The sequence below is a fragment of the Streptomyces aurantiacus genome (assembly GCF_001418335.1).
GTDB lineage: Bacteria > Actinomycetota > Actinomycetes > Streptomycetales > Streptomycetaceae > Streptomyces > Streptomyces aurantiacus.
In genome coordinates this window covers 1-40,880 of record NZ_LIPP01000037.1, presented here as the reverse complement: position 1 = coordinate 40,880, position 40,880 = coordinate 1, and the positions used below count along the sequence as shown (strand labels likewise).

Here is a 40,880-nt window from a genome sequence, read left to right as displayed (position 1 = left end):
CCCACCGGCCCGCGGCCAAAGGGAATCCGCTCGCACCCCATGCCTTTGAGGGGTGCAGCGGCGCAGCCAACCGTCACCCGCTGAACGCCGCCGCGAAATCCCCCGCCCCCTGCTCCACCCCACTGCAATTCGTCGCCGCGTCATCCGAAGAGGCATCGTCTCCCTCACACGCCTGGTCCCGGAACGTCGACCACATCGACACCCACGCGACCCCCTTCTCCTCCGCGAAGGAACGGACCTGCTCCGCGTCGGACAACGAGAACGTCTCGTTGTCCACGTCGTTGACGCCGAGCATCGACGTGAGCGCGAGCCCCCGCCACGCCCCCTCGTCCGACAACCCGAAGGTCTTCTCCAACTGGTCGTGCGCGGCCTGGGCCGACGCTTCCGCGTAGTCGCCCATGTCCTCGTCGTACGCGCTGCCGTAGTTCATGGTCATGACGTTGACCGTGGACACCTGAACGCCCTTGTCGTTGGCGGACTCCAGCAGCGCGACACCGTCGTCGTCGAGGCCGGACGGCATGACGGGCAGCGTGAAGGTGACCGTCAGGTCGTCGCGCTCCTTCTGCAGCAACGCGATCGCCTCGGAGCGCAGCGCCACCGAGTCGGAGTCCGTCAACTGCTCACCCTCCACGTCGAAGTCGGCCTCCGTGGCCCCGGCCGCGTCGAGGGCCTTCCCGTAGGCAGCGGCCAGTTCCGAGGCGCTGTCACAGGTCGAGGCGAGTTCCTTGCCGGAGGCCCCGCCGAAGGAGACACGCACGGTGGAGCCCGACTCCGTCAGCGCCGAGATACGGGACTTCACCGCCGAGTCGCCTATCGCGGTCGTGCCGTTCCACGTCGGCGTGCAACTGCTGCCGTCCGCGATGACGAAGGCCAGGTTGTACGTCGACGGGGAGCCCGCCGAGTCGTTGTCGGAGGCGGTGGTGGCGCTGACGTACGGGGCGTACGCGGTGCCCGAGGAGGCACCTGACGAGCCCCCGGAGGGTGACGCGCTGCTCTGTGGACGGCTCGTGGAACCCGAGCCCGAGTTCGAGTCCGAGGAGTCGTCCGTCGCCGAGGAACACCCCGCGGTGGCCAGGGCGATCACGCAGAAGAGCCCGGCAGCCGGCCTCAGGAAAGTCCTCATCGAGCATGCTCCCACTTTCGTGCTTTCGTGATATCTGTCTCAGGACGGAAACAAAGTGCGTTTCCGAACTGAAAATGTCTCACGGGTCGCCCCGCTCCACGAAGTCAGAATATACACAGGGAATCTACAGGAATGGCCCGACAAGTGGGATCAACCGGGCATGAATATACGGACATTGGGCACCTTCGCGGCGATCCTCGTCCCGCCCGGTGCCCAATGATTCTCTCAGGGAAAAGACAGACTCGGCTGTTTCTCATGGCGCGCTCACAACAGAATCAGAGTTTCGGACACATAAAGGATCCCTAATATCCGGGGAATGCATCCCGAGCCTGCCATCGAATCCCGCGCCGCTGTGCGCGGCCGCCGCCGCAAACGTGGCAACGGGTCCGTAGACGGTCCCGTGTTCGTTGACACCTCCGGGCGCAGGGCCAAGTTGCTGCGCCGGATCGGCCTCCTCCTCGGCGTCGTCTGTATCGGGTACGCGGTCGTGCTCGGCATGGCGTTCATGGGCTGGGGCCCCTCGCTCACCCCGTCGTCGCTGCTGCCCTTCGGGGGCGGCGGCCCGAACGGCGGCCAGAACTCCGGCCCTGGCGGCGGTGTCCAGCCGCAGGGCGGCACCGGCAGTCCGCCCGCGCGCCCCACCGGCGCCCCGCCCTCGGGTGCCGCCACGGGCGCCGTGCCCACCGGCGCCGCACCCGCCTCCGCCTCCGCCTCCGTCTCCGCCCCGTCCGCGTCCGCCTCCGCGGCCGCCAACTGACCGGAACGCACCCACACTCATGGCTACTTCGACGCCTTCGCGCGGCCGCCGGCGCGCCCCCTCCCGGATGACACGGGCGGCGGGCAAGGCCGCGGCGCTGCAGAAACCGCGTGTCATCCTCGCCCTGCTGCTCCTCCTCGCGCTCACCAGCGTGATGCTGCTCGACGGCTATCTGCGTGCCGAGGTCGGCGGCGACGAGCGCGTGCGCAGCAACGCCAGCTCCAGCAAGGTCCCGGACTCCGTCATCGACGGCGGGCCGATCCTCTCCTTCAGGAACGGGCAGGCCCAGACCACGTCCGTCCCGGAGAAGACCATCGCGCTCACCTTCGACGACGGTCCCAACCCCACCTGGACTCCCCAGATCCTGAAGATCCTTGAGGAGAACGACGTCCCGGGTACGTTCTTCCTGGTCGGCTCGATGGTCTCGCGCTACCCGGGCATCGTGAACGACGTGGTGGACCAGGGCAACGAGGTCGGCATCCACACCTTCACGCACGTCGACCTCTCGTACCAGAGCGACGCCCGGATCAAGCGGGAGATGGCCCAGACGCAGCTCGCTCTGGCGGGCGCGGCGGGTATCACGACGACGCTGTTCCGTGCCCCGTACTCCTCGGAGACGGACGCCATCGACAACTACAGCTGGCCCGTCTACAAGAAGCTCGGCGCGGAGGGCTACACCAGCGTCTTCGTCGACACCGACAGCGACGACTGGAAGCGGCCCGGCGTCTCGAAGATCATCAAGTGGGCCACGCCGTCGAAGAACAAGGGCGCCTCGGTGCTCTTCCACGACGCGGGCGGCGAGCGTTCGCAGACGGTCAAGGCGCTCGGCACCTACATCAAGAAGATGAAGGCGAAGGGCTACACCTTCACCACCATCAGCGGCGCCATCCAGCAGGCGGACAGCGAGGAACAGCAGGCGGACAGCGACGAGTCCGCCGACGGCCAGGCAGCCGGCCAGGCGCCCGGCGGCCGGCAGGGCGGGCAAGGGCTGGGACAGGCTGCCGGGGGAGGCAACGGCCTCCAGGCCGCCCACCGCACCGCCACCGGTACCACCCTCTACGAAGGCAAGGCCCTCGTCGCGGCGGTCGCCGTCGCCGAGTGGACCGTACCGGGGCTCGCGGTCGGACTCGCCGTCGTCGGCTTCGCCGTCATGGGCCGCTTCGGGATGATGCTGATCCTCGCCCGCAGGCACTACCGGAAACGCAACACGCGCCGGTTCAGCTGGGGGCCGGCGATCACGCGGCCGGTGAGCGTGATCGTGCCCGCGTACAACGAGAAGGAGTGCATCGCCAACACCCTCAAGTCGCTGGCGCAGAGCACCCATCCGATCGAGATCATCGTCGTGGACGACGGTTCCACGGACGGCACGAAGGAGATCGCCGAGGCACTCGGCATGCCGAACGTGCGCGTCATCCGCCAGGAGAACGCGGGCAAGCCGGCCGCCCTCAACAACGGTGTCCGCAACGCCAGTTACGACATCGTGGTGATGATGGACGGCGACACCGTCTTCGAGGCCGACACCGTACGTCAGCTGGTGCAGCCCTTCGCCGACCCCGGGGTCGGCGCGGTCGCGGGCAACGCCAAGGTCGGCAACCGCAACACGATCATCGGCGCCTGGCAGCACATCGAGTACGTGATGGGCTTCAACCTCGACCGCCGCATGTACGACCTGCTGCGCTGCATGCCCACGATCCCGGGCGCGATCGGCGCGTTCCGCCGGGAGGCCGTGCTCGCCGTCGGCGGGATGAGCGAGGACACGCTCGCCGAGGACACCGACATCACCATCGCCATGCACCGGGAGGGCTGGCGGGTCGTCTACCAGGAGCACGCCAAGGCCTGGACCGAGGCGCCGGGCTCCCTCAAGCAGCTGTGGTCACAGCGCTACCGCTGGTCGTACGGGACGATGCAGGCGTTGTGGAAGCACCGCAAGTCCCTGACGGACAAGGGGCCCTCGGGTCGCTTCGGCCGGGTCGGTATGCCACTGGTGGTGATCTTCCAGATCGTCACGCCCGTCTTCGCCCCGCTCATCGACGTGTTCACCGTCTACTCGATGATCTTCATCGACTTCAAGGCGTCGCTGCTCGCCTGGCTGGCCGTCCTGGGCATCCAGCTCGTCTGCGCCGCCTACGCGTTCCGGCTCGACCGGGAGAAGTACCGGTATCTGCTGATGATGCCGCTGCAGCAGCTCGCGTACCGGCAGATGATGTACCTCGTCCTCATCCACTCCTGCATCACGGCCCTCACGGGCGGCCGCCTGCGCTGGCAGAAGCTGAAGCGCACGGGGGAGGTCGGTACGCCGGCGGGGACGAGCTGATGGGCGCCCACCGCCGGGACGGCCGCGTTCCGGTGACCCCGGTGACCCCGGTGACCCCGGTGACCCCGGTGACCCCGGTGACCCCGGTGGTCCCAGTGGCCGCCGTGCCCCCGGCGCCCGGTGAGCTCACGGACACGGCCCGGCTGCCGCGGGTGGAAGCCCAGCCGAAGGCGAGCGCGACCTCGCCGACGGCAGACGCGGCCCCGCCGACGGCAGACGCGGCCCCGCCGACGGCCCGCCCGGCCGCGGGCCGCGACCGCTACTTCGACACCCTGCGGGCCGTCGCCCTCGTCCGCGTCGTCACGTACCACACCTTCGGCTGGCCCTGGGCGGGCATGGTCCTGCCCTCCATGGGGATCATGTTCGCGCTCGCCGGGACCCTGATGGCGAAGTCCCTGGAGCGGCCCGCCCTCAAGGTGATCAGGAGCCGGGTCCGCCGGCTCCTGCCGCCCTTCTGGTTCTGGGGCTTCTTCGTCGTGATCGCGATGCTGATCCACGGCTGGATGCCGGGCTGGCAGATCGTCTACTGGGTCGTGCCGCTCGGTGACCCGCCGGGCAATGCCTGGGGCGAGCAGGCCTGGGAGATCCTCTGGTACCTGCGGACGTACCTGTGGTTCGTCCTGCTGTCGCCCCTGCTGCTGAGGGTCTTCCGGCTGGCCCCGGTCGCGGTCCTGGTCCTCTCGCTTGCCCCGATCGTGGTCGTCCAGTTCTTCTGGACGCCGCCGGACGACCGCTTCGGCATCGGGATCATCGACCTGGCCACGTACCTGTTCTGCTGGATCCTCGGCTTCGCGCACCGCGACGGCGTCCTCCAGCGGCTGAAGCCGTTCGCCGTCGTGGTCCTCTCGCTCGCCGCGATCGGGTACGGCGGCTGGTACGCCTTCACGCACCAGGCCGAGACGGGCTCGTACGACCTCGACGACATCCCGTACGCACAGGCGTTCTGGTCGGCGGGGTTCGTGACCCTGCTGATGTACGCGAAGGCGCGCTTCGGGATCGACTTCGCGTGGCTGGCCCGCTTCCGGCGCCTCGACCGGATCGTACGGATCTTCAACGCCCGCGCGGTGACCCTCTACCTCTGGCACGAGCTCGCGCTGATCCTGGCCGTCCCGTTGATCGACCAGTTCTGGAACGTGCCGGCCTTCGAGACGTATCTGCCGCTGGAGAGCCAGTGGTTCATGTTCGGCATCGGCTGGCTCCTCATCGGCGCGTTCGTCCTGCTGTGCGGGTGGGTGGAGGACGTGGCGGCGAAGACGAAGCCGAGACTGCTGCCCTGAGGGATTCCTCAGAGGGACCGGCGTACGGGCCGGGTGCCGGCGAGTCGCCCGGCCCGTGCTGCCACAATGGGACCGTGACCCGCGCATCCCTGAACAAGCAGCCGCACGAAGTCGCCTCGATGTTCGACGACGTCGCGGAACGCTACGACCTGACGAACGACGTGCTGTCGCTCGGCCAGGACCGGGTGTGGCGCAAGGAGGTCGCCAGGGCGGTCGACGCGCGGCCCGCCCAGAAGGTCCTGGACCTCGCGGCGGGCACCGCCACCTCCTCGCTGCCCTTCGCCCGCACGGGGGCGTACGTCGTCCCCTGCGACTTCTCCCTCGGGATGCTCAGGGTCGGCAAGAAGAACCACCCCTGGCTGCCGCTCACGGCGGGCGACGCCACGAAGCTGCCGTTCAAGGACGACACCTTCGACGCGGTGACGATCTCCTTCGGCCTGCGGAACGTGCAGTCCACCGGCATCGACACGGCACTGCGGGAGCTGTACCGGGTGACGAAGCCCGGCGGGCGTGTGGTGATCTGCGAGTTCTCGCATCCGACCTGGTCGCCGCTGCGCACCGTCTACACCGAGTACCTGATGCGCGCCCTGCCGCCGGTGGCCCGCGCGGTCTCCTCGAACCCCGAGGCGTACGTCTATCTCGCCGAGTCGATCCGCGCATGGCCCGACCAGCCCGCCCTCGCGGAGCGCCTGACCGAGGCCGGCTGGTCGAAGGTGGCCTGGCGGAACCTCACGGGCGGCATCGTCGCCCTGCACCGCGGCTTCAAGCAGAGCTAGCGCCTGCCGAGCCCCCTGGTAGGTGCTCCTCATCCGAGCAGGGCGAACGGGTCGCCCGGTGCGTCGAGTTCGCGTTGCAGGCCGCCCGACGGCGGTCGTGGCTGCCGCGGTTCGCGCACCCCGGCGCCGCCGTCGCCCTCACCCTCGCCGAAGTCGAACCACACCGTCACGACCGCCCAGCGCGGTACCTCGGAGTCGGGCAGCGGGTACTGGCGTACGACGTAGTCGACGACGGTCAGGTCGAGGTCGGGCCGGTCGGGCGAGTCGAGGAGCACCTCGCCCTCCTCGGCCGTCTCGCGCGCGTCCACGGCCATCAGACCGACGAGCCGCGGTACGCGCACTTCGGGCGTCTTGCGTGGTTTGCGCACGGACGTCACCCCCAGCGGTACCGGCAGGGTAAGCCCATGCCGGTCCCCGCCGGAAGGCACCGGAGACCGGACGGGACCGGACCGGCGCCGGACGGTGCCCGGCGGTGCCGGACCGCCGCGTGTGTCAGAGCGCCAACCGGTAACAGTGCCCGAACTGGTCCGTCGTCGGCGAGGTGAACGTCTCCACGAGCTCCATGCCGAGGCGTCTGGTCACGGCGATCGAGCGTTCGTTGCGGGAGTTCACCATCGCCACCACGGAGGTGACGCCCGTCGCACGCACCCGTTCCAGCGCGGTCCGCGCCGCCGCGGTCACGTACCCCCTGCCCCAGTACTCCCGGCCGAGCCGCCAGCCGATCTCGATCTCACCCCGCGGGCCCCACTCGTGCGGCCACGGCTGGGCGCCGGTGAAACCGATGACCCGCTCTTCCCCGTCGATCACGTCGAGCATGGTCCAGAAACAGAAGCCGTGCTCGGCGTCGTGCCGGCGCTGCCGGGCGGTCAGCTCCTCGTAGACGGACAGTTCGGCGGATTTGCCTCCGTGGAACTCCATCACGTCCGGGTCGTCGAAGACCCGGTGCCAGGCGAAGGCGTCCTCGTCGGTGGGGACGCGCAGGTTTACCACGGGGAGAGCTCGGTTCACGGGGCAGCCCTTCAGCCAGGCGATCAGTACCGCTGCATAGACTGCCCATGTCCCGTGCCTGTCAGCACGTGGATTTCGAGACTTAGCGCTTCGAGACCCGGCGCTTCGAGACTTCGCGCTTCGGGGCTCCGAGAATTCGTGGCTTCGAACCTTCGAGACCTGGGGAGACCCCGCCGTGACCGAGTCCCCGTCCCAGCCCCTCTCCGAACACTGTGCCGACGTGATCGTCGTCGGGGCCGGGCCAGCCGGTTCCACCACGGCGTACTACCTCGCCAAGGCCGGCCTTGACGTCCTGCTCCTCGAAAAGACCGCGTTCCCGCGGGAGAAGGTGTGCGGCGACGGACTGACGCCCCGCGCCACCAAACAGCTCGTCTCCATGGGAATCGACATCTCGGAAGAGGCGGGCTGGCTACGGAACAAGGGGCTCCGCATCATCGGCGGCGGGGTCCGCCTCCAGCTGGACTGGCCGGAACTCGCCTCCTACCCCGACTACGGACTCGTCCGTAAGCGCGACGACTTCGACGAGCAGCTCGCCCGGCAGGCGCAGAAGGCCGGCGCGCGCCTGCACGAGCGCTGCAACGTCGGCGCCCCGATCGTCGACGACCGCACGGGCCGCATCACGGGCGTCCATGCGAAACTCGGCGACGCCGACTCCAAGGAGAAGCGCGAAGTCACCTTCCACGCGCCCCTGGTCGTCGCCGCCGACGGCAACTCGACCCGGCTGTCCCTGGCGATGGGCCTGCACCGCCGCGAGGACCGCCCGATGGGCGTCGCGGTGCGTACGTACTTCACGTCCCCGCGCCACGAGGACGACTACCTGGAGTCGTGGCTGGAGCTGTGGGACCGCCGCGGCCCCGGCGAGGACCGCCTGCTGCCGGGCTACGGCTGGATCTTCGGCATGGGCGACGGCACGTCGAACGTCGGCCTGGGCGTCCTCAACACCTCGTCCTCGTTCAAGGAACTGGACTGGCGCGAGGTCCTCAAGGCCTGGTGCGCCTCGATGCCCGAGGACTGGGGCTACACCCCGGACAACATGACGATCCCGATCCGCGGCGCCGCCCTGCCGATGGCCTTCAACCGCCAGCCCCACTACACGAAGGGCCTGCTGCTCGTCGGCGACGCGGGCGGCATGGTGAACCCCTTCAACGGCGAGGGCATCGCCTACGCCATGGAGTCCGGCCAGATCGCCGCCGACGTCATCGTCCAGGCCCAGGCCCGCGCGACCCCCGCCCAGCGCGAACTCGCCCTCCAGCGCTACCCGAAGGTCCTCAAGGACACCTACGGCGGCTACTACACGCTCGGCCGCGCCTTCGTGAAGCTCATCGGCAACCCGAACGTCATGAAGATCGCCGCCCAGCGCGGCCTCACGCACCCCCTGCTGATGAAGTTCACGCTGAAGATGCTCGCCAACCTGACGGACCCGACGGGCGGCGACGCGATGGACCGCATCATCAACGGCCTGACGAAGGTCGCCCCGAAGGCATAGCCCGTTGGTGAACGCCGACGAGAGTACGCCTGCGGGCCGCTCCCCCCACCCGGGGAAGCGGCCCGTCAGAAGCGGTCGTGCGACCTGAGGTCAGAGAACCCGCACCGCACCGTCCGCGGGGTAGCCCGACAGGTCCTGGACGACGACACCCTTCGAGGGGTTCGCCGCGTCCAGGTACTGGCCGCCGCCGATGTAGACGCCCACGTGGTACGCCGAGCCTGCGCCGCCCCAGTACAGGATGTCGCCGACCTGGATGTTGGACATCGAGACCGGGGTACCGGCCACGGACTGGTCCTGGGAGACGCGCGGCAGGTCGACGCCGACCTGCTTGAACGCGGCCTGGACCAGGCTGGAGCAGTCCCACGCGTCGGGGCCGGACGCGCCCATCACGTACGCGTCGCCGACCTGCGCCTGCAGGAAGCTGATGACGGTGCCGACGCTGCCGCTGGCAGGGGCCGGAACGTCGTTGTCGGCGGCTGAGGACGTCGTGAGGGTCGTCCGGGCGGCGGCGGAGCGTGTGGCGCGCTCCGCGGCGTCCTTGCGGGCCTCCTCGGCCTTCTGCTTGGCCTCCGCCTTCTTCTTCGCGTCGGCGAGGTCCGCCTTGGCCTGCTTTGCGGCCTTCGTGGCGGCCGCGTCACGCTCGGCGCGCAGCTGGTAGTCGGCCGCGGCCTGCTGGGTGACCTCCGCGGACTCGGCGACCTGAGCGGTCATGTCGGACGTGAGCGTGGGCAGCTCGATGGTCTGGGTCACCGGCTCGGCCGCGTTGGCCGTTCCGGCGGCACCGGCCACTGCCATGGTGCCGAGGACGCCACCGGCAACTCCGGCGCGCATCGCGAGCGCCGAGCTGCTGCGAGGCCGGGGTTTCCGGTGGCTGCGTATGTGAGCGGTGTGGGACATAGGTACAACCGGTATCAGGGGCTCCTCCATACCTTCAAGAAACGTGTGGTGCGCCACAATTGTTCAACGGGCGCCCGAATCTCTGCCGCAGCGCCCCTTATTGGCGCCGTAACGCGCATTGCGGACAGTGCCCGGCACACCTGTGATCACGGCCTTTTCGAGTTACGTCCGAATTGCCCGCGACCTACCACTCGTTGGAGCCGATGGCCAAGCCCTGTTGTTTCCGGCCCGTTACCGATGTGACGCACGTCACGGAACGATGGCGGTGATGGCTGCGTCGGCGCGCGAATCGTGGGCAGGGGTCCGACCTGATTCGGACTCGACCCGGAATCGACCCCGACTCAACCCGAACCCGACTCGGACCCGGGCTCGGCGTGGACCCGATTCGGACCCGATTTCGGAGCTGACCGGGACTCGGCTCGGACTCGGCTCGGACCCGCCCCGGTGCCGTCCTCCGCTCGTGAACGAACGCACGCGCCCGAGCCGTCCACAACGGGCATCCCAACGCCCCCGAAGTGTGAACGAGTTCCCCTATCAAGCGCCCTCGTCCAGCACCAATTTGCCTTGACTTCGCCTCCCTTGATAGTGCGCCAAGGCGTGGACCAGCGGCGACGGGTGAAAATGTCACTTCTGGTGATCACTCGGGCGCTTCTCGTACGAAGATCGACACTCCTCCGACTTCATGATCCGCTGCCGGGTGGTGGAGATCACAAAGGCGTTGTCGCACCCCGTGTCGCAGATCACAGACCCACAGGCATAGGATGCGGGGCAGTTGGGCTTGTGACCTGCTTCACATGTTCGCGATCTTGGTGGAGCCGCACCGGGTTCGGGCGCCTCACGAGGTCCGTGGGGTTCGTGGGGCAGGCGTGACGCCTGATGCAACCGCCAGCAGTCAATGCCGACTGAGAGGAGCGAGGAGCGGTGAACGCGTATGCGCCCATCCTCGTGCTGGGAGCCCTCGGGGCAGGCTTTGCGATCTTCTCCGTGGTCATGGCCACGCTTATCGGTCCAAAGCGATACAACCGGGCCAAGCTCGAAGCCTACGAGTGTGGAATCGAGCCGACCCCCACGCCGGCGGGCGGCGGGCGGTTCCCCATCAAGTACTACCTGACGGCGATGCTCTTCATCATTTTCGATATCGAGATCGTCTTCCTCTATCCCTGGGCCGTCACTTTCGACTCGCTCGGGGTCTTCGGGCTCGTGGAGATGCTGCTCTTCGTGCTCACCGTCTTCGTCGCCTACGCGTACGTGTGGCGACGCGGCGGCCTGGAATGGGACTGAAGCCCGCATGGGACTGAACCCCGCAAAGGACTGAGCCCCGTACAGGGGACAGAGGAGCCATTGAGCATGGGACTCGAAGAAAAGCTGCCGAGCGGCTTCCTGCTGACCACCGTCGAGCAGGCCGCGGGGTGGGTGCGCAAGTCGTCCGTCTTTCCCGCCACCTTCGGCCTCGCCTGCTGCGCCATCGAGATGATGACGACGGGCGCGGGCCGCTACGACCTGGCGCGCTTCGGCATGGAGGTCTTCCGCGGCTCGCCGCGGCAGGCCGACCTGATGATCGTCGCCGGACGTGTCAGCCAGAAGATGGCGCCGGTCCTGAGGCAGGTCTACGACCAGATGCCGAACCCCAAGTGGGTCATCTCCATGGGGGTTTGCGCGTCGTCGGGCGGCATGTTCAACAACTACGCGATCGTGCAGGGCGTCGATCACATCGTCCCCGTCGACATCTACCTGCCCGGCTGTCCGCCGCGGCCCGAGATGCTGATCGACGCGATCCTCAAGCTCCACCAGAAGATCCAGTCCTCGAAGCTCGGGGTGAACGCGGAGGAAGCGGCCCGCGAGGCGGAGGAAGCGGCGCTCAAGGCGCTCCCCACCATCGAGATGAAGGGGCTGCTGCGGTGAGCGACGCGAACGGCACGAACGGCAACGGCACGAACGGCACCAACCCCGAGAAGGACCTCGGCGCCTCCAACCTCCCGGGCCGGCGCGGTGACGGCGGGGAGGAGATCCGGGTCCAGCGCGGCATGTTCGGCGCCAACAACGGCGGGGACACCTCCGGATACGGCGGCCTGGTCCGCTCGATCCGCCTCCCGGGGCCGGCCGCCCGCCCGTACGGCGGCTGGTTCGACGAGGTCGCCGACGAACTCGAAGGCGCCTTGGAGGAACAGGGCCTGGTCCCGGAGAACGCGATCGAGAAGACGATCGTCGACCGCGACGAGATCACCTTCCACATCGACCGCGAGCACCTGCTCCGCGTCGCCCGGACCCTGCGCGACGACCCGGCCCTGCGCTTCGAGCTCTGCACCGGAGTCAGCGGAGTCCACTACCCGCAGGACAAGGGACGCGAGCTGCACGCCGTCTACCACCTGCGCTCGATCACCCACAACCGGCTGATCCGCCTCGAAGTCAGCGCCCCGGACAGCGACCCGCGCGTCCCGTCCCTGGTCTCGGTCTATCCGACGAACGACTGGCACGAGCGCGAGACGTACGACTTCTTCGGCATCGTCTTCGAAGGTCACCCGGCGCTGACGCGGATCATGATGCCGGACGACTGGCAGGGCTTTCCGCAGCGCAAGGACTATCCCCTCGGCGGCATCGCCGTCGAGTACAAGGGCGCCCAGATCCCGGCTCCGGACCAGCGGAGGTCCTACTCATGAGCGCCCGCCCGTCACCCGACCACCGCCCCTCAACGACTCCCTCCGGGAGGCTGTAATGACTCACGCATCCGCCCGGGAAACCACCGAGGGCACCGTCTACACGGTCAGCGGTGGCGACTGGGACGAGGTCGTCCAGACCGCGGCCAAGGCCGACGACGAGCGCATCGTCGTCAACATGGGCCCCCAGCACCCCTCCACCCACGGCGTGCTCCGGCTCATCCTCGAAATCGACGGCGAGACGGTCACCGAGGCCCGCTGCGGCATCGGCTACCTGCACACCGGCATCGAGAAGAACCTTGAGTACCGCACGTGGACCCAGGGCACCACCTTCGTGACGCGCATGGACTACCTGACGTCCTTCTTCAACGAGGCCGCGTACTGTCTCGCCGTCGAGAAGCTCCTCGGCATCGAGGACCAGATCCCGGACCGCGCGACGATCATCCGGGTGCTCCTGATGGAGCTGAACCGGCTCTCCTCGCACCTGGTGTGCATCGCCACCGGCGGCATGGAACTCGGCGCCACCACGATCATGATCTACGGCTTCCGCGATCGTGAACTGATCCTCGACATCTACGAGCTGATCACCGGACTGCGCATGAACCACGCGTTCATCCGGCCCGGCGGCCTCGCCCAGGACCTGCCCCCGGGCGCGGTGGACCACATCCGCGAGTTCGTGAAGAAGATGCGCAAGAACCTTCCCGAGTACGACAAGCTCGCCACCGGGAACCCCATCTTCAAGGCCCGTATGCAGGGCGTCGGCCATCTCGACCTGGCCGGCTCCATGGCGCTGGGAGCCACGGGGCCGATCCTGCGGTCCGCCGGGCTCCCGCACGACCTGCGCAAGGCCCAGCCGTACTGCGGCTACGAGACGTACGACTTCGACGTCCCGACCACCGACACCGCCGACGCGTACGGACGCTTCCTCATCCGGCTCGAAGAGATGCGCCAGTCGCTCGCGATCGTCGAGCAGTGCCTGGACCGGCTGCAGCCCGGCCCGGTCATGGTCACCGACAAGAAGATCGCCTGGCCCGCCCAGCTCGCGCTCGGCCCCGACGGCCTCGGCAACTCGCTCGACCACATCAAGAAGATCATGGGCACCTCCATGGAGGCCCTGATCCACCACTTCAAGCTGGTGACCGAGGGCTTCCGCGTCCCGCCGGGACAGGCGTACGCGGCCGTCGAGTCACCCAAGGGGGAACTGGGGGTGCACGTCGTGTCCGACGGAGGCACCCGCCCCTACCGGGTCCACTACCGGGACCCGTCCTTCACCAACCTGCAGGCCATGGCGGCGATGTGCGAGGGCGGCCAGGTCGCCGACGTCATCGTCGCCGTCGCGTCCATCGACCCCGTGATGGGAGGCGTCGACCGGTGACCACCACCCCCGAGGGCGTCAGCCTGGGCATGCCCCAACTGCCCGCGCCCAGCTACCCGGACGACGTACGAGCCCGGCTGGAGGCCGACGCGCGCGAGATCATCGCCCGCTACCCGGACTCCCGGTCCGCCCTCCTGCCGCTGCTGCACCTCGTGCAGGCGGAGGAGGGCCATGTCACGCGCACGGGACAGCGGTTCTGCGCGGAGATGCTCGACCTCACCACGGCCGAGGTGACCGCGGTCGCCACCTTCTACTCCATGTACCGCCGCAAGCCGAGCGGCGACTACCAGGTGGGCGTCTGCACCAACACGCTGTGCGCGGTCATGGGCGGCGACGCGATCTTCTCCGCCCTCCAGGAGCACCTGGGCGTCGGCAACGGCGAGACCACCGGCGACGGCAAGGTCACCCTGGAGCACATCGAGTGCAACGCGGCCTGCGACTTCGCGCCGGTCGTGATGGTCAACTGGGAGTTCTTCGACAACCAGACCGTGCAGAGCGCCAAGAGCCTCGTCGACGACCTGCGCGCGGGTACCCAGGTCGAGCCGACCCGCGGTGCGCCCCTGTGCACGTTCAAGGACACCGCCCGCATCCTGGCGGGCTTCCCCGACGAGCGCCCCGGCGCGGTCGAGGCGAGCGGCGGCGCCGGCCACGCCTCGCTGATCGGCCTGCGGCTGGCCAAGGGGGAGTCGGCTCCCGCGCGCGTGGTGCACCCGCGCGGGTCCGGAGCTCCCGCTCCCCGGGACGGGGCGCCGCACGACCCGTCACCGGCCGAGCACCTCAGTTCGCACGACGCGCCGCAGGACACCGCGGCCTCCGACCCGGACCACCCGGCCGGGCCCGCCGCCGAGGAGGGGGAGTGAGTACCTTGTCCACTCAATACGGGGGCGCCTCCCAGCCGGGGACCGGCTCGGAGAACAGTCCCGAGAAGCTGCTCACACCGGTGCTGTCGGCGTTCTGGGACGAGGACGAGTCCTGGACGCTGGACACGTACCGCAGGCACGACGGATACGAGGGCCTGCGCAAGGCGCTCGCCATGTCGCCGGACGACCTCATCGCGTACGTGAAGGACTCCGGTCTGCGCGGGCGCGGCGGCGCGGGATTCCCCACCGGAATGAAGTGGCAGTTCATTCCCCAGGGTGATGGAAAGCCGCACTATCTAGTTGTCAACGCCGACGAATCGGAGCCGGGGACCTGTAAGGACATCCCGCTTCTCTTCGCGAACCCGCACAGCCTCATTGAGGGCATCGTCATTGCCTGTTACGCGATCCGGTCGTCGCATGCCTTCATCTACCTGCGTGGTGAAGTCGTCCCCGTGCTGCGACGGTTGCACGAGGCCGTACGCGAGGCTCACGCGGCGGGCTACCTGGGCGAGAACATTCTCGGCAGCGGACTCGATCTCCAGCTCACCGTGCACGCGGGCGCGGGCGCGTACATCTGTGGTGAGGAGACCGCACTGCTCGACTCGCTCGAAGGCCGCCGTGGACAGCCGCGACTTCGTCCCCCTTTCCCTGCGGTCGCGGGCCTCTATGCGTGTCCGACTGTTGTGAATAACGTCGAGTCCATCGCGTCAGTTCCCGCGATTCTCCACAAGGGCAAAGAATGGTTCCGCTCGATGGGGAGCGAGAAGTCCGCCGGCTTCACGCTCTACTCGCTCAGCGGCCATGTCACCAGCCCCGGCCAGTACGAGGCCCCGCTCGGCATCACGCTCCGTCAGCTCCTCGACATGAGCGGTGGCATCCGGGCCGGACACCGCCTCAAGTTCTGGACGCCGGGCGGCTCCTCGACCCCGATGTTCACCGACGAACACCTCGACGTCCCTCTTGACTACGAAGGAGTGGGCGCCGCAGGTTCCATGCTCGGCACGAAAGCACTCCAGTGCTTCGACGAGACGACCTGTGTCGTGCGGGCCGTCACGCGGTGGACCGAGTTCTACGCCCACGAGTCCTGCGGCAAGTGCACGCCCTGCCGCGAGGGCACGTACTGGCTCGTGCAGTTGCTGCGCGACATCGAGGCCGGCAAGGGCGTCATGTCCGACCTCGACAAGCTGAACGACATCGCCGACAACATCAACGGCAAGTCCTTCTGCGCGCTGGGCGACGGCGCCGCCTCGCCGATCTTCTCCTCCCTCAAGTACTTCCGCGAGGAGTACGAGGAGCACATCACGGGCCGCGGCTGCCCCTTCGACCCCGCCAGGTCGACGGTCTGGGCCGACCAGGACAAGCACACGGAGGTGAACGCATGACCGTGACCACGAGCGCTCCCTCCGGGGGCGGGGAGGCGGCGGTCCCGCCGGAAGATCTCGTCTCGCTGACCATCGACGGCGTCGAGCTCAGCGTGCCCAAGGGCACCCTGGTCATCCGCGCCGCCGAACAGCTCGGCATCGAGATCCCCCGGTTCTGCGACCACCCCCTCCTCGACCCGGCCGGCGCCTGCCGCCAGTGCATTGTTGAGGTCGAGGGCCAGCGCAAGCCCATGGCGTCCTGCACGATCACCTGCACGGACGGGATGGTCGTCAAGACCCACCTCACCTCTCCCGTCGCCGAGAAGGCCCAGAAGGGTGTGATGGAGCTCCTGCTCATCAACCACCCGCTGGACTGCCCCGTCTGCGACAAAGGCGGCGAGTGCCCGCTGCAGAACCAGGCCATGTCGCACGGCCACTCCGAGTCCCGCTTCGAGGGCAAGAAGCGGACGTACGAGAAGCCCGTCGGGATCTCCACCCAGGTGCTGCTCGACCGTGAGCGGTGCGTACTGTGCGCCCGCTGCACCCGGTTCTCCAACCAGGTCGCGGGCGACCCGATGATCGAACTGATCGAGCGGGGCGCCCTCCAGCAGGTCGGCACCGGCGAGGGCGACCCCTTCGAGTCGTACTTCTCCGGGAACACCATCCAGATCTGCCCGGTCGGCGCGCTGACCTCGGCGGCGTACCGCTTCCGCTCGCGGCCCTTCGACCTCGTCTCGTCGCCCTCGGTGTGCGAGCACTGCGCCGGCGGCTGCGCGACCCGCACCGACCACCGGCGCGGCAAGGTCATGCGGCGCCTCGCGGCCAACGACCCCGAGGTCAACGAGGAGTGGCTGTGCGACAAGGGGCGCTTCGGCTTCCGGTACGCGCAGCAGCGCGACCGGCTGACGACGCCTCTGGTGCGCGGCGCGTCCGGTGAGCTGGAGCCCGCCTCGTGGCCCGAGGCACTGGAAGCGGCGGCCCAGGGACTCCTGGCGGCCCGCTCCCGGACCGGCGTCCTCACCGGCGGCCGGCTGACCGTCGAGGACGCCTACGCCTACAGCAAGTTCGCGCGCGTGGCCCTCGACACGAACGACATCGACTTCCGCGCGCGCGTGCACAGCGCCGAGGAGGCCGACTTCCTGGCCGCCCGCGTCGCAGGGCGGGGCCGGGACCTCGACGGCAGCGGCATCACGTACACCGCACTGGAGAAGGCCCCCGCGGTCCTGCTCGCCGGGTTCGAGTCCGAGGAGGAGGCACCCGGTGTCTTCCTGCGGCTGCGCAAGGCATGGCGCGGACACGGACAGCGGAGCTTCTCGCTGGCCACGCACGCGACGCGCGGCCTGGAGAAGGCGGGCGGCACGCTCCTGTCGGCCGCTCCCGGCACCGAGACCGAGTGGCTGGACGCGCTCGCCTCCGGAGTCGGCCTGGACGGCGACGGGGCCAAGGCCGCCGAGGCGCTGCGCACCGAGGGTGCCGTGATCGTCGTCGGTGAACGGCTGGCGTCCGTGGCGGGCGGCCTCACCGCCGCCGTACGGGCCGCCTCCGCGACCGGCGCCCAGCTGGTGTGGATCCCGCGCCGGGCCGGGGAGCGCGGCGCGATCGAGGCGGGCGCGCTGCCCTCGCTGCTGCCCGGCGGACGCCCGGCCACCGACCCGCGCGCGCGGGACGAGGTCGCCGCGGCCTGGAAGATCGCCGCACTCCCGCACCGCCACGGCCGCGACACCGGACAGATGGTCGAGGCCGCCGCCACCGGCGAACTCTCCGCGCTCGTCGTGGCGGGCGTCGAGGTCGCCGACCTTCCCGACCCGGCACGCGCGCGTGCGGCCCTCCACGGTGTGGGCTTCCTGGTGTCCCTCGAACTGCGTCCCAGTGAGGTCACCGAGCACGCGGACGTCGTCCTGCCGGTCGCCGCGGTCGCCGAGAAGGCGGGCACCTTCCTCAACTGGGAAGGCCGGGCGCGTCTCTTCGAGGCCGCTCTCAAGCCCGACCAGATGACCCGCCGGGTGGCGCCCACCGACGCGCGCGTCCTGCAGATGCTGGCCGACGCCATGGACGTACACCTGGGACTGCCCGACCTGCGCACCGCGCGCGGGGAGCTGGACCGGCTCGGCGCCTGGGACGGGCCGCGGGCCACCGAACCCCTGGAGACCGCGGCCACGGCGCCGCGGCCCGCCGCGGGGGAGGCCGTGCTCGCCGGACACCGGCTGCTGCTCGACCGGGGCCGCCTCCAGGAGGGCGACGAGGCGCTCGCCGGCACCCGGCACGCCGCCCACGCGCGCGTGTCGGCCGCCACGGCCGCCGAGGCGGGCGTCAAGGACGGCGACACGCTGGCCGTGACAGGGCCCGCCGGAGTGCTCGAACTCCCGCTGCGGATCACGCGGATGCCCGACCGGGTGGTCTGGCTCCCGCTGAACTCCGCCGGTCAGGGCGTCGCCTCGGACACGGGCGCGCTGCCCGGCGCACTCGTCCGCATCGGACCGGCGACGCTCGCCGACGAGGCTCCCCAGGAGGTGGAGGCATGACCGGAAACCTCGCCGCGCCGGCGTACCTGGCCGCGGAGGACCTCACCATGTTCGGCCGCGACGTCTGGTGGCTGGTCGTCATCAAGGCGGTCTTCTGCTTCGCCTTCCTGATGATCACCGTGCTCTTCTCCATCGTGTGGGAGCGCAAGGTCGTCGCCTGGATGCAGCTGCGCATCGGCCCCAACCGGCACGGCCCCTGGGGCATGCTCCAGTCGCTCGCCGACGGCGTGAAGCTGATGCTCAAGGAAGACCTGATCGTCAAGCGCGCGGACAAGGTCGTCTACGTCCTCGCGCCGATCGTCGCGGCGATCCCGGCCTTCATGGCGATCGCCGTGATCCCCTTCGGACCGCCCGACAACCAGATCTCGATCTTCGGCCAGCGCACCACGATGCAGCTCACCGACCTGCCGATCGCGATGCTCTTCATCCTCGCGGTCGCCTCGGTGGGCATCTACGGCATCGTCCTCGCGGGCTGGTCCTCCGGGTCGACGTATCCGCTGCTCGGCGGCCTGCGCTCGTGCGCGCAGATGATCTCGTACGAGATCGCCATGGGCGCCGCGTTCGCGTCGGTGTTCCTGTACTCCGGCTCGATGTCGACCTCGGAGATCGTCGCGCAGCAGCACGACCGCTGGTACATCGTCCTGCTGCCGGTGTCGTTCCTGATCTACATCGTGACGATGATCGGCGAGACCAACCGCGCCCCGTTCGACATGCCGGAGTCCGAGGGCGACCTGGTCGGCGGCTTCAACACCGAGTACTCGTCCATCAAGTTCGCGCTGTTCATGCTCGCCGAGTACGTGAACATGGTGACCGTCTCGGCGGTCTCCGTGACGCTCTTCCTGGGCGGCTGGCGGGCCCCCTGGCCGGTCAGCACCTTCTGGGAGGGCGCCAACCACGGCTGGTGGCCGATGCTCTGGTTCGTCATCAAGGTGCAGCTGCTGCTGTTCTTCTTCATCTGGCTGCGCGGCACGCTGCCCCGCGTCCGCTACGACCAGCTGATGAAGCTCGGCTGGAAGGTCCTGATCCCGGTCTCCGTGGTCTGGCTGATGCTCGTCGCGACGGTCCGGACCCTCAGGAACGAGAACTACGACTTCGCCGACATCGCCCTGTACGTGGGCGCCGCGGTCCTTGTCCTGCTGTTGCTCTCCTTCATCGCCGACATGTTCCGCGACCGGAAGGCCGCCAAGGAGCCACCGCCCGAACCCGTCGCCTTCGACCCGATGGCGGGCGGATATCCCGTACCGCCACTGCCGGGTCAGGAGCTGCCGCCGGTGCCCCGGCGCCGCCCGCGCCGGGAGCGGGAGCTGATTGTCAGTGGTGGACCCGATACTGCCAGTGACGGATCCGATGGACCTCGTGACGGAAAGGAGGCGTCCGATGGCTGATGAGCAGAAGGAGACCACACCCGGTTTCCAGAATCCCGTCGCAGGCTTCGGCGTGACCTTCAAGGCCATGTTCAAGAAGCGGCTGACCGAGCAGTATCCGGAAGCGCAGAAGACCACCGCACCGCGGTTCCACGGCCGGCACCAGCTCAACCGCCATCCGGACGGCCTGGAGAAGTGCATCGGCTGCGAGCTGTGCGCCTGGGCCTGTCCCGCGGACGCCATCTACGTGGAGGGCGCGGACAACACCGAGGAGGAGCGCTACTCCCCGGGCGAGCGGTACGGCCGCGTCTACCAGATCAACTACGCCCGCTGCATCCTGTGCGGCCTGTGCATCGAGGCGTGCCCCACGCGCGCGCTCACGATGACCAACGAGTTCGAGCTGGCCGACAGCAGCCGCGCCAACCTCATCTACACCAAGGAACAGCTGCTCGCAGGCCTCGAAGAGGGCATGGTCGAGTCACCGCACTCGATCTTCCCGGGCACGGACGAGCAGGACTACTACCGGGGCCTCGTCACCGAGGCCGCGCCGGGTACGGAGCGGCAGGTCGCCCACTCCAAGGGCGAGGTCCCGCAGGAGGGCGCCTCGACCTTCGGAGAAGGCGAGCCGGCGTCGGAACAGGTGATCGGCCGATGACCGCGCAACTCGCCGCCCACTCCACCTCCCTCGCGGCCTACTCGACGTCCACCGGAGAGGCCTTCCAGTTCTGGGTCCTCGGTACCGTCGCCGTGATCGGCGCCCTGTGCACCGTCTTCATGAAGAAGTCCGTGCACAGTGCGCTCTGCCTCGCCGGAACCATGATCATCCTGGCGGTGTTCTACCTCGCCAACGGCGCGTACTTCCTGGGCATCGTGCAGGTCGTCGTCTACACCGGCGCGATCATGATGCTGTTCCTCTTCGTGGTCATGCTCGTCGGTGTCACCGCGGCGGACTCCCTGACGGAGACCATCAAGGGCCAGCGCTGGCTGGCCCTCCTGTGCGGTCTCGGCTTCGGCATCCTGCTGTGCGCGGGCATCGGCAACGCGTCGCTGAACGAGTTCAACGGCCTGGCCCAGGCGAACGCCGGCGGCAACGTGGAGGGCCTGGCGACCCTCATCTTCACGAAGTACGTCTTCGCCTTCGAGATCACCGGCGCCCTGCTCATCACGGCCGCCGTCGGCGCCATGGTGCTCACCCACCGCGAGCGCACCGAGCGGGCCAAGACCCAGCGCGAGATGGCCGAGGAGCGCGTACGGAAGAACGTGCAGCTTCCGCCGCTGCCCGCCCCCGGCGTCTACGCCCGGCACAACGCGGTGGACATCCCCGGTCTCCTCCCGGACGGCACACCGTCCGAGCTCACCGTCATCAAGACGCTGCGCGACCGCGGTCAGATCCGTGACGTGTCGGACGAGGCGCTCAAGGACCTGAAGGCCCTGGAGCAGCGTTCCGGGGAGCGGCTCGGCCGCGGAGACCGCGCAGAGGAGGCCGCGAAGTGAACCCCGTCAACTACCTGTACCTCGCCGCCCTGTTGTTCACGATCGGCGCCACGGGCGTCCTGATCAGGCGGAACGCGATCGTGGTGTTCATGTGCATCGAGCTCATGCTCAACGCGTGCAACCTCGCGTTCGTCACCTTCTCCCGTATGCACGGCAATCTCGACGGCCAGATCATCGCCTTCTTCACGATGGTCGTCGCCGCCGCGGAGGTCGTGGTCGGGCTCGCGATCATCGTGTCGCTGTTCCGTTCCCGCCACTCGGCCTCGGTCGACGACGCCAGCCTGATGAAGCTGTAAGGGGTCGCTGGAACCGTGACTAACATGGAGAATCTGATTGCGCTGCTGGTGGCAGCGCCTCTGCTCGGAGCGGCCGTACTGCTGTGCGGCGGCAGGCGGCTCGATGCCGTCGGCCACTGGATCGGCACGGCCCTCGCGTCCGCCTCCTTCGTGATCGGCGCGATCCTCTTCGCCGACATGCTGGGCAAGGACGAGGAGCACCGGGCCGTCGGGCAGCACCTGTTCAGCTGGATCCCCGTCGAGGGCTTCCAGGCGGACATCGGCTTCCAGCTCGACCAGCTGTCGATGACGTTCGTGCTGCTGATCACCGGCGTCGGCTCGCTCATCCACGTGTACTCGATCGGGTACATGGAGCACGACGAGCGCCGCCGCCGCTTCTTCGGCTATCTGAACCTGTTCCTCGCGGCGATGCTGCTGCTCGTCCTCGCCGACAACTACCTGCTCCTGTACGTCGGCTGGGAGGGCGTGGGCCTCGCCTCGTACCTGCTCATCGGCTTCTGGCAGCACAAGCCCAGCGCGGCCACCGCGGCGAAGAAGGCCTTCCTGGTCAACCGCGTCGGCGACATGGGCCTGTCGATCGCCATCATGCTGATGTTCACCACCTTCGGGACCTTCGCCTTCGGGCCGGTCCTGGAGGCCACCGGTGAGACCGGCGAGGGCAAGCTCACCGCCATCGGCCTGATGCTGCTCCTCGCCGCCTGCGGCAAGTCCGCGCAGGTGCCGCTGCAGTCCTGGCTCGGGGACGCGATGGAGGGCCCGACCCCGGTCTCGGCCCTCATCCACGCCGCGACCATGGTGACCGCGGGCGTGTACCTGATCGTCCGCTCCGGGGAGATCTTCAACGCCGCGCCGGACGCCCAACTGGTCACCACCGTTGTCGGAGCGGTCACGCTCCTCTTCGGTGCGATCGTCGGTTGCGCCAAGGACGACATCAAGAAGGCACTCGCCGGTTCGACCATGTCGCAGATCGGCTACATGATCCTCGCGGCGGGCCTCGGCCCGATCGGCTACGTCTTCGCGATCATGCACCTGGTGACACACGGCTTCTTCAAGGCCGGGCTCTTCCTCGGCGCCGGTTCGGTCATGCACGGCATGAACGACGAGGTCGACATGAGGAAGTACGGCGGCCTGCGCAAGTACATGCCGGTCACCTTCGTGACGTTCGGCCTCGGCTACCTCGCCATCATCGGCTTCCCGGGCCTGTCAGGGTTCTTCTCCAAGGACAAGATCATCGAGGCCGCCTTCGCCAAGGGCGGCACCGAGGGCTGGATCCTCGGCGGGGTGGCCCTGCTGGGCGCGGCCATCACCGCGTTCTACATGACGCGCGTGATGCTGATGACGTTCTTCGGAGAGGAGCGCTGGCGGAACCAGCCGACCCCCTCCCCGGCGGAGTCGGACGTGGAGCCGGCCGCCGAACACCGTGGCACACACGCCGAACCGCACCCGCACGAGTCGCCGAAGTCCATGACGATCCCCATGATCGTGCTGGCCTTCGGGTCGGTCTTCGCGGGCGGCTTCTTCGGCATCGGTGACCGCTTCCTGCACTGGCTGGAGCCCGTCACCGAGCACGCGCACGGACACTCGCCGCTCAGCGCGACGACGGTCACGCTCTCCACCATGGTCGTGCTCGTCATCGGCGTGGGCCTCGCCTACCTCCAGTACGGGCGCCGTCCCGTCCCGGTCGTCGCCCCGCGCGGCTCCCTGCTCACCCGGGCCGCCCGGCGCGACCTCCTCCAGGACGACTTCAACCACGTCGTCCTGGTGCGCGGCGGCGAGCACCTCACGCGCTCCCTGGTGTACGTCGACCACACCCTGGTCGACGGGGTCGTCAACGGCACGGCGGCCTCGATGGGCGGTCTCTCCGGACGGCTCCGCAAGCTGCAGAACGGCTACGCGCGCTCGTACGCCGTCTCGATGTTCGGCGGTGCGGCGATCCTCATCGCCGCGACCCTGCTGATGAGGGCGGTCTGATTCCGATGTCCTTTCCTCTGCTGACAGCGACGGCGGCGCTCCCGGCGATCGGGGCGATCGCCACGGCCGCCGTGCCGGCCGCGCGCCGCACCGCCGCCAAGTGGCTGGCGCTGCTCGTCTCGCTCGCCACCCTGGCCCTCGCCGTCGTCGTCCTGGTCCGCTTCGACCCCGACGGCGACCGGTACCAGCTCACCGAATCGCACTCCTGGATCAAGGACTTCGGGGTGCGTTACGAGCTGGGCGTGGACGGCATCGCGGTGGCGCTGATCGCGCTGACCGCCCTGCTGATCCCGTTCGTGATCCTCGCGGGCTGGCACGACGCCGACCCGCTGGAGACCCACAGCAGCCGGTGGCGGCCGACGCAGGGCTTCTTCGCCCTGATCCTCGCCGTCGAGGCGATGGTGATCATCTCCTTCGAGGCCACCGACGTCTTCCTCTTCTACATCTTCTTCGAAGCCATGCTCATCCCGCTGTACTTCCTCATCGGCGGCTTCGGAGACCGGGCCCACGCGGGCTCGGACGAACACGCCGCGGCGCAACGCTCGTACGCCGCCGTGAAGTTCCTCCTCTACAACCTGGTCGGCGGCCTGATCATGCTGGCCGCGGTGATCGGCCTCTACGTGGTGGCGGGGAACTTCTCGCTCCAGGAGATCGCCGAGGCGCGGGCCAACGGCTCGCTCGACATGGCGACCAACACCGAACGATGGCTGTTCCTGGGCTTCTTCTTCGCCTTCGCGGTGAAGGCGCCCCTGTGGCCCCTCCACACCTGGCTGCCCAACGCCATGGGGGAGGCCACCGCCCCGGTCGCCGTACTGATCACCGCCGTGGTCGACAAGGTCGGCACCTTCGCGATGCTCCGCTTCTGTCTGGGGCTCTTCCCGGAGGCCTCGAAGTGGGCGACACCCGCGATCCTCGTACTCGCCACGATCAGCATCATCTACGGGGCGCTGCTCGCGGTCGGCCAGCGCGACATCAAGCGCCTGGTGGCGTACGCGTCGATCTCCCACTTCGGGTTCATCATCATGGGCATCTTCGCGATGACCAGCCAGGGGCAGTCCGGCGCGACGCTCTACATGGTCAACCACGGGATCTCGACCGCCGCGCTGATGCTGGTGGCCGGCTTCCTGATCTCGCGGCGCGGCTCGCGCCTGATCGCCGACTACGGAGGGGTGCAGAAAGTCGCCCCGGTGCTCGCCGGCACCTTCCTGATCGGCAGCCTCGCGACGCTGTCGCTGCCGGGACTCGCCCCGTTCGTCAGTGAGTTCCTGGTCCTGGTCGGCACGTTCTCGCGCTACCCGGCGATCGGGATCATCGCCACCTTCGGCATCGTCCTCGCCGCGCTCTACACGCTCGTCCTCTACCAGCGGACGATGACGGGCCCGGTGCGGCCCGAGGTCTCGGCCATGCCCGACCTCAGGGTGCGGGAGCTCGCGGTGATCGCCCCGCTGATCGCCCTGCTGATCTTCCTCGGCGTCTATCCGAAGCCGCTCACCGACATCGTCAACCCGGCGGTCAAACAGACCATGTCCGACGTACAGAAGAAAGACCCCCAGCCCGAGGTGGAGGCCGTCAAGTGAGCGCAACAGCCGTCCACAGCCTGTGGACAACCGCGGCCGACCCGATCCAGAAGATCGACGCGCCGAACATCGAGTACGGGCAGCTGTCGCCCACCCTGATCGTCATCGGGGCGGCGGTCATCGGGATCCTGGTCGAGGCGTTCGTGCCCCGCAGGTCCCGCTACTACGCGCAGATCTTCGTGTCCGTCGTCGCTCTCGTCGCCGCGTTCGCCGCGGTCGTCGCCCTCGCGGCCGGCGGATACGGCACCACGAAGGCCGGCATCGCCGCGATGGGCGCCGTCGCGGTCGACGGGCCCGCGCTCTTCCTCCAGGGCACGATCCTGCTGGCCGGTCTGCTCGGCGTGTTCACGTTCGCCGAGCGGCGCCTCGATCCCGTGGCGCACGGCAACCGCGTCGACTCGTTCGCCGCGCAGGCCTCGTCCGTGCCCGGCAGCGACAGCGAGAAGGCCGCGGTCAAGGCCGGGTTCACCACCACCGAGGTGTTCCCGCTGCTGCTCTTCGTGATCGGCGGCATGCTCGTCTTCCCGGCGGCGAACGACCTGCTGACGCTGTTCATCGCGCTGGAGGTCTTCTCGCTGCCGCTCTACCTGCTGTGCGCCGTGGCCCGCCGCAAGCGGATCATGTCGCAGGAGGCCGCGGTCAAGTACTTCCTGCTCGGCGCGTTCGCCTCCGCGTTCACCCTCTTCGGCATCGCCCTGCTGTACGGCTACGCGGGCTCGGTGTCGTACGCGACACTCGCGCAGGTCGTCGACGGCACGATCGAGACGGTGAACCCGGCACTCGTCGGCACCATGGGCAACGACGCGCTGCTGCTCATCGGCGCCGCGATGATCGTCATGGGCCTGCTGTTCAAGGTCGGCGCGGTGCCGTTCCACATGTGGACCCCGGACGTCTACCAGGGCGCGCCGACCCCGGTGACCGGCTTCATGGCCTCCGCGACCAAGGTGGCCGCCTTCGGCGCGCTGCTGCGGCTGCTGTACGTGGTACTGCCGGGCCTGCGCTGGGACTGGCGGCCGGTGATGATGGGTGTCGCGGTCGTCACCATGCTGGGCGGCGCGATCGTCGCGATCACCCAGACCGACATCAAGCGGCTCCTCGCGTACTCGTCGATCGCGCACGCGGGCTTCATCCTCGCCGGTGTCATCGCGACGACCCCGGACGGTGTGTCGTCGGTGCTCTTCTACCTGGCCGCCTACTCGTTCGTGACGATCGGCGCGTTCTCGGTGGTCACCCTCGTACGGGACGCGGGCGGCGAGGCCACGCACCTGTCCAAGTGGGCCGGTCTGGGGCGCAGGTCACCGCTGGTGGCGGCCGTGTTCGCGGTCTTCCTGCTGGCCTTCGCGGGCATCCCGCTGACCTCCGGCTTCGCGGGCAAGTTCGCCGTGTTCAAGGCGGCGGCCGAGGGCGGCGCGGGCGCGCTGGTCGTGGTCGGCGTGATCTCGTCGGCCATCGCGGCGTTCTTCTACATCCGGGTGATCGTGCTGATGTTCTTCAGCGAGCCGCGCCCGGAGGGACCCACGGTCGCCGTGCCGTCGCCCCTGACGATGACGGCGATCGCGGTGGGCGTGGCGGTCACCCTGGTACTCGGTGTGGCACCGCAGTACTTCCTGGACCTGGCGGGGCAGGCGGGCGTGTTCGTGCGCTGAGACCCGCCTGCGTCGCCTCTGCTGCGTCGCCACTGTTGTTTCGCCTCTGTATGGACAGCGGCCCGGTTCCCCAGTGCAGTGCGGGGGACCGGGCCGCTGCCGTCGCGCCTTGACGCGAGTTTCCGGGCCTGGGCGGGCCGGCCTGTGGATAACTCCGTGGCTGTCGGTCCTGACGCCTATCGTGGACGCAGTGGTCGAGGAGGCCGCAGGTACGGGGGACGGGACGATGGGCGGAGCGGGTGTGATGACCGGAATGGGCGCGGTGGCGGGACCGGCCACGGCGGGCGGGATGCCGGGCGGTGCGGATGGCGGGCCGGGCGGCGGGCCGGGCGGCGGCGACAGTGAGGCGCTCGGCACCCTGCACCGGGTCTTCGGCTACGAGGCCTTCCGGGGGGAGCAGGAAGCCGTCATCGACCATGTGGTGAGCGGCGGGGACGCGGTCGTGCTCATGCCGACGGGCGGCGGCAAGTCGCTCTGCTACCAGATCCCCGCCCTGGTCAGACCGGGTACGGGCGTCGTGGTCTCCCCTCTCATCGCGCTGATGCAGGACCAGGTGGACGCGCTGCGGGCGCTCGGCGTGCGCGCCGGGTTCATGAACTCCACGCAGGACTTCGACGAGCGGCGGGTGGTCGAGGCCGAGTTCCTCGCGGGCGAGCTCGACCTGATCTACCTCGCGCCGGAGCGGCTGCGCCTGGAGTCCACGCTCGGCCTTCTCAAGCGCGGCCGGATCTCCGTCTTCGCGATCGACGAGGCGCACTGCGTGTCCCAGTGGGGCCACGACTTCCGCCCCGACTACCTGTCGCTGTCGCTGCTGGGCGAGCGCTGGCCCGACGTACCGCGGATCGCGCTGACCGCGACGGCCACGCACGCGACGCACCAGGAGATCACCCAGCGCCTGGGCATGCCGGACGCCCGCCACTTCGTGGCCAGCTTCGACCGGCCCAACATCCAGTACCGGGTGGTGCCCAAGGCCGACCCCAAGAAGCAGCTGCTGGCCTTCCTCCAGGAGGAGCACGCGGGCGACGCGGGCATCGTGTACTGCCTCTCGCGCAACTCCGTCGACAAGACGGCCGAGTTCCTCGCCCGCAACGGCATCGCGGCGGTGCCGTACCACGCGGGGCTCGACTCGGGCACGCGCGCCGCCCACCAGTCGCGGTTCCTGCGCGAGGACGGCCTGGTGGTGTGCGCGACCATCGCCTTCGGCATGGGCATCGACAAGCCGGACGTCCGGTTCGTCGCCCACCTCGACCTGCCGAAGTCCGTCGAGGGCTACTACCAGGAGACGGGCCGCGCGGGCCGCGACGGACTGCCGTCCACGGCCTGGATGGCCTACGGCCTGAACGACGTCATACAGCAGCGCAAGATGATCCAGTCGAGCGAGGGCGACGAGGCGTTCCGCCGCCGGGCGGCCGCCCATCTCGAAGCGATGCTCGCCCTGTGCGAGACCGCCCAGTGCCGGCGCACCCAGTTGCTCGCCTACTTCGGCCAGGATCCCGAGACCGAGGCCTGCGGCAACTGCGACACGTGCCTGGTCCCGCCCGAGACCTGGGACGGCACGGTCGCGGCCCAGAAGGTGCTGTCCACCGTGGTGCGGCTGCAGCGCGAGCGGGGACAGAAGTTCGGGGCGATACAGATCGTCGACATCCTGCTCGGGCGCAAGACGGCCAAAGTCATCCAGTTCGACCACGACCAGCTGTCCGTGTTCGGCATCGGCGAGGACCTGGACGAGGGCGAATGGCGCGGTGTCGTACGGCAGATGCTGGCCCAGGGCCTCCTCGCGGTCGAGGGCGCGTACGGGACGCTGGTACTGACCGAGGCGAGCGGGACGGTGCTGCGGCGCGAGCGGGAGGTGCCGATGCGCAAGGAGCTGCCGAAGCCGGTGACCTCCCGCGGCTCGTCCTCCACATCCGGTTCCGGCCGGGCCGAGCGCAAGGCCAAGGCAGCGGCCGCCGCGGCCGAGATGCCCTCGGAGCTGCTCCCCGCCTTCGAGGCCCTGCGCGCCTGGCGTGCCGGACAGGCCAAGGAGCAGGGCGTCCCGGCGTACGTCATCTTCCACGACGCCACGCTGCGGGAGATCGCCACGCTGTGGCCCACCACCGTGGCTGAACTCGGCGGCATCAGCGGGATCGGCGAGAAGAAGCTCGCGACGTACGGGGAGGGCGTGGTCGGAGTGCTCGCGTCCCTGGAGCGGCCGTCCGGAGGAGCGAAGGGAGCGGGGAACCCCGAGGGACCGGTGCCGGTGCCGGTGTCGCCGCAGCCGCGGAGTGACGGTGACCCCGGCCTGCACTGGCCCGAGATGGATGCGGAGCCCGAGCCGGAGGACTGGATATAGGGAGCCGCACGGCATAGACCCGCAGGCCTCGTCGCTGACGCGGGGGCGCCCTCTAGGGGCGCGGGGAACTGCGCGACAAGCCCCCACCGACCCGCAGATCCGAACAACCCCGCGTCAGCGAACACCGAAGCGGCCTCGGCCACATACGGGACCGGCCCCGGACGTGACCCCCGCGCGGGCGGACGTTACGCGCCGGGTGCGATCCGGCCCGTCACCTCGCCCAGACCTACGCGGGTCCCGTCCGGCCCCGGGGCCCAGGCCGTCAGCGTCACGACGTCCCCGTCCTCCAGGAACGTCCGCTTGCCGTCGGGGAGTTCGAGGGTGTCCCGGCCGTTCCAGGTCAGTTCCAGGAGCGAACCGCGTTCACCGTCCGAGGCTCCGCTCACGGTGCCCGATCCGTACAGGTCCCCCGTGCGCAGCGACGCTCCGTTCACGGTCAGATGGGCCAGTTGCTGGGCGGCCGTCCAGTACATCGTGGAGAACGGGGGCGCGGACACCACATGGCCGTTGACGGCGACGGAGATGCGCAGGTCGTAGCCGCCGGGGTCCTCCGAGGTGTCGTCCAGATAGGGGAGGAGGGGGTGCGTGCGCGTCGGGGGCGCGACCCGGGCGTCCTCCAGCGCGTCGAGCGGGGTGATCCAGGCCGACACCGACGTGGCGAAGGACTTGCCGAGAAAGGGGCCGAGCGGGACGTACTCCCAGGCCTGGAGATCGCGCGCGGACCAATCGTTGAGGAGGCAGAGCCCGAAGACGTGGTCGCGGAAGTCGCCCAGTGGCACCGGCGTGCCCATCGCGGAGGGCGTGCCGACGACGAAGCCGACCTCCGCCTCGATGTCCAGCCGGACTGATGGGCCGAAGACCGGCGCCGGGTCCGCCGGGGCCTTGCGCTGGCCCGCGGGGCGTACGACATCGGTCCCGGAGACCACGACGGTGCCCGCCCGGCCGTGGTAACCGATGGGCAGATGCTTCCAGTTGGGCGTGAGGGAGTCCTCGGCGTCGGGGCGGAAGATCCGGCCGACGTTACGGGCGTGGTTCTCGGAGGCGTAGAAGTCGACGTAGTCGGCGACCTCGAAGGGGAGGTGGAGGGTCACTTCGGAGAGCGGGTGGAGCAAGGGCGCGACGCTCTCGCGGTGGGCGGGCACCGTCACCCACGCGGTGAGCGCACGCCGGACGTCCGACCACGCGGTGCGGCCGGCCGCGAGCAACGGGTTCAGGGAGGTCCGGGCGAGCAGGGTGGCGTACGGGGAGCCGAGTTCCACCGCGGCGGCCCCCGCGTCGAGGACGTGGTCGCCCAGCCGGACGCCCACGCTCCGGTGATCGGAGCCGGCCAGGGAGAAGACGCCGTACGGAAGATTGTGCGGGCCGAAGGGATCGCCCTCGGGGACATCGAAGGGGGGCATGGGGTGCTGCCTCGCTTTCCGTGTGGGTGGAGCACACGTTACGGGGAGGCGCCACTCATGGGCAGCGTCTGAAGAGTTCGCAATGTCCGATGGGGGGTGAGGTGGGAGTGGTTGGTTTCGGTTCGCCGCGGGACGGTCCGGCACCTGGCGGGAGGGCACGGCTGGAGCCGGCGAGCGCGCGGGCGCGTGGGTGTGCGGGCAGGCGCACCGGTGGCCGGGGAGGGCGTGGAGCGGGCGAGTGAGGTGGCCGATATGTCATGGGATCAGCCTGAACTATCGGGGCCGGATGGGACATACGGGAACGCGTGAGGTGGTCGAGGTGCCGGACGACGTCCGGTTCCCGTCGAGTCGTCGGGGCATTCGGTCCGTATTCTCTGATCATGGCCCCACCGATTGCATATTCACTCATCGCCACTGACCTGGACGGGACGCTGCTGCGCGGCGACGACACCCTCTCCGACCGGTCACGCGCCGCGCTGGCGATGGCGGTCGGGGCAGGCGCCCGGCACCTCGTGGTGACGGGGCGCCCCGCCCCACGCGTACGGCCGCTGCTGGACGAGCTGGGCAGCCAGGGGCTCGCGGTGTGCGGACAGGGCGCGCAGTTGTACGACGCCGGCGCGCACCGCATGGTGTGGTCCGTGACTCTCGAACGCGAGCTGGCCGAGGTGGCTCTCGGCAAGATCGAGGCGGAGGTCGGCGAGGTGTACGCGGCCGTCGACCAGGACGGGGTCGACGGTCTCACGCTCATCGAGCCGGGTTACGAGATGCCCCACCCGACGCTTCCGGCGGTACGGGTGCTGCGCCGCGACGACCTCTGGACGGCGCCCATCAGCAAGGTGCTGCTGCGCCATCCCCTGCTCTCCGACGACGAGTTGGCGTCCGCCGCCCGAGGAGCGGTCGGTTCCCTCGCCACCGTCACGATGTCCGGTCCCGGCACCGTCGAACTCCAGCCATGCGGCATCACGAAGGCGACAGGTCTTGCGCTCGCCGCCGGGCAGCTGGGCCTGACGTCGGCGGAGACCGTCGCCTTCGGGGACATGCCGAACGACATCCCCATGTTCGACTGGGCCGCGCGCGGAGTCGCGATGGCCAACGCGCATCCCGAACTCAAGGCCGTCGCCGACGAGATCACCCTCTCGAACGAGGACGACGGCATCGCGGTGGTCCTGGAGCGGATGTTCTCCGACGACCGGGCCGCGAGCCCCCGCCTCGGCCGGTAGGCCGGCCGGAGAGTCCGCGGCCCGGTCGGCCGGGGTGCGGGTCCGGGCGTCGGTCAGTAGGCGCCGAAGACGTTGTCGATCGATCCGTACCGTGCGGCGGCGTAGTTGCACGCCGCCGTGATGTTGGCGACCGGGTCGAAGGGATCCAGCGACGTGCCGGTCACGTGGTACGCCGCGAAGGTCGGGTCGATGACCTGGAGGAGCCCCTTGGACGGCGTACCGGCGACCGCGTTGGAGTCCCAGTTGTTCATGGCCTGCGCGTTGCCCGACGACTCGCGGATGATGTTGCGGTGGATGCCGTCGTAGGTGCCCGGGATCCCCTGCTGGGCCATGATGTCCAGCGACTCCTTGATCCAGCCGTCCAGGTCGTCCGTGTAGGTCTTCGCGGCGGCCGGGGCGACGGCGGATGCGGTGGTCGCCTTGGTTGCCTTGGTTTCCTTGGCCGTCTTCGCCGGGGTCTGGCCGTTCTTGGTGCCCACGGTCAGTTCGAGGCCCGGGCGGATGACCGCCGGGTTGCTGCCGATGACCGCGCGGTTGGCGTTGTACAGCTTCTTCCAGTCACCTGTGGTGTGCGCCTTGGCGATCTTGGACAGGGTGTCGCCCTCGGCCACCTTGTAGGTGACCAGCGAGACCTGCGGGACGGCGGTCGGAGCGGTCTGCGCGGCCTTCGGGGCCTGAGTCGGCTGTGCGGCGTGGGCGCCGGTCGCCCCCACGATGGGGAGTGCGAGCGCGGCTCCGCCCGTCCCCGCGGCGACGATGCCACGGGCGAGAGAGCTCATTCTGGTGCGGCGGTGCTTGCCTCGTGCGGGCATGGCGAATTCCTCTCCGGCGCCTACGAGGTGAGCTGTCGGGTTCGGGCGGGAGATGCCCGGTCGCGTGCTGTACGCGACTTAACCCCTAGCCGTTCCGATAACGGGACCGGCGACTTACCTGGGTCCCCCGCTCCTGCCGTACGCGAGTGAATGGGTGGCTGGGTTTCCGGGCGGCGGCAGGATTAGGCGATCCGTCCGGAGTGACGTGAACGTATGCGAAAGCACATGAAGCAAACAAGCCCTGAATTCGCATGGCACCGATCATGACCTGCCTCATTGGGTGAATATTCCTTGATCTATCCGGAAGGCAAAGCTCAACTTGCTTTCCGTGAAGGGAAGTCGGCGGACCCGACAAAACGATCACTTCGGACAGGCGTGACCCAATTCACTGACGCGTACAGGCGATTAGGGAAACAGATTATTAATTCGGGCAAGTCGGTGCCTTTGGGGGATTCGGGAGGTTGGGGAGGTTTGGGAGAATCGCGGCCGACGTGAGGTGCGGAATGTCTGGAACCGCTGGAGCTGGAAGGGTGGCCGACGACCGTGTGCGCATGTCGAGGGCGAGCGCGGAACCTCCCCTGTGCTGCGCGTCGTTGTCGTAGTGGCCGGTTCGGATTCGTCGGTGCTTTCGTCGGTGATTTCGGCGGTGGTTTCCTCGGTGATGGGGCGTCATGCGCGGGCGTAGGGCTTGGGTCCGTCTGTCGGGGGAACTCGGATGCCGTCGTGAACCGTCTCGGCGGGAAAGCCGTAGGGAGGGTCAGGGGGGCGGAGCGGAAGGGCGTACGGATGCGCGTGGGTGTCGCCTCGGTGAGCCGGGTGAATCGTGCGGCGCAGTCGGGACGCCGGGGTGCCGAGGAGCCTCTTTCGGGATATTTCAGTCATATCATCAGATCGAGAACATACCTTCCATGATCCAGTACCTCCCGCCCTGGTGACGGGGCAAAAGGGGCCAGGTGGAGCGTGTCCGGCAGGGTGGTGGCAGGTGACAGGCGGGCGCTCATCGTGATCGAAAGACGACCGGATACGCTGACTTGAGTGCCGGCAGCGACACATCGACAAACACCCACAGCACGCAACACACCCAGAGCCCGCTGCGCACCCGCAGCACCCAGCGCATCCAGAGACCGCCGTTGAGAGCGTCAGCAGACAGGAGACCCTCGTGACCGTCGTCGGGCCGTTCGGGCTGAGCGTGCGGGACCAGGCTCTCGAAGCCGATGTCCAGGCCGGACTGGCGGCTGTCGAGGAGGGACTGCTTGAGGCCACCAAGAGCGAGGTCCCGTTCATCACGGAGGCCGCGCAGCACCTCGTGCGGGCGGGTGGGAAGCGGTTCCGGCCGCTGCTCGTGATGCTCGCCGCCCAGTTCGGTGACCCGTACGCGCCGGGGATCGTGCCCTCGGCGGTCGTCGTCGAGCTGACCCATCTCGCCACGCTGTACCACGACGACGTGATGGACGAGGCGGACGTGCGCCGCGGCGTCCCCAGCGCCAACAGCCGCTGGGGCAACTCGGTCGCGGTCCTCACCGGCGACTTCCTCTTCGCACGCGCCTCGCACATCCTGGCCGACCTGGGCCCCGAGGCCGTACGCATCCAGGCGGAGGCCTTCGAGCGGCTGGTCACCGGCCAGATTCTGGAGACGGCGGGACCGCGCGACGGGCGTGACCCGGTCGACCACTACATGGACGTGCTCGGCGGCAAGACCGGCTCGCTGATCGCGGTGGCGGGACGATTCGGCGCGATGATGTCGGGCGCCGACGAGACGGTCGTCGACGTGCTGACGCAGTACGGCGAGCGGCTCGGTGTGGCCTTCCAGCTTGCCGACGACGTGCTGGACATCGCGAGCGGCTCCCACGAGTCCGGCAAGACGCCGGGCACCGACCTGCGCGAGGGCATTCCGACGATGCCCGTCCTGCGGCTGCACGAGCGCGTCAAGCGGCTGGGGCTCGCCGAGGACATCGCCCTGTCCGAGCTGCTCGCGTCGGACCTCACGGACGACGCACGGCTCGCGGAGGCGCTGGCCAGGCTGCGCGTCCACCCCGCGCTGGACCAGGCCCGCCGCGACACCGTGCGGTACGCGGAGGACGCCCGCGCCGCCCTGGCACCGCTCCCGGAGTGCGACGCGAAGGCTTCTCTGGTGGAGCTGTGTGACGCGGTGGTGCACCGGGCGGGCTGATCACCGGCGGGCTGATCACCGGTGAGCCGGTGAGCGGCGGACTGACGACCGGTGAGCTGATGACCGGTGAAGCAGTCGCCGGTGAGTGAGCCCCAAGATCCTGAACGGTGGCGACGGCGTCTCCCCCACACGACCCCTACGGGTCGGGGGATGCGCCGTCCGCTTATGTCATCCCCCAGGTGTACGAGGAGTTGGCTCCGAGGTCTGACGCCATCCGGCGGTCGATTTGGTCAGATGGGGAACACCACTTCACAGGAGTTCGGGTGACAATGGCGGCCAGGGGTGGACGAGTGCGTGGACGGTAAGCCGCCGCCGACAACGGAGGTAGGGCACACATGGCACCGTACGAATCCGACGACAGCACGATCGAGGACGAGGCCGACGACATGCGCGCCGGCAGGCGCAAAGCCGCGCGGTACGTCGTTCCCGTCGCGGTGGTGGGGGTGGCGGCGGCGACCATCGGGCTGGTCCCGGCGTTCGCGGGCTCCGGCGACCCCGACCTGCCGAAGGTCAGCGCGCAGCAGCTCATCGAGAAGATCGCCGCTTCGGACGTACAGCAGCTGTCCGGCACGGTGAAGATCAGTACGGATCTGGGGCTGCCGAACCTCGGCGGCCTGGAGAGCAGCCTCGGCGGTGTGGCGGGCGGGGGCGACAGCTCGGGCTCGTCCGCGGACCCGTCGTCCAAGCTGCTGGAACTGGCGTCCGGTACGCACACGCTGCGGGTCGCGGCCGACGGCGAGGACAAGCAGAAGCTGTCTCTGCTCGACAAGGCCGCCGAGTACAGCGTGATACGTAACGGCGACGAGGTGTGGGCGTACGACAGCGCGTCGAACGAGGCGTACCACGCGCAGGACGGCTCCTCAGGTTCCGCCGGTTCCGCCGGGAAGGGGACGAAGGACAGGTCCCAGGACGTGCCGGCCACGCCCAAGGAGCTGGCCGAGGAGGCGCTGAAGGCGGCCGACGACACGACGTCCGTGACCGTCGACGGTACGGCGCAGGTCGCGGGCCGGGACGCCTACAAGCTGCTGATCAAGCCGAAGCAGTCCGGTTCGACGGTCGGCGCGATCTCCATCGCCGTGGACGCGAAGACCGGCCTGCCCCTGAAGTTCACGCTGACCCCGACGAGCGGTGGCTCGGCCGTCATCGACGCGGGCTTCACCCAGGTGAAGTTCGCCAAGCCGGCCGCGTCCACCTTCGACTTCAGCCCGCCGAAGGGGGCGAAGGTCACCGAGGGCGACGAGCCGGCGTCCGAGGGCCGGGCGGACAAGGAGCGCCACGCGCGTCCCGGCAATGACAACGGCAACGTCAAGGGCAACGGAGAGGGCTTGGGCAAGGAGTCCGATGGCCCGGACGTCATGGGTGAAGGCTGGAGCGCCATAGCCCAGTTCGACACCGGCGGCGAGGGCCTGCCGTCGGAGGGGTCCGGCGGGGGCGACGCGGGCCGTTTCCTGGACTCGCTGGGCGACCAGGTGAGCGGCAAGTTCGGCTCGGGCACGGTCTTCTCGACCCGCCTGGTCAACGCGCTGATCACGGACGACGGCAAGGTCTACGCGGGCGCGGTCACCAAGGACGCGCTGGTGAAGGCGGCCAACGCGGCGAACTAGGCCCTGTCGGCCCCCTGACAGGGCGTGCTCCGACAGGGGTCTCCTCGACAGGGGCCGACAGGGGTTTCCCGAGGGCAAGGCGAAGCGAGGGAGTCGATGGCGGAACTGTCCACCGCAGGTGACTCGGGTGACTCGGGTGATACGAGTGATACGGGTGGTACGGGTGACACCGTGATCGCCACCCGTGCGCTCACCAAGCGCTACCGCGGCGGACAGCTCGCCGTCGACGGCCTCGACCTGGCCGTCCCGGCGGGCAGCGTCTTCGGCTTCCTCGGTCCGAACGGCTCCGGGAAGACGACCACCATCAGGATGCTGATGGGCCTGATCGAACCGACCTCCGGGACAGCACGTGTACTGGGCCGGCCCATGCCGCGCGCCACGCGCACGGTGCTGCCCCACGTGGGCGCGCTCATCGAAGGACCAGCCCTGTACGGCTTCCTCTCCGGCCGTGACAACCTCCTGCGGTACGACTCCGCGGACCCGGTCGCCGACCCGCGTACCCGGCGTACGCGCGTGGCGACCGCGCTCGACCGGGTCGGGCTGACGGCCGCCGCGGGCAAGAAGGCGAAGGCCTACTCGCTGGGGATGAAGCAGCGGCTCGGTCTCGCGGCCGCGCTGCTGCAGCCCCGGAAGCTGCTCGTCCTCGACGAGCCGACCAACGGGCTCGACCCGCAGGGGATGCGGGAGATCCGCTCCCTGGTCCGTGAGCTGGCGTCGGACGGCACGACCGTGTTCCTCTCCTCGCACCTGCTCGACGAGATCGAACAGGTCTGCACGCACGCCGCGGTGATGGCACAGGGCAGGCTGATCACCCAGGGCCCGGTGGCCGAGCTCGCGGCGGGCGCGCGCAGCCGGCTCGTCGTGACCACGCCCGACCCCGGCGAAGCGGCCCGGGTACTGAAGGAACAGGGCGTGAGCGATGTCGTGGTCACCGAGGACCGGGTGACCGCCGACCCACCGGACCACGATCTCGCCGAGGTGAACGCGGCACTCGTGACGGCGGGCGTCCGCGTACGCGGCTTCGGGGTCGAGCGGGCCTCGCTGGAGGACGCGTTCGTGGCGCTCACGGGGGAGGGCTTCGATGTCGCGGGCTGAGACCGCCGATTCATCGGGCGCCGCGGAGTCGGCTGCTTCAGGGCGGGCCGCTGCGGCACGGGCGCCGAGCCCGCTCTGGACCCTCGGCCTGCTGCGCAACGAGCTGAGCACCACGCTCCGCCGCTGGCGGACGATCGCTCTGCTCGGCGTGCTCGCCGCCGTGCCGGTGCTGGTCGGTGTCGCGGTCAAGATCGAGACGAGCGACGGGTCGTCCACCGCGGGCGGCGGGGGCGAGGGGCCCGCGTTCATCGCGCAGATCACCAACAACGGACTGTTCCTGGTGTTCACCGCGCTGGCCGCCACCCTGCCGTTCTTCCTGCCGATGGCGGTCGGCGTCGTGGCGGGCGACGCGATAGCGGGCGAGGCCAACGCCGGAACGCTGCGCTATCTGCTGGTCGCCCCGGCAGGACGTACGCGCCTGCTGGTCACCAAGTACGCGACCACGCTCGCCTTCTGTGTCATCGCGACGCTCGTCGTGGCGACCTCGGCGCTCATCGTGGGCGCGCTCCTGTTTCCCCTGGGCGAGCTGACGACGATCTCCGGCACGCGCATCAGCTTCGGCGAGGGGCTGGGCCGGGCCCTGCTGATTGCGCTGATCGTCGCCGCGTCGCTGATCGGGATCGCGGCGCTGGGGCTGTTCGTCTCGACCCTGACGAACAGCGGGATCGCGGCGATGGCGACGACCGTCGGCCTGCTCATCACCGTGCAGATCCTCGACCAGATACCCCAGCTCCACGCGATACAGCCGTACTTCTTCTCGCACTACTGGCTGTCGTTCGCCGACCTCATGCGCGATCCCGTCTACTGGGACGACCTGATCCGCAACCTCGAACTGCAGGCGCTGTACGCGGCGGTGTTCGGCGCGGCGGCCTGGGCGCGGTTCACGGCGAAGGACATCACCGCGTAGGGCGTCACTGCGCCGCGCCCAGCCGGCCCCGTCGGCTGCGAGAGCACTTCGACCCGGCAGAGCACTTCAGTCCGACAGCTCCCATACCGCGTACGCGAGCGCGTCGCTGTTCCGGTCCAGGGCCGTGTCGTTGATGTTCGCCGTCGTGTCGCACGAGGAGTGGTAGCAGCGGTCGAACGACTGGCCCGCCGTGCCGCCCCATTTGGCGGCCTGCGCCGCCGACTTGGTGCTGCTGGCGCCGGTGAAGAGACCGCCTACGGGGATGCCCGCGCTCTTGAAGGGGGCGTGGTCCGAGCGGCCGTCTCCCTCGGTCTCGATCTCGGTCGCGACGCCGAGACCGGCGAAGTAGTCCTTGAAGGTCTTCTCGATGGCCGGGTCGTCGTCGTAGACGAAGTAGCCGGGGTTCGGCGAGCCGATCATGTCGAAGTTCAGATAGCCGCTGATCTTCGCGCGGTTGGCGGTGGAGAGGTTGTTGACGTGGTAGCGGGAGCCGACCAGGCCCAGTTCCTCGGCTCCCCACCAGGCGAACCGCAGATGCTTCGCGGGTTGGTACTGCGCCCGGGACACGGCGAGCGCGGTCTCCAGAACGGCCGCCGAACCCGAGCCGTTGTCGTTGATGCCGGCCCCCGACGTGACGCTGTCGAGATGGGAGCCCGCCATGACGATCTGGTTGGCGTCGCCGCCGGGCCAGTCGGCGATCAGGTTGTAGCCGACGCTGCCGGAGGAGGTGAACTGCTGGATGCTGGTGGTGAACCCGGCAGCGTCCAGCTTGCCCTTCACATAGTCGAGGGATGCCTTGTAGCCGGTACGGCCGTGGGCGCGGTTGCCGCCGTTGGCGGTGGCTATGGACTGCAGTTGAGTGAGGTGGGCCTTGACGGCGGCCACGGGTATGTCCGGTGCGGCGGCCACGCGTGCGGGCGCGGCGTCGGCTGTCGCGCTCGTGGTGAGCAACGCGGCGACCACCACGGCGGCGGCACCCGTGACACGTCCGGGAACGGAGAGCTTCATGTGGGGGGCTCCGAATTCCTGTGGATTCTTGGACCCCGCGGCTTCCGCGGGACCCTGCGGGAATGGGTGCCTGATGGTGAAGCTGAGGCTGACGTTCCGTCAAGAGCGCGAATCGGTCAGCCGGGTTCGCATAGCGGACACCAGGCGTTCGCCACCTTGCCCAGCCTGGAATCCGTGGGGCCCGATTTCATCGGGTCCGGCGTGTCAGTGCAGGCAGAACTCGTTGCCCTCCGGGTCCGCCATCACCACCCACTCGCCCGACGGCTCCTTCACCTCCCGGACGACCGTCGCCCCGAGCCCGGTCAGCCGCGCGACCTCCGCCTCCCGCTTCCCGCCCTCGGTGTGCAGGTCGATGTGCAGCCGGTTCTTCACGGTCTTCGGCTCCGGAACGCGCTGGAAGAGCAACCGCCGCCCGAGCCCCACCCCGCTCCCCTTCTCGTACGGGTCCTGCGGGTGCCGTACGCCGGTCGCGTCCCGCCATGCCTGGCGGCCGTGCGACTCGACGACGAGCTCGGCGGGTGCGGCGCCGACGCTCAGCAGGCGCTCGATCAGCGCGCTGTGGTCCTCGACCAGGTAGCCGAGGGCGGCGCCCCAGAAATCGGCCTGGGCGTGCGGGTCGGCGGTGTCGACGACCAGTTTCCAGTGCAGGGGCGCGGGCGCGGGTGCGGGCGCAGGAACGGGACCGGGCGTCGTGGATGCGGGACCGGGCTGCGGTGCGTGGGCCTGTGTCATGGTAACCAGTTATAGTGGTTACGTGAGCGAGCAGGCAACGAGGACGCCCGGACTGACTCTCGTGTCGTACGGAGGGAAGCGGTATCGCTTCGATGCCGGGGCGCTGTGCACGGAACTCCTGACGACGGGCGGACCGGGAGAGTTCGCGCGCTTCGAGGTACTGCACGAGCCCGCGGATCTGCTGCGCTGGGTGGAGCGGAGCCGCTTGCCGGCCGGCCTCGAAATAACGGTGACGGAGCGGGAACTGACGCAGACGCGCGACCTGCGCGACGCGCTCTTCCAGCTCGTCGCCGACCGCGCCCATGGCAGGCCGCTCGGGGCCCGTGAACTCGATGTGGTCAACGCGGCGGCGGCCGGGACACCGCTCGCCGCCCGGATCGAACCGGACGGTTCGCGCGGATGGGCGCCGGGTGCCACCGTCGCTCGGCTGCTGGCCACCGTCGCCCGTGAGGCGGTCGAGCTGCTCACCGGGCCGTATGCGGACCGCTTCCGCGAATGCGGGTCCCACACCTGCCAACTGCTCTTCGTCGACACGTCACGGCCCGGGCGCCGGCGCTGGTGCGCGATGGAGCACTGCGGCAACCTCCACAAGGTACGGACGCACCGGGCCCGCCGAGCCGAGAGGGAGGGGGAGGAGGGGGATGCGGATGCGAATAGGGACGGGATGGGGAGGACGGGGGAGAGGGCGGCGCCTGACCGCCAACCCCGGGCGTCAGGACGTGAGTTGACGACTCGTCCGGCCGGACTCGCCATACTGTCAACATGACCGCAGACGCCTCCGTCCCGCTCCCCTCTGCCATACCCCTCTCCGCTCCGGCCGCCTCCGTCCGGCGTACCCGTGT

34 protein-coding genes and 1 riboswitch are annotated in these 40,880 nt (G+C 69.3%); of the genes, 26 read left to right on the top strand and 8 right to left on the bottom strand.

The features are described from left to right. Window positions 1-73: 73 nt before the first annotated feature. Window positions 74-1,123 carry a chitinase gene (locus AOK01_RS06240; protein WP_055509271.1) on the bottom strand — a complete coding sequence of 350 codons (1,050 nt, stop codon included), beginning with the start codon at window positions 1,121-1,123 and terminating at the stop codon, window positions 74-76. Window positions 1,124-1,439: 316 nt separating this feature from the next. Here AOK01_RS06240 and AOK01_RS06235 point away from each other — a divergent pair, with 316 nt between their 5' ends. The 4 genes from AOK01_RS06235 to AOK01_RS06220 all read left to right on the top strand — a co-directional run bounded on the left by AOK01_RS06235 (window position 1,440) and on the right by AOK01_RS06220 (window position 6,247). Then, window positions 1,440-1,880 carry a hypothetical protein gene (locus AOK01_RS06235; RefSeq protein WP_055509268.1) on the top strand — a complete coding sequence of 147 codons (441 nt, stop codon included), beginning with the start codon at window positions 1,440-1,442 and terminating at the stop codon, window positions 1,878-1,880. Between the two features lie 19 nt (window positions 1,881-1,899). After that, entirely contained in the window at window positions 1,900-4,194 is a 2,295-nt protein-coding gene (locus AOK01_RS06230; protein WP_055509266.1) for a bifunctional polysaccharide deacetylase/glycosyltransferase family 2 protein, read from the top strand. Then, window positions 4,194-5,471, top strand: a complete 1,278-nt coding sequence (locus tag AOK01_RS06225) for an acyltransferase family protein (protein WP_245702131.1) — start codon at window positions 4,194-4,196, stop codon at window positions 5,469-5,471. Before AOK01_RS06230 ends, AOK01_RS06225 begins: the two co-directional genes overlap by 1 nt. Before the next feature lie 74 nt (window positions 5,472-5,545). Continuing rightward, entirely contained in the window at window positions 5,546-6,247 is a 702-nt protein-coding gene (locus AOK01_RS06220) for a demethylmenaquinone methyltransferase (protein ID WP_055509264.1), read from the top strand. A gap of 29 nt (window positions 6,248-6,276) precedes the next feature. Here the strand turns inward: AOK01_RS06220 and AOK01_RS06215 are convergent, their stop codons facing one another. Beyond that, window positions 6,277-6,624, bottom strand: a complete 348-nt coding sequence (locus tag AOK01_RS06215) for a PASTA domain-containing protein (RefSeq protein ID WP_370880361.1) — start codon at window positions 6,622-6,624, stop codon at window positions 6,277-6,279. Window positions 6,625-6,739: 115 nt separating this feature from the next. After that, complete coding sequence (locus AOK01_RS06210; protein ID WP_055509262.1) at window positions 6,740-7,255, bottom strand: GNAT family N-acetyltransferase; 516 nt, start codon at window positions 7,253-7,255, stop codon at window positions 6,740-6,742. Window positions 7,256-7,430: 175 nt separating this feature from the next. On the opposite strand from AOK01_RS06210, the gene AOK01_RS06205 reads away from it, so the two are divergent. After that, window positions 7,431-8,741, top strand: a complete 1,311-nt coding sequence (locus AOK01_RS06205; RefSeq protein WP_055509259.1) for a geranylgeranyl reductase family protein — start codon at window positions 7,431-7,433, stop codon at window positions 8,739-8,741. Window positions 8,742-8,831: 90 nt separating this feature from the next. Here AOK01_RS06205 and AOK01_RS06200 read toward each other — a convergent pair whose 3' ends face one another. Beyond that, on the bottom strand, window positions 8,832-9,668 hold the full coding sequence (locus tag AOK01_RS06200; RefSeq protein ID WP_079103194.1) for a C40 family peptidase: 837 nt from the start codon (window positions 9,666-9,668) through the stop codon (window positions 8,832-8,834). An 891-nt stretch (window positions 9,669-10,559) separates the two neighbouring features. Between AOK01_RS06200 and AOK01_RS06195 the strand changes: the two genes are divergently transcribed. The 15 genes from AOK01_RS06195 (at window position 10,560) to recQ (ending at window position 29,090) form a co-directional block, all read left to right on the top strand. Further along, entirely contained in the window at window positions 10,560-10,919 is a 360-nt protein-coding gene (locus tag AOK01_RS06195; RefSeq protein ID WP_055509254.1) for an NADH-quinone oxidoreductase subunit A, read from the top strand. A 66-nt stretch (window positions 10,920-10,985) separates the two neighbouring features. Continuing rightward, entirely contained in the window at window positions 10,986-11,540 is a 555-nt protein-coding gene (locus AOK01_RS06190; RefSeq protein ID WP_055509252.1) for a NuoB/complex I 20 kDa subunit family protein, read from the top strand. Beyond that, window positions 11,537-12,295, top strand: coding sequence for an NADH-quinone oxidoreductase subunit C (locus AOK01_RS06185; protein WP_055509250.1), 759 nt, complete (start codon window positions 11,537-11,539; stop codon window positions 12,293-12,295). Before AOK01_RS06190 ends, AOK01_RS06185 begins: the two co-directional genes overlap by 4 nt. A gap of 55 nt (window positions 12,296-12,350) precedes the next feature. Beyond that, window positions 12,351-13,667, top strand: coding sequence for an NADH-quinone oxidoreductase subunit D (locus AOK01_RS06180; RefSeq protein WP_055509248.1), 1,317 nt, complete (start codon window positions 12,351-12,353; stop codon window positions 13,665-13,667). 29 nt (window positions 13,668-13,696) lie between these two features. After that, window positions 13,697-14,527, top strand: coding sequence for an NADH-quinone oxidoreductase subunit NuoE (gene nuoE, locus AOK01_RS06175; protein WP_055509339.1), 831 nt, complete (start codon window positions 13,697-13,699; stop codon window positions 14,525-14,527). Between the two features lie 5 nt (window positions 14,528-14,532). Continuing rightward, window positions 14,533-15,909: an NADH-quinone oxidoreductase subunit NuoF gene (gene nuoF / locus AOK01_RS06170; RefSeq protein ID WP_425424722.1), complete on the top strand. Its 1,377-nt coding sequence runs from the start codon at window positions 14,533-14,535 to the stop codon at window positions 15,907-15,909. Next, window positions 15,906-18,410: an NADH-quinone oxidoreductase subunit G gene (locus tag AOK01_RS06165; protein WP_055509244.1), complete on the top strand. Its 2,505-nt coding sequence runs from the start codon at window positions 15,906-15,908 to the stop codon at window positions 18,408-18,410. Before nuoF ends, AOK01_RS06165 begins: the two co-directional genes overlap by 4 nt. Further along, the gene (gene nuoH / locus AOK01_RS06160; RefSeq protein ID WP_055509242.1) at window positions 18,407-19,795 is read left to right on the top strand and encodes an NADH-quinone oxidoreductase subunit NuoH; all 1,389 of its coding nucleotides are present in this window, start codon (window positions 18,407-18,409) and stop codon (window positions 19,793-19,795) included. The genes AOK01_RS06165 and nuoH overlap by 4 nt, the downstream gene beginning before the upstream one ends. Continuing rightward, entirely contained in the window at window positions 19,788-20,429 is a 642-nt protein-coding gene (gene nuoI, locus AOK01_RS06155; protein ID WP_055509240.1) for an NADH-quinone oxidoreductase subunit NuoI, read from the top strand. The genes nuoH and nuoI overlap by 8 nt, the downstream gene beginning before the upstream one ends. Next, window positions 20,426-21,268, top strand: coding sequence for an NADH-quinone oxidoreductase subunit J (locus AOK01_RS06150; protein ID WP_055509239.1), 843 nt, complete (start codon window positions 20,426-20,428; stop codon window positions 21,266-21,268). Before nuoI ends, AOK01_RS06150 begins: the two co-directional genes overlap by 4 nt. After that, window positions 21,265-21,564, top strand: a complete 300-nt coding sequence (gene nuoK / locus AOK01_RS06145) for an NADH-quinone oxidoreductase subunit NuoK (RefSeq protein ID WP_020130147.1) — start codon at window positions 21,265-21,267, stop codon at window positions 21,562-21,564. The genes AOK01_RS06150 and nuoK overlap by 4 nt, the downstream gene beginning before the upstream one ends. A 24-nt stretch (window positions 21,565-21,588) precedes the next feature. Then, the gene (nuoL, locus tag AOK01_RS06140) at window positions 21,589-23,535 is read left to right on the top strand and encodes an NADH-quinone oxidoreductase subunit L (RefSeq protein WP_055509237.1); all 1,947 of its coding nucleotides are present in this window, start codon (window positions 21,589-21,591) and stop codon (window positions 23,533-23,535) included. Between the two features lie 5 nt (window positions 23,536-23,540). Continuing rightward, complete coding sequence (locus AOK01_RS06135; protein WP_055509235.1) at window positions 23,541-25,112, top strand: NADH-quinone oxidoreductase subunit M; 1,572 nt, start codon at window positions 23,541-23,543, stop codon at window positions 25,110-25,112. Next, a complete protein-coding gene (gene nuoN / locus AOK01_RS06130) occupies window positions 25,109-26,758 on the top strand; it encodes an NADH-quinone oxidoreductase subunit NuoN (RefSeq protein WP_055509233.1) in 1,650 nt (549 codons plus the stop codon). Before AOK01_RS06135 ends, nuoN begins: the two co-directional genes overlap by 4 nt. Before the next feature lie 289 nt (window positions 26,759-27,047). Next, a complete protein-coding gene (gene recQ / locus AOK01_RS06125; protein ID WP_055509338.1) occupies window positions 27,048-29,090 on the top strand; it encodes a DNA helicase RecQ in 2,043 nt (680 codons plus the stop codon). A gap of 185 nt (window positions 29,091-29,275) precedes the next feature. Here recQ and fahA read toward each other — a convergent pair whose 3' ends face one another. After that, window positions 29,276-30,490 (bottom strand): fumarylacetoacetase, encoded by a 1,215-nt coding sequence (fahA, locus tag AOK01_RS06120; protein ID WP_055509231.1) that lies wholly within the window; start codon window positions 30,488-30,490, stop codon window positions 29,276-29,278. 380 nt (window positions 30,491-30,870) lie between these two features. On the opposite strand from fahA, the gene AOK01_RS06115 reads away from it, so the two are divergent. Then, window positions 30,871-31,710 carry an HAD family hydrolase gene (locus tag AOK01_RS06115; RefSeq protein WP_055509229.1) on the top strand — a complete coding sequence of 280 codons (840 nt, stop codon included), beginning with the start codon at window positions 30,871-30,873 and terminating at the stop codon, window positions 31,708-31,710. 53 nt (window positions 31,711-31,763) lie between these two features. Here AOK01_RS06115 and AOK01_RS06110 read toward each other — a convergent pair whose 3' ends face one another. Further along, the gene (locus AOK01_RS06110) at window positions 31,764-32,522 is read right to left on the bottom strand and encodes a transglycosylase SLT domain-containing protein (RefSeq protein WP_055509227.1); all 759 of its coding nucleotides are present in this window, start codon (window positions 32,520-32,522) and stop codon (window positions 31,764-31,766) included. A 2-nt stretch (window positions 32,523-32,524) separates the two neighbouring features. Further along, window positions 32,525-32,689: riboswitch (cyclic di-AMP (ydaO/yuaA leader) on the bottom strand. A gap of 992 nt (window positions 32,690-33,681) precedes the next feature. On the opposite strand from AOK01_RS06110, the gene AOK01_RS06105 reads away from it, so the two are divergent. The 4 genes from AOK01_RS06105 to AOK01_RS06090 all read left to right on the top strand — a co-directional run bounded on the left by AOK01_RS06105 (window position 33,682) and on the right by AOK01_RS06090 (window position 38,298). After that, entirely contained in the window at window positions 33,682-34,692 is a 1,011-nt protein-coding gene (locus AOK01_RS06105) for a polyprenyl synthetase family protein (RefSeq protein WP_055509225.1), read from the top strand. Window positions 34,693-35,027: 335 nt separating this feature from the next. Further along, the gene (locus AOK01_RS06100; RefSeq protein ID WP_055509223.1) at window positions 35,028-36,296 is read left to right on the top strand and encodes a LolA family protein; all 1,269 of its coding nucleotides are present in this window, start codon (window positions 35,028-35,030) and stop codon (window positions 36,294-36,296) included. 96 nt (window positions 36,297-36,392) lie between these two features. Continuing rightward, on the top strand, window positions 36,393-37,391 hold the full coding sequence (locus tag AOK01_RS06095) for an ABC transporter ATP-binding protein (protein WP_055509222.1): 999 nt from the start codon (window positions 36,393-36,395) through the stop codon (window positions 37,389-37,391). Continuing rightward, entirely contained in the window at window positions 37,378-38,298 is a 921-nt protein-coding gene (locus tag AOK01_RS06090) for an ABC transporter permease (RefSeq protein ID WP_055509220.1), read from the top strand. The genes AOK01_RS06095 and AOK01_RS06090 overlap by 14 nt, the downstream gene beginning before the upstream one ends. Window positions 38,299-38,364: 66 nt before the next feature. On the opposite strand, the gene AOK01_RS06085 is transcribed toward AOK01_RS06090, so the two are convergent. Together AOK01_RS06085 and AOK01_RS06080 are read right to left on the bottom strand one after the other, a co-directional pair. Continuing rightward, complete coding sequence (locus AOK01_RS06085) at window positions 38,365-39,306, bottom strand: M28 family metallopeptidase (RefSeq protein WP_055509218.1); 942 nt, start codon at window positions 39,304-39,306, stop codon at window positions 38,365-38,367. A gap of 204 nt (window positions 39,307-39,510) precedes the next feature. After that, window positions 39,511-39,954 (bottom strand): VOC family protein, encoded by a 444-nt coding sequence (locus tag AOK01_RS06080; protein WP_055509337.1) that lies wholly within the window; start codon window positions 39,952-39,954, stop codon window positions 39,511-39,513. 82 nt (window positions 39,955-40,036) lie between these two features. On the opposite strand from AOK01_RS06080, the gene AOK01_RS06075 reads away from it, so the two are divergent. Then, window positions 40,037-40,804, top strand: coding sequence for a CGNR zinc finger domain-containing protein (locus tag AOK01_RS06075; protein WP_107099738.1), 768 nt, complete (start codon window positions 40,037-40,039; stop codon window positions 40,802-40,804). Window positions 40,805-40,880: the final 76 nt, after the last annotated feature.

What these genes read in the sequence shown, in the direction of transcription:
- AOK01_RS06095 (WP_055509222.1), top strand. Translation starts at nt 36,393, where the DNA reads ATGGCGGAACTGTCCACCGCAGGTGACTCGGGTGACTCGGGTGATACG.
- AOK01_RS06115 (WP_055509229.1), top strand. Translation starts at nt 30,871, where the DNA reads ATGGCCCCACCGATTGCATATTCACTCATCGCCACTGACCTGGACGGG.
- AOK01_RS06090 (WP_055509220.1), top strand. Translation starts at nt 37,378, where the DNA reads ATGTCGCGGGCTGAGACCGCCGATTCATCGGGCGCCGCGGAGTCGGCT.
- AOK01_RS06150 (WP_055509239.1), top strand. Translation starts at nt 20,426, where the DNA reads ATGACCGCGCAACTCGCCGCCCACTCCACCTCCCTCGCGGCCTACTCG.
- AOK01_RS06075 (WP_107099738.1), top strand. Translation starts at nt 40,037, where the DNA reads ATGGTAACCAGTTATAGTGGTTACGTGAGCGAGCAGGCAACGAGGACG.
- AOK01_RS06230 (WP_055509266.1), top strand. Translation starts at nt 1,900, where the DNA reads ATGGCTACTTCGACGCCTTCGCGCGGCCGCCGGCGCGCCCCCTCCCGG.
- AOK01_RS06240 (WP_055509271.1), bottom strand. Translation starts at nt 1,123, where the DNA reads ATGAGGACTTTCCTGAGGCCGGCTGCCGGGCTCTTCTGCGTGATCGCC.
- AOK01_RS06100 (WP_055509223.1), top strand. Translation starts at nt 35,028, where the DNA reads ATGGCACCGTACGAATCCGACGACAGCACGATCGAGGACGAGGCCGAC.
- AOK01_RS06135 (WP_055509235.1), top strand. Translation starts at nt 23,541, where the DNA reads ATGTCCTTTCCTCTGCTGACAGCGACGGCGGCGCTCCCGGCGATCGGG.
- nuoE (WP_055509339.1), top strand. Translation starts at nt 13,697, where the DNA reads ATGCCCCAACTGCCCGCGCCCAGCTACCCGGACGACGTACGAGCCCGG.
- AOK01_RS06085 (WP_055509218.1), bottom strand. Translation starts at nt 39,306, where the DNA reads ATGAAGCTCTCCGTTCCCGGACGTGTCACGGGTGCCGCCGCCGTGGTG.
- fahA (WP_055509231.1), bottom strand. Translation starts at nt 30,490, where the DNA reads ATGCCCCCCTTCGATGTCCCCGAGGGCGATCCCTTCGGCCCGCACAAT.
- AOK01_RS06190 (WP_055509252.1), top strand. Translation starts at nt 10,986, where the DNA reads ATGGGACTCGAAGAAAAGCTGCCGAGCGGCTTCCTGCTGACCACCGTC.
- recQ (WP_055509338.1), top strand. Translation starts at nt 27,048, where the DNA reads ATGCCGGGCGGTGCGGATGGCGGGCCGGGCGGCGGGCCGGGCGGCGGC.
- AOK01_RS06165 (WP_055509244.1), top strand. Translation starts at nt 15,906, where the DNA reads ATGACCGTGACCACGAGCGCTCCCTCCGGGGGCGGGGAGGCGGCGGTC.
- nuoI (WP_055509240.1), top strand. Translation starts at nt 19,788, where the DNA reads ATGGCTGATGAGCAGAAGGAGACCACACCCGGTTTCCAGAATCCCGTC.
- AOK01_RS06235 (WP_055509268.1), top strand. Translation starts at nt 1,440, where the DNA reads ATGCATCCCGAGCCTGCCATCGAATCCCGCGCCGCTGTGCGCGGCCGC.
- nuoH (WP_055509242.1), top strand. Translation starts at nt 18,407, where the DNA reads ATGACCGGAAACCTCGCCGCGCCGGCGTACCTGGCCGCGGAGGACCTC.
- AOK01_RS06200 (WP_079103194.1), bottom strand. Translation starts at nt 9,668, where the DNA reads ATGGAGGAGCCCCTGATACCGGTTGTACCTATGTCCCACACCGCTCAC.
- nuoL (WP_055509237.1), top strand. Translation starts at nt 21,589, where the DNA reads ATGGAGAATCTGATTGCGCTGCTGGTGGCAGCGCCTCTGCTCGGAGCG.
- AOK01_RS06110 (WP_055509227.1), bottom strand. Translation starts at nt 32,522, where the DNA reads ATGCCCGCACGAGGCAAGCACCGCCGCACCAGAATGAGCTCTCTCGCC.
- AOK01_RS06180 (WP_055509248.1), top strand. Translation starts at nt 12,351, where the DNA reads ATGACTCACGCATCCGCCCGGGAAACCACCGAGGGCACCGTCTACACG.
- AOK01_RS06225 (WP_245702131.1), top strand. Translation starts at nt 4,194, where the DNA reads ATGGGCGCCCACCGCCGGGACGGCCGCGTTCCGGTGACCCCGGTGACC.